This window comes from Enterovibrio litoreus, from assembly GCF_045679545.1.
Taxonomy (GTDB): Bacteria; Pseudomonadota; Gammaproteobacteria; order Enterobacterales; family Vibrionaceae; genus Enterovibrio.
In genome coordinates, this window is the sequence record NZ_CP166194.1 from 576,714 (window position 1) to 634,384 (window position 57,671).

The following is a 57,671-nucleotide window of genomic DNA, read 5'->3' on the forward strand; positions in this document are numbered from 1 at the left end:
CGCCAAGATGCAGTGCGCGATCTCGCGACCCAGTGCGATATTTTAGTCGTGGTTGGTTCGAAAAATAGCTCCAACTCGAATCGCTTGCGTGAGTTGAGTGAAAAGCTCGGCACTCCGGGTTACTTGATTGACTGTGCTGAAGACGTGAAACCAGAATGGTTTGATGGCAAAGCCAAAGTCGGTGTGACCGCTGGTGCTTCTGCACCGGAAGAATTGGTTAATCTGATCATAGCGCGCATTGAAGCATTAGGCGGTTCAGAGGTGGAAGAGCTAAAAGGCCGCGAAGAAAATATGTTCTTTGAAGTGCCACGTGAACTGCAAGTTAAGCAGATCCAGTAACTATCACAACGTATTTTAAAGGGAGCTGAAAGCTCCCTTTTTCATGATGCCTTCGCCAATATACATCGTGTGGCGAAAAGGGTAGAGTGAATGACAAATTATTATTTGGTGTCGGTGAACCGGCATGAACAGGACGTTAACAAGGGGAAAATGATGGTTCGCATAGCAATTGCGGGCGCTGCGGGTCGAATGGGCCGACAGCTAATTCAAGCCACGGATGCAATGGAAGGCGTTGTCTTTACAGCGGCTAGCGAGCGCTCAGAATCAAGCCTGATTGGGGCAGATGCTGGTGAACTTGCGGGCATTGGCCGACGCGATATTGCCATCGTCGATGATCTTGCGAAAGTTGCCAATGATTTTGATGTCATTATTGATTTCACAGCACCCGTTGCCACGTTGGCAAACTTAGCGCTTTGCCGTGAGCACGGTAAAAAGTTAGTGATCGGTACAACTGGCTTTACTGAAGAGCAACGCGCTGAAATTGATGCCGCCGCCAAAGACGTTGGTCTGGTGATGGCGCCAAATTACAGCGTTGGCGTTAACTTGGTGTTCAAGCTACTTGAAAAAGCCGCCAAAGTAATGGGTGATTACTGCGACATCGAAATCATTGAGGCGCACCACCGTCATAAAGTCGATGCTCCGTCTGGTACTGCTATCGGCATGGGCGAAGCTATCGCAGGTGCGATGGGTAATAAGCTAAGTGATGTGGCTGTGTATGCTCGTGAAGGGATCACGGGTGAACGTACTCGAGATGAAATCGGTTTCGCGACTATTCGCGCGGGTGACATTATTGGTGAACATACTGCTATGTTCGCTGATATTGGAGAGCGTGTCGAAATTACCCATAAAGCAACCAATCGAATGACATTTGCTAATGGCGCTGTGCGAGCAGCCAAATGGCTTGCGTCGAAAGATGCTGGCTTTTTTACCATGCAAGATGTGCTAGAACTCGATCAGTTATAAATGCCTATATATGCAGTAAGTGAATGCTTACTGCATAATTTCTTTCCTTATCCCTCATCAACCACACTATTACGTCTAGTGTGAATAAACCTCCCTTTGGCTTGTGTTTTACAGCCTTATATGTAATTACCGCACTATGATCGCCAAAAGTGAGGCTTAAGTGGTATCATGTAAACGGTTGCGGAGTGAGCTGGTTGTGTTTTTGTCACTGCGAGCGCTGGGGGCTTGAAATTGTTAACTCAATAGATGCAAAACCGCTTAGTTACAGAGGTTAAGTCTGTCTTTTATTGGTTTGATGCGTCAAATGCCACCTATTGGTTATAAGTGATATTCTTTTTCCCACTCCTTGTTGACACTTTCGACTGCAATATCTAAAATGCGCGCAATTTGTCTAAATTCCGCTTTGCGGAACCAGGCATTTCTATGGAATGACTTAATGCAAAACTATCTATTTTTTTTGCATTTATATTTATTTGGAGGTTGTCTTGAGCAAGTTTGCGCTCTTAGTCCTAGAAGATGGGACTGTATTCCACGGTGAATCCATCGGTGCTGATGGAACTGCTGTTGGTGAAGTTGTTTTTAATACCTCGATGACGGGGTACCAAGAAATTCTCACTGACCCGTCCTATTCCCAGCAAATTGTTACTCTCACTTATCCCCACATTGGCAATACCGGTACGAATACCGAAGACGAAGAATCCTCCAAAATCCACGCTCAAGGCCTGGTCATCCGCGACCTTCCGCTTATTGCTTCAAACTTCCGCAGTCAGCAATCTCTTTCTGATTACTTAAAATCTCAAAACATCGTTGGCATCGCTGAAATCGACACCCGTAAGTTGACTCGTCTGCTGCGTGAGAAAGGCGCACAGAATGGTTGTATCGTTGCAGGTGACAGCATTGATGAAGCGCTAGCGCTTGCCAAAGCAAAAGACTTCCCAGGCTTGAAAGGCATGGATCTGGCAAAAGAAGTGACCACTGCTGAAGCATATGAGTGGAAGCAAGGCTCATGGACACTGGAAGGTGGCCTGCCAGAAGCGAAAGATGACAGCGAGTTGCCATACCACGTAGTGGCATATGACTTTGGTGCGAAGCGCAATATCCTTCGCATGTTGGTTGACCGAGGCTGCCGCTTGACGGTTTTACCAGCGCAAACGTCGGCAGAAGAAGTACTGGCCATGAACCCAGATGGCGTGTTCTTGTCGAATGGCCCTGGTGACCCAGAACCATGTACTTATGCCATTGAAGCAACAAAAGTATTCTTAGAAAAAGGTCTCCCAATTTTTGGTATCTGTTTAGGCCACCAAATCCTGGCACTGGCAAGTGGTGCAAAAACCGTGAAGATGAAGTTTGGTCACCACGGCGCCAACCACCCAGTGAAAGACTTGGATCGCAACGTAGTGATGATTACGTCGCAAAACCACGGTTTTGCTGCAGATGAAACCACGCTTCCTGAAAATCTACGTGCTACTCACGTATCGCTATTTGATGGCTCTTTGCAAGGTATCCACCGCACAGATAAGCCAGCCTTTAGCTTCCAAGGGCACCCTGAAGCGAGCCCAGGTCCGCACGATGCGGCCCCACTGTTCGACCACTTTATTGAACTTATCAAGCAACACAGCGCGTAATCCGGAGTAGCATAGAATGCCAAAACGTACAGACATTAAAAGTATTCTTATTCTGGGTGCAGGCCCAATCGTTATCGGTCAAGCATGTGAGTTTGACTATTCAGGTGCGCAGGCGTGTAAAGCACTGCGTGAGGAGGGTTACCGCGTTATTTTGGTTAACTCGAACCCTGCAACCATCATGACTGATCCAGAAATGGCGGATGCGACCTACATCGAGCCAATTCAATGGGAAGTAGTGCGCAATATCATCGCCAAAGAGCGACCAGATGCGGTACTGCCTACCATGGGTGGTCAGACTGCACTGAACTGTGCACTGGATTTGGAAAAACACGGCGTACTGGCTGAGTTCGGCGTAGAAATGATTGGCGCAACGGCGGATGCGATTGATAAAGCAGAAGACCGTTCACGTTTTGACAAGGCCATGAAGTCCATTGGTTTGGAATGCCCAACAGCAGATACAGCGAAAACGATGGAAGAAGCTTATAAAGTTTTGGACATGGTTGGTTTTCCTTGCATCATCCGTCCTTCATTCACCATGGGCGGAACCGGCGGCGGTATCGCGTACAACAAAGAAGAGTTCGATGAAATCTGTCGTCGTGGCTTGGATCTTTCTCCTACCAACGAGCTTCTTATTGATGAATCTTTGATTGGTTGGAAAGAGTACGAGATGGAAGTTGTTCGTGACAAAAACGACAACTGTATCATTGTATGTGCGATTGAAAACTTCGATGCCATGGGTATCCACACGGGTGACTCCATTACCGTTGCACCGGCACAAACCCTGACGGACAAAGAATATCAGCTGATGCGTAACGCATCACTGGCGGTTCTTCGCGAAATCGGCGTAGAAACGGGCGGTTCGAACGTACAGTTTGGTATTAACCCGAAAGATGGCCGCATGGTTATCATCGAGATGAACCCACGTGTATCTCGCTCTTCAGCGCTGGCATCAAAAGCGACCGGTTTCCCAATCGCGAAAGTGGCAGCAAAACTGGCTGTAGGCTTCACCCTTGATGAGCTGATGAATGATATTACTGGTGGTGCAACCCCAGCTTCATTCGAACCAACCATCGATTACGTTGTGACTAAAATCCCTCGCTTTAACTTCGAGAAATTTGTGGGCGCAAATGACCGCCTGACCACACAGATGAAATCTGTGGGTGAAGTGATGGCGATTGGTCGTAACCAACAAGAATCACTGCACAAAGCATTGCGCGGCCTAGAAGTTGGCGCGACAGGCTTTGATGAAATGGTCGATCTGGACGAGCCAGATGCGATGACCAAAATTCGTCATGAACTAAAAGATGCAGGCGCAGAACGTATCTGGTACATCGCGGATGCATTCCGTGCAGGTATGTCTGTAGACGGCGTGTTCAAGCTGACTAACGTTGACCGTTGGTTCTTGGTTCAAATTGAAGACATCGTCAAAATCGAAGCCGAAGTGAAAGAAAATGGCTTCGCGGGTCTGAACAAAGACGTGCTTCGTAAGCTGAAGCGTAAAGGCTTTGCTGATGCTCGCCTGAGCAAATTGCTTGGTGTGAGTGAAAGCGAAATTCGCAAGCTACGCGACCAGTATGATATCCACCCTGTGTACAAGCGTGTTGATACCTGTGCAGCAGAGTTCTCGTCTGATACCGCCTACATGTACAGCACCTATGACGACGAGTGTGAATCGAACCCAACTGATAAAGACAAGATCATGGTCTTGGGCGGAGGTCCAAACCGTATCGGTCAAGGCATTGAGTTTGACTACTGTTGTGTGCACGCATCATTGGCGCTGCGTGAAGATGGCTACGAAACCATCATGGTTAACTGTAACCCTGAGACAGTATCTACCGATTACGACACGTCAGATCGCCTTTACTTTGAACCTGTTACGCTTGAAGACGTACTGGCGATTGCGCGTGTTGAAAAACCAAAAGGGGTTATCGTTCAGTACGGTGGTCAAACACCGCTGAAACTAGCTCGTGCACTAGAAGCGGCAGGTGTACCAATCATTGGTACTAGCCCTGATGCCATTGACCGCGCAGAAGACCGTGAGCGTTTCCAAGCGGCAGTTGACCGTCTTGGCCTGAAAACGCCAGAAAACGCCACCGTAACAACGATGGAGTTGGCGATTGAGAAGTCGAAAGAGATTGGCTTCCCATTGGTTGTTCGTCCTTCTTACGTGTTGGGCGGCCGCGCAATGGAAATCGTTTATGACGAGAGCGATTTGCGTCGCTACTTTGCTGAGGCAGTGAGTGTTTCTAACGAATCCCCGGTACTGCTTGACCGTTTCCTTGATGACGCGACAGAAGTCGATGTGGATGCAATCTGCGACGGCGAGCGTGTGGTTATCGGCGGTATCATGGAGCACATCGAGCAAGCGGGCGTTCACTCAGGTGACTCTGCATGTTCATTGCCAGCATACACTCTGAGCCAAGAGATTCAGGATGAAATGCGTCGTCAAGTTGAGAAGCTAGCACTTGAGCTAGGCGTTCGTGGCTTGATGAACACACAGTTTGCGGTAAAAGATGGTGAAGTATACCTGATTGAAGTGAACCCACGTGCTGCTCGTACTGTACCGTTTGTGTCGAAAGCAACCGGCGCACCTCTGGCAAAAATTGCCGCGCGTGTAATGGCTGGTCAATCACTGGAGTCACAAGGTTTCACGCAGGAAATCATTCCGCCGTATTACTCTGTGAAAGAAGTGGTGTTGCCATTTAACAAGTTCCCTGGTGTTGACCCACTGTTAGGCCCAGAAATGCGCTCAACGGGTGAAGTGATGGGTGTGGGTGATACTTTCGCAGAAGCGTTTGCGAAAGCGGATCTGGGCTGTGGTAAATCCTATTCCGACCAAGGTCGCGCACTGCTGTCTGTTCGTAATAACGACAAGCAACGTGTTGTTGACCTCGCGGCCAAGCTTATCAAGCTAGGTTTTGAGCTTGATGCAACACACGGTACAGCAGTTGTGCTTGGTGAAGCGGGTATTAACCCTCGTTTGGTGAACAAGGTGCATGAAGGTCGCCCTCATATTCTTGACCGTATCAAGAATGGTGAATACAGCTACATCATCAACACCACGGAAGGTCGTCAGGCGATTGAAGATTCGAAAGTACTTCGTCGCGGCGCACTGGCTGAGAAAGTGAACTACACCACCACGCTAAATGCAGCATTCGCAACCTGTATGGCTCACACGGCAGCAGACCTGTCTAAAGTGAACTCGGTACAAGAGTTGCACGCTCGCGTAGCAGAGAAATACGGTAAAGCGTAACCCTCTCATACACGATACAAAGTTATAACCAATGAGCCGGCATCAAGCCGGCCTAGATAACCTCCTTGCCCGCCTTACTTAGGCGGGCTTTTTTGTGCCTGATCGATACACAAAAATGGGGTCTCTAAGGAGTAGTCAGACTAGACGTAAGCAGCGCTTGATACAGCTCTCGTTCAAATTGGGTGATCGGGCTTGCAACATTGCTGGGGCGATCATCCGATGCGGGAATGTGGTAGTTAGTGACAAGCTGAACCACCAGGATATCTTGGCCTTTGTCATTTTTCAGTATGCCCGCCAGGTTATAGCTACCATACAGAGAGCCTGTTTTCGCTGTCAGCTTATTTTTGAGCGGCGCATTGCGAACACTGCTGCGATACTTCAATGTGCCATCCACCCCTGACACAGGCAACATGGCCATCACGCCGAGATCGGGATGAGAATAAACGTATTGGATGACATCCATCAATTGCGCGGCGGTCATGCGATTGTTGCGAGATAATCCTGAGCCATCGACGATGACTGCCGCAGTGAGGTCAAGGTTTGCCTGTTCTTTCAGTATGGCTTTGATCGCCGCCGCCCCATTGCTGAATGAGCCAGCTTGATCAAAGTAACGATGACCTAACGTTTTAAGTATATTGTCGGCAATCAAATTGTCGGAGCGTTTGAGCATGGTATTTAGCAGCGTATCGCGTGGCTCAGATTTGTGCATGGCAATAAACGTGCGCTTGCCGCTCGGTGCGCCGATTCGAATTTTTCCTTTCACAGAGATAGCCGCTCTTTTAAGCTCGCTTGCGAGTACATCCGTCATGTATTTCTGCGGGTTCTGCACAGCGAACTTAAGGGGAAGTGGGCTAGTGCGGTGTGCTAAGCAACCACTTAATTGATAGTGGTTGTTGTTGTCATAGTGAAGCTCTAAATCGCAATGTTGGTCTTTCTGCTGATCGTTGGTCAGCGCCAATGCATCGGTGCCTATCTTTATCGGTTGGTGTTCGGGCACAAATACGCGAGTTTGGCGTTTATCTTTTTCACTGTAGATAGAGCCCTGCACGCAGTTTCGCTCCAGTGTTATAGCGGAAGAAGGAGCACTGTAACAAACACCTAAAATATCCCATGGCCAACCAACAGCACGTTCATATCCCGTAAATATTTCACCATCCAGCCATACATCACCACGAATTTGACGAATGCCTTTGGCCTTTAGGGCACTGACGAGCAACTGCAAATCTTTGCGTTTCAGCGTGGGGTCGCCATCAAACTTAAAAACAATGTCTTTGCCTGATTGAAGCACTTTGGTTTCAAAGGCGAAATCTTGAGGAAGGTAAAGTGATGCAGCCAGAGCCGTCACGACTTTTTGTGTGCTGGCGGGTGGCAACAAAATGTCATCATCACGCCCAACGATTTGCTCGCCGCTGTTGGCGTTAAACACCGAAAGTGCAAGCTGGCTACCAGCGGGAAGCATCGCCTCAATGTTATTGAGTGGAACGGAAAAGGCGGTGATCGAGAAAAGAGAAGAAACGATCAGAGAAAGGATGCGCACCATAAGAAGTTCCCGCAATGAAGGAAGATTCAGTATGGTACAAAAAACGCCTACTCGGAGGTAGGCGTTTTTGATACTGATTTAAGTAAAGAACTTAAGTCAGATTAGAAATCGTAGCGTAGGCCGAATACCAATTGGTCTTCTGCATCTTTCTTGGTTTTAACTTCGTTTGCATCAAGCAGGTTGAAGTTGTAAGACGTGTACGCACGGAAGTTGTCGTTGAAGTAATGCGTCGCATCGATTGCGATTGCATCGTAGGTGTTTGACTTGTCAGAACCTGCTTTCTCTTCTGCTTTGTTGTAAGTAGTAGAGAAAGTGGTTTGGCCCATGGTGTAAGCAGCAGCAAATTCGTAGCCAGTCAGGTCAGTGGTTTGGCCTGCTTTCTTCTCTTCGCCATCTTTGTAAAGTGCAGCAACGTAGATGTCACCCATGGTGTAAGAAACGGCAGCTTCGATTTGGCTCTCTGCTTTTGCCTGAACAGCTTTTTTATCAATGACAACTACAGCATCTTTACCTTGGTCAGCGTAACCTAGACCCATTGCTAGGCCGTTTTCCATTGCGTATACCGCACCCATAGAGTAACCGCCGTCAACAATCAGCGTACCATCAAGTGCTTCAGTTTCGCCAACGTAGTTTGCTTTAACCGTCAGGCCGCCAAACTCACCCATGTAAGCCAGGTTGTTTTGGATACGGTCAGCAACAGCGATCTTAGAGCTCGCGCCAGCGCCGTGGTATGCCATGATATCGGTGAAATCAGTGATCATGCCCAAAGAGCCGTCAGTTTTACCGTAAGCCATTTTACCGAATTCAGTGCTGATACCAGCAAAGCCGTAACGTACTTCGTCTTCAGTCGTGGTGTATTCGTGCTCGAAGAAACCAAAACCGTAAACGTTTTCAGCAATTTCGGTTTGGCCAAGGATGTTCATACGTGCACGGCTTTTGTCATCCATGTCACCATCAACAAGCAGTGCACGTGCTTCGATACGGCCACCGATAGAAAGGCTAGACGTGCCGTCGTTAAAAACTTCAGCAGCAGAAACAGAAGTAGACGCTACAGCAGCAACAGCAAGTGCAATTAACTTTTTGTTCATTTTGTTGTCCTTTATAAGATTATGATTTTCGAGATGTAATCTCCAAACATCTCGATGCCTTGTTTGTAACCGCTCCCGAAATGCAACCGTTAGTAAAACGATCAAAAAACAAATAGAAAACATTGTTTTTTATTCGCGTTCAAATGTGAAAGCTTATTTTTATCAGTGTGTTACTGCTATTTTGGTAAGTTCCGTTATGCGTGTTTGTTTTAGGTTTTTTTTGTTTTTTTATTTTCCTAAACATTTGTTTTTGTTCTTGTTTATGTGAGGTGCGTCGAGGAAATATTGTGTGGCATATGTAGAGCAGGTTTTAGGTGGCAAGTGTTTGTTTATACGGACGCCCCACAGGAGCACTCATGCACTTGCGCGACCAAAATCGTAGGTGACCAAAGCAATTAACTTGTTTACACTGAGGTATCAATATTTGTTTTCCGCGCTCATACCTTTGCTTGGGCGGGGTTTTGTTATTGCCAAAACACAAGGTTTTGGACACAGAGGTAATGTCATTTATGGATAAGGTACCCATGACCGTTCTTGGCGAGCAGCAGCTTCGTACAGAGCTAGCTCGCCTACTGAAACGTCGTCCAATTATTACTCAGGCGATTGGTGAAGCGAGAGAACTTGGCGATCTCAAAGAGAATGCTGAGTATCACGCAGCACGTGAAGAGCAGGGCATCTGCGAAGCACAAATCCGCGACATTGAATACAAGCTTTCCGTGGCGCAGGTTATCGATATTTCGAAAATCCCTAACAACGGAAAAGTGATCTTCGGTTCTACAGTCACCTTGATTGATATCAACACTGACAATGAAGTGACGTATCAGATCGTGGGCGATGACGAAGCTGACATTAAGAAAAATCTGATTTCTGTTAATTCGCCGATTGCGCGTGGATTGATCGGTAAAGAAGAAGGTGACGAAGTCTCAATCACGACCCCTGGCGGCGTGAAGGAATTTGAAATCGACAGTGTTAAGTACGCATGATACGAAAAGTCTAGCGGGGAAAACTGTTAGCGAGTATTACAAGTACAAAAACACAGAAGGCCGCTAAGCGGCCTTCTTTTATTTGCGTGGTAGTTCGATTTTACGCTCTTGGCTTTGACGATATAGAACAAGCACTTTACCAATGACTTGGACTTTCTCTGCCTTAGTTTCACGAACAATTGCTTCTACAATCAGGTTCTTAGTGTCGCGGTCTTCAGACGCAACTTTAACCTTGATCAGTTCGTGGTGATCGAGAGCGATTTCAATCTCAGCAAGCACGGCTTCTGTCAGGCCATTGGCACCCATCAGAACGACAGGTTTAAGATTATGTGCCAGACCTTTTAGATACTGCTTTTGTTTTGTGCTTAGATTCATGTTGACTCGATTTGTTGTTTTATCGGGGTTGAAAACGTGACATTCTACCGCCATCTCTAATCAAACTGAACAAATATCCCTCTAAACCGTCCGTTTGAAGTTAACGGCTGAATTAAGGGCTAGGTAAAACATGAGCAAAAAGAAACACTCAGCGAGTTCTGGCCGTTGGTTGAAAGAACATTTTGATGATAAATATGTTCAAGAAGCCCAGAAAAAAGGCTTTCGTTCCCGTGCAATTTTTAAACTTGATGAAATCCAAGGTAAAGATAAGTTATTGAAACCTGGTATGACAGTCGTCGATTTGGGGGCAGCCCCTGGGGGTTGGTCTCAATATGCTGCTGAACAGGTCGGAGATAATGGGCAGGTGATTGCCTGTGATATTCTTCCTATGGATTCCTTGCCGGGTGTCAGTTTCCTGCAAGGGGATTTCCGTGAAGAGGCGGTACTAAACGCATTGCTAGATCGTATCCAGCCAGATATGGTGGATGTAGTGATGTCAGATATGGCACCAAACATGAGCGGTAACCAAGCGTCAGATCAACCTCGTGCTATGTATTTGGTTGAGTTGGCGTTAAGTATGTGCCAAGAAGTTTTGGCTCGTGATGGCGCATTTATTGTGAAAGTTTTCCAAGGCGAAGGCTTTGATCAATATTTGGCTGAAGTGCGTAAAATGTTTAAAGCGGTCAAAATCCGCAAACCAGACTCCTCCCGTGCGCGCTCGCGTGAGGTCTACATTGTGGCTACAGGTTATAAACTGTAGTAGTCTACTATTATTACTAAAATATCCGCGGGGCTAACACCTTGAGTGACATGGCAAAAAACTTGATTTTATGGCTGGTTATCGCTGTTGTTCTGATGTCTGTGTTCCAGAGTTTTGGACCAGGCGACAGCGCGGGCCGTCAAGTCGACTACACAACGTTCGTCCAAGAAATAGGACAGGATAAACTACAGGATGTACAGTTCGATAATCGCGAACTGAAAGTGACGCGTCGTGATGGCACGAGCTATGTCACCTACATGCCTGTTATGCAAGATCCTAAGCTTCTGGATGATTTGATTAACAGTAAAGTTCAGGTTCGCGGTACGCCACCTGAAGAACCAAGCATTCTTGCTTCTATTTTCATCTCTTGGTTCCCAATGCTTCTGCTCATTGGTGTATGGATATTCTTCATGCGTCAGATGCAAGGCGGCGGCGGCAAAGGTGCAATGTCTTTTGGTAAGTCTAAAGCTCGTATGATGAGTGAAGACCAAATCAAAACAACGTTTGCAGATGTTGCTGGCTGTGATGAAGCTAAGGAAGACGTGAAAGAGCTGGTGGATTACCTGCGTGATCCAAGTCGCTTCCAGAAACTCGGTGGTAAAATACCGACGGGTGTTCTGATGGTCGGTCCTCCAGGTACGGGTAAAACGCTATTGGCAAAAGCCATTGCGGGTGAAGCCAAAGTTCCGTTCTTCACTATTTCGGGTTCTGACTTCGTTGAAATGTTCGTTGGTGTCGGCGCATCTCGTGTGCGTGACATGTTCGAGCAAGCGAAAAAAGCGTCACCATGCATCATCTTTATCGATGAAATTGACGCCGTCGGCCGTCAACGTGGTGCAGGTTTAGGTGGTGGACACGACGAGCGTGAACAAACCCTTAACCAGATGCTGGTTGAAATGGATGGCTTTGAAGGTAACGAAGGTATCATCGTTATCGCAGCGACTAACCGTCCAGACGTTCTTGACCCAGCGCTATTGCGTCCCGGGCGTTTTGACCGTCAGGTTGTCGTTGGTCTACCGGATGTTCGCGGTCGTGAGCAGATCCTAAAAGTTCACATGCGTAAGGTGCCATTGGGTAGCGACGTTGAAGCATCGCTGATTGCACGCGGCACACCTGGTTTCTCTGGTGCAGATTTGGCAAACCTGGTTAACGAAGCAGCGTTGTTTGCAGCCCGTGGTAACAAGCGTGTTGTGTCGATGACTGAATTCGAATTGGCCAAAGACAAAATCATGATGGGCGCTGAGCGTAAGTCCATGGTATTGACTGAAGAGACGAAAGAATCGACGGCTTACCATGAAGCAGGCCACGCAGTAGTGGGGCGTCTTGTTCCTGAACATGACCCTGTCTACAAAGTGTCAATCATCCCACGCGGCCGTGCCTTGGGTGTGACCATGTATCTGCCTGAAACAGATCGTGTGAGCATGTCTCGTTTGCACCTTGAATCGATGATTTCAAGTTTGTACGGCGGTCGTTTGGCGGAAGAGATTATCTACGGCGTTGATAATGTTTCAACGGGTGCATCGAACGACATCGAGCGTGCGACCGATATTGCTCGCAAGATGGTCACTCAGTGGGGCTTCTCTGAGAAGCTAGGTCCGTTACTTTACGCTGACGACGAAGGCGAAGTGTTCCTTGGTCGCTCTGTGGCTAAGTCGAAGCACGTTTCAGATGAAACAGCACGTCTTATCGATAGCGAAATTCGTCAGTTGATTGACCGTAACTATCTACGTGCACGTAAGCTCATCGAAGAAAATATGGATATCATGCATGCAATGAAAGATGCATTGATGAAATATGAAACGATTGATGCGGGTCAAATCGATGATTTGATGGAGCGACGCCCTGTGCGTGAGCCTGCAGGTTGGAGTGTTGCCGATGTTGATAATTCGGATAACACCCCGAAAAAACCGGATGCAGAAGCAACATCAGATGTTCCGCCTTCCTCTGACAATCTGGAATCAGGCAATAAGCCAGTTGACCCAGACAAGAAATCGGAAGCGTAATTGAACCATCTTGACGCAAAACCCCGAATTCATTCGGGGTTTTTCTTTTGTCTGCTATAAATTCTCGAACCGAACAAAGTCCACTCATGAAACTCATCTGCAAATCCAAAGTGCTCGACCTGTCCACGCCTCAGGTGATGGGAATCCTCAATGTAACGCCTGACTCTTTTTCCGATGGCGGTAAATTCAACCAGTTAGATGCAGCCTTGTTCCATGCTGAAGCGATGTTATCGGCTGGAGCGACTATTCTCGATATTGGCGGTGAGTCGACGCGACCAGGTGCAGCTGATGTGTCTGAAGATGAAGAATTATCTCGGGTCGTGCCAGCCATAGAAGCGATCCGCACACGTTTTGACTGTTGGATTTCAATTGATACCAGCAAAGCAAATGTGATGCGTGAAGCAACGATTGCTGGTGCTGATCTGATTAATGATGTGCGAGCACTGCAAGAAGAGGGGGCTCTTCAAGCCGCTGCGAGTGCAGACGTGCCCGTGTGTTTAATGCACATGCAAGGCCAGCCTCGCTCGATGCAATCAAACCCAACGTATACACATCTACTTGGTGATATTCACCAATTTTTCGAACAACGTATTGCGGCTTGTGAAATCGCAGGAATAGCGAGAGATAAGCTGATCCTAGACCCCGGGTTTGGGTTTGGTAAAACACTGATGCACAACTATCAACTGCTTGCTCAGTTGGACGATTTCCATCGTCATGGTTTGCCAATACTGGCCGGCATGTCGAGGAAGTCGATGATTTTTAAACTTTTGGATAAAGCGCCTACCGATGTTATCGGAGGCAGTTTAGCTTGCGCCACCATCGCTGCAATGAAAGGGGCTCAGATCATTCGCGTTCATGACGTGAAAGAGACCTCTGACGTTGTTCATGTCGTCAACATGATGAACGAAGCAGCGGCTTTATTTGGAGAAACAAAATGAAAGAACGTAAATATTTCGGCACCGACGGTGTGCGCGGCAAAGTGGGTGAATTCCCAATCACGCCAGATTTCATTATGAAGCTTGGCTGGGCAGCAGGGCGTGTATTGAGCCAGCAGGGCACGAAAAAGGTCTTGATTGGTAAAGACACGCGCATCTCTGGTTACATGCTGGAGTCCGCACTTGAAGCTGGCCTTTCTGCCGCTGGCCTTCAAGCTGCGTTTACGGGGCCTATGCCAACGCCAGCGATTGCCTATCTCACTCAAACCTTCCGCGCCGAAGCAGGGATCGTGATTTCTGCGTCTCACAATCCTTATTACGATAACGGCATCAAATTCTTCTCATCAGAAGGTACCAAGCTACCGGATGCGATTGAGTTGGCCATTGAAGCTGAGTTGGAAAAACCGCTGACCTGTGTCGAGTCCGCGCAACTGGGTAAAGCGAAGCGAATTGTTGATGCAGCAGGTCGTTACATTGAATTTTGCAAAGGTACTTTCCCATCTGAAATGAGCCTCAAGGGCATGAAAATTGTGATTGACTGCGCCCACGGCGCAACTTATCACATCGCGCCTTCTGTATTCTCTGAGTTGGGTGCGGATGTGATTGCTATGGGTGTCGAACCTAACGGGATCAATATTAACGCCGAAGTGGGTGCAACTGATGTACGCGCCCTTCAAAAACGCGTGGTCGAAGAAGAAGCGCTTCTTGGTATTGCGTTTGATGGCGACGGTGATCGCGTGATCATGGTTGACCACGAAGGCAGCAAAGTGGATGGCGATCAGATTGCGTATATCATCGCACGTGAGTCTTTGCGTCGTGGTGAGCTTAAAGGCGGTGTCGTGGGCACACTGATGACCAATATGGGCATGGAAGTGGCGCTGAAAAACCTCGGCATTCCGTTCACCCGCGCTAAAGTCGGTGACCGTTATGTCATGGAGCAGCTGCTCGAAAAAGGCTGGAAAATTGGCGCTGAAAATTCAGGTCATGTGATTCTGCTGGATAAAGTCACCACGGGTGACGCTATTGTTGCGGCGTTGCAAGTATTGGCTAGCATTGTTGGCACAGGCATGGATTTGAAAACACTGTGTGATGGCATGAGTATGTTCCCACAAGTGCTAGAAAATGTGCGTTTCAAAGGCACTAGCGACCCGCTAGAATCTGAAGCCGTGTTAGCGGCAAAAGCGTCTGTTGAGGCCAAACTGGGTGATACAGGTCGCGTGTTACTTCGTAAGTCGGGCACTGAGCCACTGATCCGTGTCATGGTAGAGGGCGAAAATGCTGAAGCTGTTCAAGCCTACGCGCTAGAAATTGCAGATGCTGTTAAGGCTAACTGCTAATCGAGCTAGCTGCTGATTTATAAAACGACGTTGGGCGAGAGAGACGGTTTGGTTAGAAGATGTGCAAACGGGATGAAAAGTGCTGTTTTTTTGCATTTTTCTCTTGTTTCACCTGCTGGCATTCGTTAGTATTCTCTCGCTCCCAACGATGGGAGTTGCGCTAGTGAACTTAAATGTCAGCTGGCTCAACAATTTGGAACATAGGTGGAACCCATGTACGAAATTCTACTTGTGATTTATCTGTTGGCCGCGCTCGGTGTTATTGGCCTGGTTTTGGTTCAACAAGGTAAAGGCGCAGATATGGGAGCCTCTTTCGGGGCTGGGGCATCAAATACTGTATTTGGCTCTGGCGGCTCTGGAAACTTTCTGACCCGAATGACTGCGATATTCGCAACTGTATTCTTTATACTTAGCCTTGTGCTGGGTAACTTAACATCTCACCAAATCCAAACGGGTAGTGAGTATGAAGACCTGAGCGTTCCTCTTACAGAGCAAACTCAGGCAGGTGATGTTCCTGCTACGACAAGTGGCAACAGCGACATCCCTAACTAAGAAAAGATTTGCCGAGGTGGTGAAATTGGTAGACACGCTATCTTGAGGGGGTAGTGCCTGTATAGGCATGCGGGTTCAAGTCCCGCTCTCGGCACCAATTTAAAATCCCTATTAGGGTTCACAGTACTTGTATTAGTGTGTGAGGCGACGTTATAATGTCGCCATCGGACGCGGGGTGGAGCAGTTTGGTAGCTCGTCGGGCTCATAACCCGAAGGTCGTCGGTTCAAATCCGGCCCCCGCAACCACTTCCACGGTGATTGTTTAGTGAGACCAAAACAGTCGCTGGTCATGGGAAACCATGGCACAAGGGTCCAGTTGCATTAAACCCCGAGATTCGGGGTTTTTTGTTATCTGAAGATGACCATTCGAACGGATAACTGGGCTTTTTAGCCCTTTTTTTATTTCTGGGGTTTGTATGACAGGACTAGAAAAACAGCTTTTCGCTATGCTTGAAGCGCCTGTAGCAGCGTTGGACTATGAGCTTGTAGGGCTTGAATTTGTTCGCGCTGGGCAGCACTCAACCCTTCGGATCTTTATCGATCATGAGAATGGTATTACGGTTGAAGACTGCGCAGAAGTGAGCCGTCAGGTTAGTGCGGTTATGGATGTCGAAGATCCAATTACTGTGGCTTACAATCTCGAAGTTTCATCTCCGGGTTTAGAGCGACCACTTTTTAACGCTGCACATTACCAGCGTTTTATCGGCCACGAAGTCAACATAGTGCTCAAAATGGCTATGCAAAACCGCCGCAAGTGGAAGGGCAATATCCTTTCCGTCGAAGGCGAGACTGTCACCATCACTGTCGATGGCAACGAAGAAGCGTTCGCCCTGAGCAATATCGCCAAGGCAAACTTGGTTCCTTCATTTTAAGCTTAGATGAGGCATTAGTTCATGAACAAAGAAATCTTGGCTGTCGTAGAAGCGGTATCCAACGAAAAAGCAGTTCCTCGCGAGCGCATTTTTGAAGCGTTGGAAACAGCGCTGGCAACGGCCACGAAGAAAAAATACGAAGCAGAAATCGAAGTGCGCGTTGTTATCGACCGCAAAACTGGCGAAGTCGAAACTTTTCGTCGTTGGTTGGTGGTTGACGAAGTCACCATGCCAACTCGCGAAATCACTTTAGAAGCAGCGAAATTCGATGATGAATCGCTAGAGCTTGGTGATTACGTTGAAGATGACATCGAATCTGTCACATTTGACCGCATTACCACGCAAACCGCGAAACAAGTTATCGTACAAAAGGTACGTGAAGCTGAGCGTGAGCAAGTGGTTGAGCAGTTCATGGACAATGAAGGTGAGCTGATCACTGGTGTGGTTAAGAAAGTTAACCGCGACGTCATTATCGTTGATCTGGGCAATAACGCAGAAGCGGCAATCCAACGTGACGACCAATTACCACGTGAAAACTTCCGCCCAGGCGACCGCGTGCGTGGTTTGCTGTATGCTGTGCGTCCAGAAGCGCGCGGTTTCCAATTATTCATGACTCGCTCTAAGCCTGAAATGCTGATCGAACTGTTCCGCATTGAAGTGCCAGAAGTTGGCGAAGAAATGATTGAGATCATGGGCGCAGCCCGCGATCCTGGCTCACGTGCAAAAATTGCCGTGAAGACAAATGACAAGCGTATTGACCCTGTTGGTGCGTGTGTTGGTATGCGCGGCGCGCGTGTTCAAGCTGTTTCAGGTGAACTTGGCGGCGAACGTATCGATATCGTTTTGTGGGATGATAACCCTGCACAACTTGTTATCAATGCGATGGCACCAGCGGAAGTAGCGTCTATTATCGTAGACGAAGATACCCACACCATGGATATCGCTGTCGAAGCAGACAACTTAGCGCAAGCTATCGGTCGTAACGGTCAAAACGTACGTCTTGCATCTCAACTTACGGGTTGGGTACTGAATGTCATGACAGTTGATGATCTTAAAAAGAAACACCAAGAAGAAGCGGGCCAGTCTATTGAACTGTTCAGCAAGCACTTGGATATCGACGAAGATTTCGCAGCAATGTTGGTTGAAGAAGGTTTCACCACATTGGAAGAGGTCGCTTACGTACCAGCTGCAGAGCTGATGGAAGTCGACGGTCTTGATGAAGATACTGTTGAAGAACTGCGTAGCCGTGCGAAAGAAGCACTGACCACTATCGCACTGGCGAAAGAAGAAATCCTTGACGGTGCAGAGCCCGCTGAAGACCTATTGGGTCTGGAAGGTTTGGAGCGTGATATGGCGTTCCGCCTAGCAGCAAAAGGCATCTGTACATTGGAAGATCTGGCCGACCAAGGCACTGACGATCTTCTTGATATCGAGGAAATGGATGAAGTTAAAGCGGGCGAGCTTATTATGGCCGCGCGCAATATTTGCTGGTTCAGCGACGAAGCTTAAGCGCAGCAAAGGAGGAGCAGAATGTCAGAAGTTACAGTTAAAGCACTGGCGAGCGAGATCGATACGCCGGTAGATCGTTTGCTTAAGCAATTTCAAGATGCCGGTATTCAAAAATCGGCAGAAGACAGCGTAAGCCAAGATGAGAAGCAAACTTTGCTTACTCACCTGAAACGTGAGCACGGCGACGATGGTAGCGCTCCAACTCGACTGACGTTACAGCGCAAAAAACGCAGCACATTGAGTGTTTCAGGTGCTGGCGGAAAGAGTAAGGATGTTCAGGTAGAAGTACGTAAAAAACGCACCTACGTGAAGCGCAGCGACCTCGAAGAACAACGTGTAGCGCAGGAAGCAGCACAACGTGAAGCTGAAGAAGCAGCACAGCGAGAGGCTGAGGAAAAAGCCCGTCGCGCCGCTGAAGAAGCAGCCAAGCGAGAAGCCGAAGAAAAAGCAAAACGTGAAGCTGAAGAGAAAGCTAAGCGCGATGCGGAAGAAAAAGCACGCATTGCGGCTGAAAAATCCAAAGCGTTGAACGAGACCACAGAAGAAAGAGCGTCTCGTGAAGCTGCAGAGTCGCAAGCAAAAAATGAAGCTGATGAACTCAAGCGTCGCCAGGAAGAGGAAGCCAAGCGTAGAGCTGAAGAAGAAAGTCAGCGCCAGCTAGAAGAGGCACGCAAAATGGCAGAATTGAATGAAGAGCGTTGGAGTAAGCAAGAAGTGGTAGCAGATGTAATGGAAGCAACCGATCATCACGTTACAACTTTCCAACATGCACGCGAAGCAGAAGACGAAGCGGATCGCCGCCAAGAAGCAGCACCACGTCGTCGCAAGAAGAAAAAATCAGCACAAGACAAAGACGACTCATCTGCGAATCGTGGACGTGGCGGTAAAGGCGGCAAGCTGAAAGGCCGTATGGCTAAGCCAACCTCGATGCAGCATGGTTTCCAGAAACCAGCACAGAAAGTTAACCGTGACGTAGAGATCGGCGAAACGGTAACTGTTGCTGAACTGGCTAACAAAATGGCAGTTAAAGCCACTGAAGTTATCAAGACCATGATGAAGATGGGTGCAATGGCAACCATCAACCAAGTTATTGACCAAGAAACTGCAGCACTGGTTGCTGAAGAAATGGGTCACAAGGTTGTTCTTCGTAAAGAGAACGAACTTGAAGAAGCGGTTATGCTGGATCGTGATGACAGTGCAAAACGTGAACCACGTGCACCTGTTGTTACTATCATGGGTCACGTTGACCACGGTAAAACATCGCTACTTGATTACATTCGTAAAGCGCACGTTGCTTCTGGCGAAGCCGGTGGTATTACCCAGCACATTGGTGCATACCACGTTGAAACTGAAAACGGCATGATCACCTTCTTGGATACTCCAGGACACGCAGCGTTTACATCAATGCGTGCACGTGGTGCTAAAGCAACGGATATCGTTGTTCTGGTTGTTGCAGCGGACGATGGCGTAATGCCGCAAACTATCGAAGCTATCCAGCACGCAAAGGCGGCCGATGTGCCACTTATCGTTGCTGTGAACAAGATCGATAAAGAAGCTGCTGACCCAGATCGCGTGAAGAATGAACTGTCTCAGCACAATGTTATGTCTGAAGACTGGGGCGGCGAAAACATGTTCGTTCATGTTTCTGCTAAACAAGGTCTTAACATTGACGAACTGCTTGAAGCAATCTTGCTGCAATCAGAAGTGCTTGAGCTTGAAGCCGTACGTGACAGCATGGCGAGCGGTGTGGTTATCGAATCACGTCTGGACAAAGGCCGTGGCCCAGTTGCTACTGTTCTTGTACAAGAAGGTACGCTGAAAAAAGGCGATATCGTTCTTTGTGGTCTTGAATATGGCCGTGTTCGTGCAATGCGCGATGAGAACGGTAAAGACGTTGAAGAAGCTGGCCCGTCTATCCCTGTCGAAATCCTGGGTCTATCAGGTGTTCCTTCTGCAGGTGATGAAGCGACTGTTGTTCGTGATGAGCGTAAAGCGCGTGAAGTTGCTCTTTACCGCCAAGGTAAATTCCGCGACGTTAAACTGGCTCGCCAGCAGAAAGCGAAACTGGAAAACATGTTCTCTAACATGGCTGAAGGCGAAGTGTCTGAGCTGAACATTGTACTGAAAGCTGATGTACAAGGTTCTGTTGAAGCAATCGCTGATTCACTGGTTAAGCTTTCTACTGATGAAGTGAAAGTGAAGATCGTGGGCTCAGGTGTGGGTGCAATCACCGAAACTGATGCTGTACTTGCTGCTGCGTCAAACGCGATTCTGGTAGGCTTTAACGTTCGTGCTGACGCTTCTGCGCGTAAGACAATTGAAGCTGAAAGCTTGGATCTACGTTACTACTCAGTGATCTACGCTCTGATTGATGAAGTGAAACAAGCGATGAGCGGTATGCTTGCGCCTGAGTTCAAACAAGAAATCATGGGTCTGGCTGAAGTGCGCGAAGTCTTCAAATCACCTAAGATTGGTGCAATTGCAGGCTGTATCGTGACGGAAGGTACCATCAAGCGTAACAACCCAATCCGCGTTCTGCGTGATAACGTTGTTATTTATGAAGGCGAGCTAGAGTCACTGCGTCGCTTTAAAGATGACGTAAACGAAGTTGCCAAAGGCTACGAGTGTGGTATCGGCGTTAAGAACTACAACGATGTTCGCCCTGGCGACCAAATCGAAGTATTCGAAATCGTTGAAGTGAAACGTACCATCGAGTAATAGCTACCTGTAACAGGTTGTTTATAAACACCATGGGGGGAAGTGCTAAGCGCTTTCCCCTATTCTTTATCAGAGAAGAGAGTTATGGCCAAAGAATTTAGCCGTACACAACGCGTTTCACAGCAAGTGCAAAAAGAAGTCGCACTGATCCTGCAACGCGAAATTAAAGACCCACGCATTGGCATGGTTACCGTGTCAGGCGTAGATGTATCTCGTGACCTTGCGTACGCCAAAGTACACGTGACCTTTTTGACCACGGGCGATCAAACGCCAGAAGCGGGTTTAGAAGCGTTGAACGAGCAGGCATGGTATGTCCGTACCTTGCTTGGTAAAGCCATTCGCCTGCGTATTACACCTGAAGTGATCTTCGTCTTTGACCAATCACTGACAGAAGGTATGCGTATTTCGAACCTGGTCACCAGTGCTGTTAAATCAGATGAAGCGCGCCGCGCAGATGTTGATGGGGAAGAAGAGTAATGGGTCGTCGTCCACGTCGTCGCGGACGTCCTGTTGACGGGATTGTTCTGCTGGATAAACCAAGCGGTATTACTTCCAATGGTGCTTTGCAGGAAGTGAAACGCATTTTCTTCGCAGAAAAAGCGGGTCACACCGGCGCACTTGACCCATTGGCAACAGGTATGCTGCCAATTTGTTTTGGTGAAGCGACCAAGTTTTCCCAGTTTTTGCTCGATTCCGACAAGCGTTATGTTGTTGTTGCCAAACTAGGCGAGCGCACGAACACGTCTGATTCTGATGGTGAAGTGGTGCAAACCCGTGACGTTAACGTCAACGTAGAGCAGCTTGAAGGCCTCATTGCTGGTTTCCGTGGCGAGACAATGCAAGTGCCTTCAATGTTCTCAGCGTTGAAATATGAAGGCAAACCGCTTTACGAATATGCGCGTGCGGGTATCGAAGTGCCTCGCGTAGCGCGTAAGATTAATGTCTACGAAATTTCCCTGTTACGCTTTGAAGGCGACGAAGTGGAAATGGAAGTACATTGCTCTAAGGGCACGTATATTCGAACCATCGTTGACGATCTTGGCGAAATGCTAGGCTGTGGCGCGCACGTGATTGCGCTTCGCCGCATCGGTGTCTCGCGCTACCCTATCGAGAAGATGGTAACGTTGGAACAGCTGGAAGCACTGCTTGAGCAAGCGCGCGAGCAAGAAGTCCAGCCACGTGAGTTGCTTGATTCTCTTTTGTTGCCTCTGGATACAGCGGTACAAGATTTGGATGAAGTGAATTTGCTTCCCGCTGTAGCAAGTTACGCATTGCAAGGTCAGGCGGTACAAGCGTCAAACGCGCCTTCTGAAGGTCAAGTACGCATGACCGTTGGTGAAGAACGTACCTTTATTGGTGTTGGTGAGATTGATGCTGATGGCCTGGTTGCTCCTCGCCGTTTGGTGAATGCTCGCCCACAGTAAACTTGTTCGCAATGAAAAAATATTTGGTGGAAGCTATATCGATTGCCTTATTGGGGGAAGCGCTGTAGAATCCGCCGCTCGGGTGTCTGGCTGAATCAGAGATTGGCTGACACAAATTTAACCTTTTACATTTAGGAATAGACTATGTCTCTGAATGCAGAAACTAAAGCAGCAATCGTTGCTGAATACGCTCAAGGCACTAACGACACTGGTTCTCCAGAAGTTCAAGTAGCGCTTCTTACTGCTTCTATCAATCACCTACAAGGCCACTTCGCTGAGCACAAAGGTGATCACCACAGCCGCCGCGGTCTGCTGCGCATGGTTTCACGTCGTCGTAAGCTTCTGGATTACCTGAAGCGTAAAAACGCTGACCGTTACCTAGAAGTAATCAAGCGTCTAGGTCTGCGTCGCTAATAAGCCTCTGGCTTTTATGCAATGCATACCGAAAAGGAGCCCTCGCGGCTCCTTTTCTCGTTTTTTGCCCTCACCTTTTGTTGCATCTCAACTAAGCTTCGTTCGAGAATTTTTGAGCTTATGCCTTTCAATACTGCGTTTTGACTCGTTTTAATTAATCGTGTTGCGCTATCCCTTGAGCATAACCCCAGTAATTCTTGCCGAAACATGCATCTTGCGACAGTTTGGGTATATAATATTGGCGCTTTCTCTGGCTTCGCAGTCTACGAAGTCGACCATCAGGTCGCGACTATTGAGAACACTCTATTGCCGTTTTCCTTCAGCAAGGAAATATCGAGTTTTGTCATTAGTCGCGATTGGTGAAGCCATTGAAAATAAAGTGACTCGCACTAAGTAAGTGCAAATAAAACAAGGAATTACACGTGAATCCAATCGTAAAGACATTCCAGTACGGTAACCATACTGTAACTTTGGAAACTGGCGTTATGGCTCGCCAAGCAACGGCTGCTGTTATGGCAAGCATGGACGACACTTCAGTATTTGTAAGTGTTGTTGGTAAAAAAGCGGCAGTAGAAGGCCAAGACTTCTTCCCGTTGACGGTTAACTACCAAGAGCGTACTTACGCTGCAGGTAAAATCCCTGGTGGTTTCTTCAAGCGTGAAGGTCGTCCTTCTGAAGGTGAAACACTGACGTCACGCCTGATCGACCGTCCAATTCGTCCTCTGTTCCCAGATGGCTTCAAAAACGAAGTTCAAGTTATTGCAACTGTGGTTTCTGTAAACCCAGATGTAAACCCAGACATCGTTGCTTTGCTTGCGACGTCTGCAGCTCTGGCTATTTCTGGTCTGCCATTTAACGGCCCTATCGGTGCTGCGCGCGTTGGTTTTGTCAATGATAAGTTGGTCCTGAACCCAAGCAACACTGAGCTTGAAACTAGCCGTTTGGATCTGGTTGTTGCAGGTACTGAAGGCGCGGTTCTGATGGTTGAATCAGAAGCTGACCGTCTAAGCGAAGAGCAAATGCTGCAAGCGGTTGTTTTTGGTCATGACCAACAGCAAGTTGCGATTCAAGCGATCAAAGACTTCGCTGCTGAAGTGGCTACCCCTGCTTGGGATTGGGCTGCTCCAGAAGTCAACGTAGAACTGAAAGCACGTGTTGCTGAACTGGCCGAAGCGCGTCTGGTCGAAGCGTACCAGATCACCGAAAAAATGGCGCGTTATGCGCAAGTTGGTGAAATCAAGCAAGGCGTTATCGCTCAAATGAGCGAAGAAAATGACGATCTAAACGTTCGTGAAATCCAAGGTATGCTGGGCAGCCTAGAGAAGAATGTTGTTCGTGGCCGCATCATCGCGGGCAACCCACGTATCGATGGTCGTGAAAAAGACATGGTTCGTGCGCTAGACGTACGCACTGGCGTTCTGCCACGTACACACGGTTCGTCTTTGTTCACCCGTGGTGAAACTCAGGCACTGGTTACGGCAACCCTTGGTACGAAACGAGATGCTCAAATCATCGATTCGATCACTGGCGAGCGTACTGATCACTTCCTGCTGCACTACAACTTCCCTCCATACTGTGTGGGTGAGACTGGCTTTGTTGGTTCACCTAAGCGTCGTGAAATCGGCCACGGTAAACTGGCGAAGCGTGGTATTGCAGCGGTAATGCCTTCGCAAGATGAATTCCCGTACACTATTCGTGTGGTTTCTGAAATCACTGAATCAAACGGTTCGTCTTCAATGGCGTCTGTATGTGGTACGTCTTTGGCTCTGATGGATGCAGGTGTTCCAATCAAGAAATCTGTTGCGGGTATCGCAATGGGTCTTGTGAAAGAAGACAATGACTTCGTTGTTCTGTCTGACATCCTTGGTGATGAAGATCACCTTGGCGACATGGACTTCAAAGTAGCGGGTACTGATGACGGTGTGACTGCGCTGCAGATGGACATCAAAATCGAAGGTATCACTAAAGAGATCATGGAAATTGCACTGAACCAAGCTAAGGGTGCGCGTCTGCATATCCTAAGCGTGATGGATCAAGCAATCTCTGCAGCTCGTGACGATATCTCTGAGTTCGCGCCACGTATCCACACCATCAAGATCAACCCAGAGAAGATCAAAGATGTGATCGGTAAAGGCGGTGCAGTTATCCGTGCGCTGACTGAAGAAACTGAAACCACCATCGAAATCGAAGATGACGGTACAGTGAAGATCGCAGCAACAGATGGCGACAAAGCGAAAGCGGCTATTGCACGCATCTTAGCGCTGACGGCTGAAGTTGAAGTAGGCCGTATCTACACGGGTAAAGTAACGCGCATCGTTGACTTCGGTTGCTTTGTGTCTGTTATCGGCACCAAAGAAGGTCTGGTTCACATCTCTCAAGTTGCGGACAAGCGCATTGAGAAAGTGTCTGACTTCGTTGAGCAAGGCCAAGAAGTTCAAGTTAAGGTTCTGGAAATCGACCGTCAGGGTCGTATCCGCCTGAGCATGAAAGAGGCAGTAGAGCAACCTGTTGCCGCTGAAACTGACGCTCAGCCAGAAGCTGACGCGGAATAAGTTACACTATTGCGATAAACGCGGTATAAAAAGGGGGGCTATTGCCCCCTTTTTGTTTTTCTGTTTTTCAGGAGAGATGCGCTAATGCGAAATATGAGATGGCTGCCGTTGATCATTGTTGGGTCGTTGCTACTGCTTTCTGGCTGTGCTACGTCTACCTCAGTGAAAAACACACAACCTTGGCATTATCTGCCGATGGCAGTGCCATTGCAGTCAACCACGCAACAGGAAGTACAGCTAGCGCGAATTGACCAAATTCTTCTTCGTGACGACATCACGGAGAAAGACAGGGCGCAGATTTATTACGAACGCGGCTTGATTAATGACAGCCTTGGGCTGCGCGATCTGGCACGTTTAGATTTTAATCGTTCTTTGTCTTACAACCCGGCACAGCCTGATGTTTTTAATATTCTCGGCGTGTATTTTACCCAAAGCGGTCTGTATGACGCTGCGTATGAAGCCTTTGACTCGACCTTAGAACTGAACGAGGGGCATCAGTATGCCGAGCGTAATCGTGGCATTGCGCTTTATTACGGCGGTCGATACGACCTTGCTGTACGTGATTTGCAGAAACACTATCAAGACAATGAGAACGACCCTTATCGTGCAATTTGGCTCTATTTAGCTGAGTTGGAAAAAGAGGGAAGCGAACAAGCCACGCAAGCCTTTAGAGCGCGTTACCAAGCCTCAGATAAACAGGATTGGGGGTGGCAGCTAGCCAGGCTGTATTTGAACGATATCAGTGAACAAGCCTTCTTTAATGAAATAATGAATACCAGCGTCGATAATTCCCAATTAGCAGAACGACTATGTGAAGGGTATTTTTATCTCGCAAAGCGCTATCAGTCTCAGGGTGATTTAGGCTCAGCTGTGGCGTTATATAAACTGGCCATGGCGGGTAATGTGTACGATTTCGTCGAGCATCGTTACTCGATGTTGGAATTGAGTCGTATCGCGCAACAGTTAAGCGAACAACCTGCTACCTAATCGGGTCATGATGCCTGTGACAGAAAAAGAGCCGCATTGCGGCTCTTTTTACGTTTAGTGGTTATAAACACAAGGAACTATGAATGTGTCGCCATGCCTTCAATACTGTGCCAGTACCCATTGCAGTGATGGGTGCGGGGCGAAAAACCGGCATCACCACGTTTAAAGCCCGCCAGTACATCAATGGTGTCCACATGCTGAGGACTAATGCGTACAACATCGACAAGACCTTTCATGGAGGCCTGGTCAGCGCTTAGGTCGTAGCAGTAACCGGATTGGGTTTGAATGCCGTTCAATGTAAACACCGCTTGGCCTTCTTGGCTTTTTACTTCTAGGCCTTGTGGGTAGTTAACACAACAAGTTTCGCATTTATCTTTAGGGCGGTTTTCAGCGCGGGCACTAAAACAGCGGGCTGAATAGGCTAATGGCAAATGACCATAGGAAAAGACTTCAACCTCAAACCTGTTGCGGATCCCCAGTATTTCAGCTTCAGCTAGGACTTTTTGCAGCCATTCTCGAGACAGCTCAACCGGCATGCACCAGCGTGTCATGCCTTTTTTCAGCAGCACGTGCAGTGCTTGTGCGTTGTAAAGGTTTAACGCAGGGCCAGCGACAAACGGCACTTTTTTTCCATGTGCCAGTTGAATCGCGGATACATCGTTAGCTTCAATAATGAACTCGCCATTATCGATGTAACTTTGCATCACCTTCACTTCGCTTGGTGCCTCAAGCAACGCCATGGTTGATAGTACGACTTGTTTACCCTGCTGAGCCAGTTCACGACCTAAATCCATCCAGTCAGCGGTGCGCATCTCTCTGCGTTTTGAACAAACCGTTTCACCAAGATAAACAATATCAGCATCGCTGTTCACGGCTTTTTGATAAAAGGTTTCAACGTCGTTTTTTGGCCAGAAATAGAGAAGTGGGCCAAGTGAATATTTCATAGGGTTATCTCTTACTGCCATTTGCGATGGTAAGCGCCAAGTGTGGTTTGCGCGCCCTCAGAGACACTGTCCAAACATTGGTTCCAATGCGGAAGAACCTCATAGCCGTCAGGGTTTTTCTTGTAGCTATCAATGGCCTGTCGCCACGTGCGTGTCACTTGTTCAACATAAGCTGGGCTACGCTGACGGCCTTCGATTTTGACCGAGGCAATATTCGCGGCAAACAATTCAGGCAAAATAGAAAGTGTATTCAGGCTGGTTGGCTCCTCCAATGCGTGGAATGGCTCTCCGTCAGTGACAAAGCGTCCTTTGCATAGCGTTGGATATCCTGCGTTTTCACCGACTTTGTAGCGGTCGATCAAAATGTCATTAAGGCGAGATTCTAATCCTTGCGGGGTTTCTTGCCAGCGTACGTATTTTGCTGGCGAGCAAGCACCAACAGTATTCGGGGATTCGCCTGTTAGGTAAGACGATAAATAACAGCGACCTTCCGACATAATACAAAGGCTACCAAAGGCAAACACTTCCAAATCCACGTCGGTAGTGCGAGACAATTGCTTCACCTGATGCATAGACAGCACGCGTGGCAATACCACGCGCTTCACATTGAAGTGGTCACGATAAAAATCAATGGCGGCACTGTTGGTGGCAGATGCTTGTACTGACAAGTGAATTTCCATGTCAGGGTGCTTGGTCGCTGCGTAATCGAGTACGGCAAGATCGGCGATGATCAACGCATCTACGCCAAGGTCGACGGCAGCATCAACGGCGTCCGTCCAGCGTTTAAAGCCATCAGGATGGGCAAAGGTATTCAGCGCAACATGAAGGTGTTTGTTTCTATCATGAACATAAGAGACCGCTTTTTCGAGCTTTTTGCCATCAAAGTTCAGGCCAGCAAAGTGGCGTGCGTTAGTGCCATCTTTGAAGCCGATATATACCGCATCGGCGCCATTATCGATGGCCGTTTTCAGGGCAGGAAGGTTACCTGCCGGACAAAGCAATTCCATAAATTTCCCCACATCACGTGGTCAGCATCTGGCTATGAGTTTGAACATAAAGTCAGGATTTTAGGCAGAGTTGACTTAAAAGGTATTGATGTAAGGCAGGTTTGGGTAAACAAAGAATGAAACCCAAGGGGAATCTATTGTTTGGAACGTGAAGTTGGTGAGGTGGTTTGGAGCATATGGAATACGGGTTCATGAACGTCCGATAAATGACGTTGGCGCCTTAAAAGCGCCAATCACAATTACGATACCGCTTTGATGGCCTTGCGGTTGTTTATTAGCAGTGCTTCAAACTCCGCTTTTGGCATTGGCTTGTAGAAATGGAAGCCCTGAATGGTGTCACATTTTAGGTTCGCGAGCACACTGGCTTGCTTACCCGTTTCCACGCCTTCAGCGACCACTGACATGTTTAACGATCGGCCAAGATTGATGATGTTTTCTATCAATGTGACCTGTTTTGGAAAGGTTTCCATGTCTGATATAAATGCGCGGTCGATTTTCAGTTCATCCAATGGAAACTTAGCCAAATAGGACAAGGATGAATAGCCGGTTCCAAAATCATCAATTGATAGCGCAAACCCGAGTTCTTTAATCGCATTGAGCATTTGGATTGCGTGGTCACCGTCGCTAATAACGGCGCTTTCCGTTAGCTCAAACGTGATCATCGAGGGATCCGCTTGCGTGGCAGATTGCAGTTTTTTCATGTGCGTCGTGAGGTTCGGATTGCGAAACTGCTGTGGTGATAGATTGATGGCCACGCGTCCCGGAAGGATTTTTAGGCTTTGCCAGCGGCGCACGGCTTGAAATACTTCGCGCATCACATTGCGACCAAGCAGTTCAATCATTCCTGAGCGCTCTGCTACTGGAATAAAGCGTGCAGGGCTGATGTAGCCCTCAACAGGGTGCTTCCAGCGAACCAATGCTTCCGCGCCGTTGATTGAGTAATCTTTCGCGTTGACCTTAGGTTGATACCAGACCTCTAAGCCATTATTTTGTAATGCCTTCTGTAGTTCAATTTCCAGCCAAAGACGCATGCGTGCTTCTTTATTCATGTGCTGGTCATATGTCACGACACGGTTACGACCTTGCTCTTTGGCTTCATACATCGCGGTATCAGCGTTTTGCAGCAGACTGCGAGCATCTTTGCCGTCACCCGGGTATTTCACTGAGCCGATTGAGCAGGCAAGATACTTGCTGAAATGGTAAAGATCGAAAGGCTGGCTGATCACTTCCACGATTTTATTCGCCAGTTCACATGCGATGTCGTCACCGGTTTGTTCTGGCAACAACACGGCAAACTCATCGCCACCGAGATGACCCAAAATGGTTTCTGCAGGCAGTTGGCGACGAAGCCGTTGAGCGATTTCTTGTAAGACACGATCCCCAATGTGATGGCCAAGGGAGTCGTTGATGTTTTTAAAGTTATCCACATCCAGATAAAGCATCAGCAAGGGGGTGTCATTGTTGATGAGCTGTTCCAATCGACGAGAAAAACCGTGCCTATTATAAAGGCCCGTCAGTGCGTCGAATTGAGCCAGTTTCTCGATGGTTTGCTTATGATCACTGACCGCAACGGTCCGAGATAGCGTAATGAGAGCGCCACTTCCCCCTAACAGGCTCACCGAGCCATAAGAGACGTTCAACGGCTTGCTGTCCGTGTTCCCATTGCTTGGTTGGCAGACAAGTTGCTGCCCAGAGTCTAGCGATGTCAGAGAGGCAATAAGGGATTGACCTTTGACAGGGCCTGCCAGCAGGCTTTCGATATCTTCACCCAAAATCTCGTTGAGATTATCAAATCCCAGCATGCTAACAGCGTGACTGTTTGCACTAAGAATGATGCCATCATCCAGCACACAGCAGCCTTCACCCACTAATTGACAAAGGTTGCTAAAACGACTTTCTGAGGATTCCAGCGCGCTGGTAAGAACTTGCCTTTCTGAGGTGTCGGATGCGTGGAAAATAACCGCACCTTCCGGCCACTCGTTACTAGTGAGTGGGGAGACGCTGAAGTGGAAGCTTGAGTCATGAATGCCATCGTTTAGCACTATCTCACCTTCCGTATTCTCGCCGCTAAGTGCGCGATTATAGTGGGGTGACAATGCGTCGTAGAAAGCAGAGCCTAGAATGTCTTTATCTTGTTTTCCGACTAACTCGTCTTGATCTAGTCCACTGATTTCGCAATAGCGCTGACTTACCCAAAGATAATGATGGTCTTTGTCCAGCACGGCAAAAAGAAAAGGGCTGTTTTGAGTAAGACGTGAAAACCAATAGGTTAACTGCTCGATTGGCATGTAGGCTCCATACATCCTAGCTTGCGAAGCTATTTCCCACTTCAGTTCCATGTTTGAGACGACACTATATAACGGTGATGTGATTGGATAAACCTTTATATACCTTATCTATCTAAAGGAATGGCTTATTGAACCGATGCCACTTTTCAGTTGTGAATTGATATCGCGACATCGTGACGTGTTTCAAATAAAGGTTATGTTGAGGGTATTCTAGCCTTCCACAATGCGTTGGAATATCATTCGGGGTTGAGTGGTTATCGGTGTGACGTATTGTCCCCCTGTTTTTTTGACGTAAGGCATGATCATTGAGCGACACAATGGCATACAATGAGCCATATCTTCGCCACCCTTAGCATTGGAACATGACTTTGCTCAACACTCTTCATTCAACATTGGTGCATCAGGCACCCGCCTTATTTAGGCTGCCCGTTAAACTTATTCCAGCATCCGCGCAGCAAGCGTTGATGCTCGAAACCTTAAAACGCGTGTTCCGTGAAGCACTGGATGATGGCGAGTTTGAGTTCCTCGAAAATCGCTGGTTAGAAGTGCATGTGCGCGATATCGGGTTTAAAAGCTACATTAGTTTTGATAACGACAAGTTAGTTGTTCGACAAGATATAGACACACCGGACGTAAGATTTAGCGGAGATCTGAACGATTTAATATTGATTGCTGCCCGCAAAGAAGATCCCGACACCTTGTTTTTCCAACGTCGCCTTTTGATTGAAGGTGACACTGAGCTTGGGCTCGAGGTCAAGAACTTGATGGACAGTGTTGATTTGGATTCATTGCCAAGCATGCTTCGCCAAGGACTATTCTCGTTAGCGGCCTTTGTGCAAAAAGGTCTGCAGACACCCGCTCCCCTCAATGAGGCGCATTATGCTCATAAGATCTGAAGCGCCTGCCGATCTTTTACCGATCGACAGATTGCTCGAAAAAGCGTTCCCTACGAAAGCGGAAGCTAAATTGGTGATGTCTCTGCGTGAAAACGGTCACAACACCTTGTCGCTCGTGGCATGTAACGACGAAGGAAAAACCGTTGCCCACGTCATGTTTAGCCCCGTTATCATCGGTGGTATGGATACTGGTGTGCAAGGTCTTGCGCCGCTATGCGTTCATCCTGATTATCGCAAGCAGGGCATTGCGGCTACATTGGTCAAAGAAGGCTTGGAAATACTCGCTGAACTGGGCTACCCAGCCTGTGTCGTGTTAGGCGATCCAGCTTACTATGCGCAGTTTGGTTTTACCGCCGCCAACACCTTCGGGTTCCATTGCAAATGGGATGTACCGCAAGAAGCGTTTATGGCATTAGAGCTTCTTGATGGGGGCTTTGAAAACCTGCAAGGTTTGGTTGACTACTGCCCTGAATTTGATGAGCTGTAACTGAAGCGCTATATACCTACAAAGGGGCGGCCAATGGCTGCTCCTTTTGTTTTTATCCGGCTTGGTTTTATCGTTCGGCTCTTTCACTTCGCGCTTTGATGTCGATGTATGCCGAAGTTTGGTAGGATGCGTGCATATTCCTTGATTGAGTTTTGGACTTTCGTGTTGTGATGAACGATTTACAGCGTCTCAAAGAAATGGGGATCACCGTGTGGGATGTTAGACAGCCCGACGTGTTATCAGTAAATATGACCAAGGCCATTGCGTTGCCAGCGTCCTGCAAACTGCTGTTTGTCAGTGATAGTGCGCCAAATGAACATGAAGCTTGGCTTTTTGGCAAAATTCTCGCAAGCATGAAGCTAACCTCTGAGCAGGCTCTGCGTTTACCGGCAAGAGCGCTGTCGACCTTAGGTGAGCATTCGCTTGAATGGTGTTGGTGCGCAGGTGTGCCTACGCATCCTATCGCTGGTGTCAAAGCACTGGCTTCACCAGCACTCTCTGCGCTTAACGATGACCAAAATGCGAAAAAAGCACTGTGGAAACAAATAAAAAGTTATGAAAGCTGAATTACTTCCGATGGACGATCGCTGGTTGGATGCGGTGGTTTCGATTGAGCGCGCGGCCCATAGTCACCCATGGGTAGAAAGCCTACTGCGTAAGCCACCCACCAAATTCGGCTGCAATCGTGTGTTAGTGATGAACGATGATGTGGTTGGGTATTTTTTCGCGCAATGTGTCGCGGGGGAAGCGTCATTGCTTAATATTGCTGTTGCACCTCAGTACCAAGGTAAAGGGTTTGGCAAGCAATTGCTGAGCGAGTTTCTCACCAGCATGCGCGAGATGGATGCACAAGAAGCATGGCTGGAAGTCAGGGAGAGCAACCAGGCCGCAATCAAGTTATACGAATCGCTAGAGTTTAACGAATTTGATCGCCGCTACGGTTATTACCCAACTCAATCAGGCAAAGAAGATGCGCTGATCATGAGCTATTGGTTCGAATAACGAATTCAACGGATAGATTAAAATAAAAGAAAACCCGCGTCAGTACGCGGGTTTTCTGTATTGACTATGCTGTCTGCTCTCTTGAGGGAATGAGCGATGGTGGGTGAATAAAGCCTTGGTATGCATCGATAAACGCTCTGTTTAGCTTTATTTTACTTTCTTCATCTTTCACCCCTGTTGCAATCACTGTGATATCCAGCGAATCCGCAATATTGGCTAAGGTTTCAGTAAATAGACGATTTTGGCTGTTCTGTTCTTGGCTCAATGCTTGATCGAGTTTGACATAGCTAGGCTTAAGCTTTGCCAGATATTCTACGCCCTGCAAGTAACGGCCAAAGTGGTCCACGCCAACAAATGCTCCCACATGACGCACTTTTTCACTAAACGTGATGCAGGCTTTTAAGTTATTGCGCGCGCTTGCTTCACTGATTTCAAAGAAAATTTTCTCGCTAGGTAGCGCGGTAGTGAGTTTCTGCATCAACCATTGGGTAAACACATCACTTGATAAACTTTCGTCAGTGAGGTTTAGCGCAATATGCGTTTCAAGCGGCTGTGATTTGTGTAAGTCAATGAGTGACTCTATGACAATTTTGTCCAACTCGATACCTTTCGCGAACAGTTGAACGTAAGGCATGATACGACCTGCCGATTGCCACTGATTTTCAATCAATGCCTGTGTGAACACTTCATAGTGCAACGGTTCACTGTTGACGCTATCTAGTGTGTTCACCGGTTGCCATTGAAGTCGAATCGCTTTTTCGCGCAGGGTGTCGGTGAGCAGTAAACGCCAGGTTTCGCGGTCAATCACTTGCTCTTCCGAACCACGATTGAACACAAACACATCGTTGATTTGAATGGCACGTTGCATGGCGTTATCAGCCAGAGACATCAACTGAGAGCTCTCCACATCATGGCCGTGAACCACGCCAATGTGGAACCCTTCGTTGGCATCAAAACCCGCCATGGTTACTTCATTGTTTAATGTGCTGATCAACGTATGAAGGCAATGTCTGCTTTGTTCTTCACTGTATTCAGGTAACAACAGCGCCACTTCCGTTTCGCTAATGCGGGCGATACAAATATTGGTTTGGCTGCCCAGTTCTGACTGCAGTGAGTTCGACAACAAACGCCAGGTTTCATCACGCGCCGCGAAACCATAGCGACGATAAATGGTATCCATCCATGCCATGTTAGCGATGAACACTGCACCTTGAGATTCATGACCTTCACCCATCCAACTGTTGAGTTGGTGCGAGAAGTACTGACGGTTTGGTAGACCGGACACTGCATCGAACATCATGCTGTTGTGCAGGGTTTGTAGTTCGTTGTTCAGTGATTGGATTAAACGTTGAACTTGCTGCGCCAAACTATCAATCGCGCTATCTAGCAGGGTCAAACCTGAGCGTTGTGATGAAGATTCCTGAGAGGAGAAATCTTGCACTGCCAGCTGGTGGATCGTTGATGTCGCTTTGTGGATCGCGCGACGGTGCTTTTCACTGATCAGGGTGAATACAAATAGCAAACCCAGTGTCAGCAAGCTCGCGCTCGCGATTAAAGAGGAAACATGTTCGGCGACATCTTGATTCGCCTGATTCGCAGACAAAGTCAATACGAGAGAAGCGACAACCGCATCGTTATTCTTTAGCTCAACCACTTGTTCAACAGGAGCCACTTGTGTCAGTGATGAAAACCAGTATGGGGGAGTGGACACCTCATCTACAGATCGGGCGTTCACAGAAAGTGAGTTATAAGACCACGTGGCCGCTTCCGAGGTGATTTGATCGGTGAGTGTTATCGATGTTAGCTCGGGAGACAGCATGGCTTTCACGATAAGCTTTATCGAATCGGTGTCGTAGTATGCAATAAATTTTGGCAGCGTTTGCACGAGCTGATGCGTCGCATCGTCGGCGCGCTGCGCAAGCTTGGCTTGCTGTTCATGGGTGTTCATCAACAACTGCCCCGCTATAAATAGCGCGAGCAAAAGCGCAGCTGACACGTAAACCAGAAGCAGAGAAAGGCGTTTCGTTATCATAGTAAAGCTCGTGATAGCGCGCAATAGAACAGGCCAGCACGCTTGTGCACTGGCCCATTCTCTTATGCATACGTAACGTTATGTAAATATAAGCTTACGTAACATAAGGTCATGCGACATAAGGTTATTCAGACGTGAAAATGGTCCATCTCATGTCTGTGGTGCTGTATTCGCCAGAAAGCGATGCCATAACACGACGGTTAGTCTCGTGGGCAAGCTCAGAGTCTTCATCAATCAAGGGCGCAGTATCGCCATAGCCGATAGCCTCAACACGCGAAGCGGGGATATCAAAATCCTCAATCAGTGCCGTTGCAACAGCATCTGCGCGACGTTGAGACAGTCTCAAGTTGTAAGCGGGGTTGCCGACTTTGCTTGCGTGACCTTCAATCGTCACCGTTGCGCCGTCTTGCTCTTCCAAAAATGCCGCGAGTTGTTCGAGTTTCGCGTAGTTGCTCGGCATCAGCCTTGCGGAATCATTGGGGAACTTCACGTCTAAGCGAAAGCTCTGCTTAACGGTTTTGTCTTTCGGGCAACCGTCGTTGTTTACCGCTGCACCGTTTAACGTTTCGTCGCAAAGTTCACGAGCTTTGATCACGCCATCGTAGTCAAGATCACGTAGGTCATTGGCTTGTGGTGAGACATCTTGCATGGTCGCAATTTCTTGATTGGCACAGCCAGCCAAAAGAACAATAGGAAGTAAGAGAACGAGTTTGTTCATTATTGTACGCCTCCTTTGTAGCTATCGTCGCCTAACCAGACTTCAGGCGTTGTGATGCGTAATGATTGCAGCAGTTGCCCTGTTGCGTTGAGCAAGCGGTATTGTGCGATCAAATCATCATATTCTGCCGTCAGGTACTCACGGCGTGCTTGGAAAAGTTCATTCTCTGAATCCAGTACGTCGATAAGCGTACGTTGACCCAGTTTGAACTGATCTTCATAGGCATTACGGGTTTCGATAGCGGATTCAACATGCTGACGAAGGTAGGTCATTTGTTGGCTTAGAAAATCACGTGCGTTCCAAGCCAAGGTCGTGCCTTCAACGACGTCACGGTACGCTTCTTGCTGAACGGCTTTTGATTCATTAATGCTGTAAGCCGCTTCGCGCTCTCTTGAGCTGTCTGCGCCGCCAGAGAACAGGTTATAGCTCACACGCACCATGGCGAGCACTTCGTCACTGTTGCCACCCACATCAATTGAGCTAGTTGGGCTTAACCCTTCGGAGCCATCTAAGTTGTCATCCCAACCCGCAGACAGATCAAAAGTGACCTGCGGGTAGTAATTACCTTTTGCGGCATCAAGCTGTGCAGTCGCTGCATTGATATCATTGCCAGCAGCGCGGAGTGTTGGGTGATCGGCCGTTGACATCTCAATGGCTTGATCCAAGCTTGTTGGCAGCAAGACCGCATCAGGCACAGGAATACGCACATCATCTGGGGCGACATTCACCAGCTTTTTGTAGGTGATGGTGGCATCAGACAGATTATTTTTCGATGAAATTAGGTTCGAATGCGCACGGGCAAGACGACCTGTCACTTGAGATAAATCTGCCGTTGAGCCCAAGCCTGAATCCGTTTTTTGTTTTACTGCATCAAAAATGGTTTGGTGACTTTCTAGATTGCGCTCGGCAAGAACCACGATTTGACCTGCGCGCAAATATTCTAGATAGGCACGAGAGACTTCCAGTGCCACATCTTCCGCTGACGCGAACAACATCCATTGTTCTGCACTGGCTTCATATTCGGTGCGCTTAACTTCGCTCGAGGTTTGAAAGCCATCAAACAACATTTGACGAAGCGATACACCGATTTCTCGGCGTGTCAGTTCTTTGTTGTCGTCATAGTTATCGTTGAGTCCATCTCGACGGGTAGACGGGCTTTCGGTCCACTCGCGACCAATACCTGCATCGAAGTCTATCGTTGGGTAGTAGCCAGCAGTAGCTTGATTCACTTGCTCTTCACGCACCTTAAAACGATTGAATGCTTGGCGGATTTGCGGGTGAGTATCTAATGCCGTAGCCACTGCCTGTTCGAGCGATTGAGCGGCAACTGACGTGGGTAGCAAAACGGCAGCCACTGCCAATGCTGCCACGCTTTTTCTCAGCGAATGGCTAACACTGTTTTTCATGTCTCTCTCCTTGATTATTATTATTAGCGCTCTCTTAGCGCCGATTCTTTTGCCCTTAAAATGGGATTAAGCAAATACTCTAGAACGGTCCGTTTCCCGGTAATGATGTCTACTGATGTGAGCATTCCCGGAATAATGGGCAGCTCAGTGCCATCCTTTTTCTCTAAGCTGGATTTATCGGTGCGAACCCTGACCAAGTAGAAGCTGTTTCCTTCTTCATCTTGGGTGGTATCAGCACTGATGTGTTCTAACGTGCCGTTTAGGCCACCATAGCGGGTAAAATCATAAGCGGTGACTTTCACGACTGACGGTAATCCAGAGTGAAGAAACGCGATGTCTTTAGGCGCGATTTTGGCCTCGATCAGCAATTTGTCTTCTGCTGGGACGATTTCAATCAAATCAATACCCGGCTGAACAACACCGCCTAATGTATTGATGTGAATGGTTTTGATCGTACCCGTGACGGGGGCGGTGATCACCGCTTTGTCGACTTTGTCTTGAGATCCAACTTGTGCCTGCGTCAGGCGAGATAAGCGCGATTCCAATTCGCTCATTTTTGAGCGGGTTTCATTGTTGAATGAGTGCACCGCTTCGCGGCGTTTTAAAATCGCTTCATCGACAGTGGATTTGATCTTTGGCTGCATTAAACGCAGGGATTCCAGTTCGCCTTTCAGGTCATTGACTTGGCGCTCGAGCTTGAGCAAATCTATCTCAGAAACGATGCCTTTTTTGGCCAGCGGAATGGTGATTTTCAGCTCGCGATTGATCAGGCCATAACTGTTAGACAGAGTACGAAGCTTCGAATCAACCTCCTGACTTTCTTGCTGTTTTTGCTGGATTTGTCGGGCAAGGATTTCAACCTTGTTTTTTAAATCCACCAGGCGACCATCGTACTCCTGACGCTGACGTGCAATCAGTTCCGGTTCGGCAGTTTCAAGTTGGGCAGGAAACTCCAATGGCAGCAAGGTGATCTGGATTTGGTCGCGCCAGTTTGGGGCGGTTGGGAACAACTGAATGCTTTTGAGCTCCGTTTGCATGCGTAAAATATTGGCACGAAGGCTGAACTCTTCCTCTTCTTGCTGCGCAAGATCGGAACGAAAACGGGTGTCATCAATACGCGCAAGCGGCTCACCTTGTTGAACCAGTTGGCCTTCTTGCACATACATGGCTTGCAAAATACCGCCATCAAGGCTTTGGATTAGCTGCACTTGCGAGGAGGGGATCACCTTTCCTTCACCGCGCGTCATGCGATCTAACGAGGCAAAGTTAGACCAGACCAACATCACAGCAAAGAAGGTAAATACCCCCCAAATTACGATGCGATAGCGCAGTGGTGCGTCGGTCAGCATGGCGCCATAAACATCGTCAGTCATTTCGATGTCATCGCGCTTCAATGGGTTAGTCATTTTGCCCTCCTGCGTTACTGCTATTTAAACGCTCAAGCACTTTATCTCTAGGCCCATCCATCACGATGCGTCCCTTGTCCATCACGATGACGCGATCAACCAGCTGAAGCAGCGCCATTTTGTGAGTAATCATCACCAAGGTGCGATCTTTGGCGGCGAACTTCATGGAATGGATAAACTGGTTTTCGGCATGGGCATCAAGGCTGGCGGTCGGTTCATCCATGATCAGTAGCGGCGGATCGTTGAGCAGTGCACGTGCCAGCGCCACCGATTGACGTTGGCCACGAGAAAGCGTTTCACCGCGTTCACCGACTTGCTTGTCCAACCCTTCGCTGTCTTGCGAAGTGAAAATACCGACACCTGAAAGCTGGGTCGCGCGTATCAGTTGATGCTCGGTGACTTGGCGTGTACCAAACATGATATTTTCACGAATCGTACCGTGGAACAGGGTGACGTCTTGTGCCAGATAACCGACATTGCGACGCAGATCTGCTGGGTGAATTTGCTTGGCGTCAACGCCATCAAAACGGAGGCTGCCTACGCTTGGCTGATAAAGACCAGCAAGCATACGGATTAAGGTACTTTTACCGGTTCCGTTTTTACCCAAAATTGCAATTTTCTCACCGGCCTTGATAGTCATGCTGGTGGGGTGTAGTGCTGGCTTTTCCGTCTCTGGGTAGCTAAAGCCCACGTTGTCAGCATAAATGTCGCCTTTCAGGCGCTTACGGCTAATCAGGTGGCCTTTGTCTGCGAACTCGTCTTCTTGGTCCATCATGGCATTGAGCTGACGCATACCCGATTGGGTTTGATTCCAGCGGCTCATTAAGCCTGCAAGTTGCGCCATCGGTGACACTGCGCGGCTAGACAGCATGACGGCAGCAATAATGCCACCCATGCTGATTTGAGCATCCGCGACGCGGTAAACCCCCATCACGACCACAGCAACAGAGGTAACTTGCACAATAAAAGAAGCAAAGTAAGACACCGAGTTGGTGATTTGTTTGACTTTCATGTTCCAGTTAGCAGTGTGCGCTGTCATCTGTTGCCAGCTTTTTTGCACAATGCCTTCTGCCACGTTGGCTTTGATCCCTTCCAAGGCGGATAGGCTCTCAATCAAATGACCGTGTTTTTGGCTCGCGTATTTGTTGGACTCTTCAATGGCCGCTTTCAGGCGTGGTTGTACGATAAATGCATAACCCAGAATGGCGATACCCGCGACAACAGGCACGACCGCCAGATCGCCCGCGACAAGGTAAATAACAAACAGGAAGAAGGCCGCGAAGGGTAAATCCACCAAGGTGGTGATGGTCGCCGACGTTAACATGTCGCGAATGCCATCAAACTCACCGAGTTGTTTTGCCATGCCGCCAACACTTTTGGCGCGTTTTTCTAACGGGATTCCCATTAATCGCGCAAACAAGCGTGATGACACGATGATGTCGACTTTCTTACCTGCAATATCTATTAGGTAAGAGCGCATTTTTTTCATTAGAAAATCAAAGAAAAACGCAATCAGCGCGCCGGAAGCCAGTACCCACAGGGATTCAAACGCAAGATTTGGCACCACTTTGTCATACACGTTCATGACAAATAGGGGCGAAACCAAGGCGAACAGGTTGACCAACACCGACGCTATCAAGGCGTCGCGATAGATAGGGGAGGCGTCTTTGACCGTTTGCCAGAACCAATGGATTTTTGTGTCGTGCAGATGCAAGTCAACACTGTTGTCACCGCGATACTGACGTTTAACCAAAAACGCATAGCCGACATACATGGACTCCAATTCCGCCAGCGAAATTTCTTCTTCGCCGCCATTCTCAGAGGTTTGTATTAATGCCATGCCTTCTTTTTCATCGATCTCCCGAAGAATGCAGGCTTTTTTGTCGGTCAAAAGAAGTATGCAAGGCAACAAGAGTTTCGGTAGCGCTTTTAGTTGACGCCGAGAAAGCTTGGCGGTTAACCCCGCGCGCGCCGCGGCCTGCGGAAATAAATCCGCCGTCAGCAACGCATCAGTCATGGGTAAACCTGCCGTTAAGGCGTCGCCAGAGCACGGTGAACCATAGTGCTCGGTCAGTAAGACCAAGCAATCTAACAACGGGTCGTCAACTGCCTGCGTCGACGCTGAAATGCGCCACTGTGACGGTTTGCGTTCAGCGATAGCTGCTTCTGTCACCTAGTTCTCTCTATAAAAAGTCAAAAATCAGAAAAACAAAAATGTACAAATACAAAAAGGGCATCGGCCGATTGGCCGAGCCCTTAAGGAGTTTTAGTTGTTATCAACGTCAATGACGATTGAGGGAGGTGTTGAGCCAAAATATCCATCACTATCTTGGATAGTTAAAGTGGCCTCTTTTCCATCAACGAGCGTGTTGATGACAATCCCGTCTCTGATATTGCCAGTGATATTCTCAAGGGTAATAAGTTGTTCATAGCCATTTTCACCACTCGCATCACCATCAATATCTATTTTGATGGTTAGGCTTTGTTTACTCAAGTCATCCCAAGAGCCAGTCCACTCGGCATCTATAGCGTATCCAGCATTTGGTGCTGATAGGAGATCACCTAGATCTAACACATCATCTTTTAAATTGAAGTCTACGATGGTGTCTGTTGTAACCGTATCAGCATCAACATGACTGAGATCCCAAGAGAAAGTATCTTTCCCGCCATCGCCACGCATTAGATCATCGCCAGCGCCACCAATGATGATGTCGTTATCTGACCCCCCGCGGATGAAGTCGGTGCCAGAGCCTCCATCTAAGTAGTCATTTCCTTTACCGCCAGAGATGAGATCTACGTCTTCTTGACCAAAAATTTTATCGTTTCCATCTGCACCATGAGCGGCATCAGCCCAAGTTGGTGATTGGAATTTGCCCAGTGTGTTGCTCTCTTTTCCGTTTTGGAAAATGTCTTTATCAGAAAGAGTCACGAACTGTGCTGCGATCGGTGAGCCGTTGCTATCCATTGGAATTATATTGTCGGGTAAGTGGATACTACCTGACCCAAGGTAGATGACGTCGTTACCTTTACCACCCTCTACATGGTCATTTTCTGTCCCTGTATCAACATAATCATTTCCATCAGTGACTGGAATATTAGCGCCAGGCATTACGACGCCATTCACAGTAACACTTGGCGTTTCCCCCGAAGGGGTGGTGTGACCAGGGGAGGAGGTTACAAACCCATCGGAAAGGTAAACGGAATTGATTCCACCTAATTTGTCTATGATGACATTGTCAAAATCAGTGACGCCATTGATGGCTATGTCGAGATTTGCTGTGTCAGTATCCCCGTCACTATCTTTCAATTCATATTTGAAGTTCTGTTTCTCGATGTCACCATCATTTAACTTGTTAGCCTCTTCATTTGGCGTAAACGTATACTCGCCAAATTTATTGATGATAAGAGTGCCATACTTGGATTCGACAGTCAGGTTAGACCCGTCTTGAGGTACATCAAACCATTTGTTTTTGAAAGTGTTGCTGCTTCCTTTTTGTACAAGCGCTTGGATTCTCATGACTGCAGTTGAATCTGCACCAAGTTGGTCTTGTCCAATCCCATCGGTATCACCACTAATGACATTGCCAACGATTTTGGTGTCTTCATCTGTGGTTACGTTGTCATCAACAGCTTTGGGAGCTGTGTCCGCTATATTGACGTAAATAGAATCGGTCACGCTGATGTTGTTTTGATCAACGATGACGATTGGAAGATCAACAATAACACCCGCATCAGCGTTGCTATTGGAGTTATGGGACGAATGATCCTTACTTTCAATAGATACAACCGTGTAGTTGACAGTAATTACACCGTTATTATCCGTGACCTGTTCAATCTTGAACGTTACACCTTCGAAAGTGATTTCAACGTTATTTTGTAATTCAACGATTGAAGTAAATGTCTGGTTACCGATTGTAATGGACTTGAACCCAGCGTCTGCCGTAAATGTGAATTCCCCTGCATCGGTGCTGCCATTATTTTCAAGGACGGTATTGTCCCCTAAATCATCATTATTGCTATCTGTAACATCGAGACTTGGCAGTCCGGCAACGTCAAATGTGTGCGTGGCAGAAGCGCTATCACCATCGCCGTCAGTAAGTTGTACACCGATTTCGATGGATTGGTTTTCAGTGGTAAATGATGGGTGGAAAACATAACCACCAGTATTAATATCAACAATTAGCGTGTGTTTTCCATCAACGACAATGGTCAGTTTTCCTTCAGAAAATGATAGATCGTCGTAGTCGCCCTCTAATGTAGGCTTCCCATCTTTATCGAAATTAAATGTGTAGTCTGTAGAGTCGATAGTTAATGTGACTGATCCTTTCCCATCCGCACCAAATGATTGGTCGGTAAATAATTGGCCCTTCACTGCGCTCGCAGCTAATTGATTAAATATCGGGAACAAATCAGTAACATCGCCCACCAAAATTGGGTCAAGTGTTGTGTTGTTTTGCCCATCATGAGATATACCGTTTAGATCCGACTCCAGAAGGTTATTAGTAATACCGATGGCTTCACTGCGTATATTGTTGTCTTCTAAATGCTGGTGCCACTCGGCTGAATTTTTAAATTCATGATTATCAGTTGGCTGACCATCAGATACGAAGTAAGTGGTATTTTTTGCATCTTCAATTTTGCCAGGGTCCATCCATGATGACGTGGACTTACTAATTGCTTTATCGTAGTAAGTTGCATAATTTTGGCTAACAATGTCTTCAAACATATTGCTTTCAATAATGTCTTTGGCTTGTGCGACAGTCATCCATGTATCACCATTATCCGTCTCAACCACTTCAGTAGAAGTGTTAAAGAGTAGCATTTGGACTTTTACTGTTCCCGCTGCTTCGTACTGTTTCAGCATGGCTAAAATTGCTGTTTCAAGTAACTGAATCCTAGAACTCATTGAACCTGAAACATCTAAGATCAGTTGAACATTTGATTTTTCCGTACCGGACGGAATTACAGGTTGAGAGCTCTGGTCGATCACTGGCATGTCATCTTCAATGCTGATGTCGAGATGTGACTGTCCTGCATCAATACCAGCTAGTTCGCCTTTACCTTCGACAGTAATGTTTGGCTGCAGTCCCTGAATATCTTCAACACCTTTATCACTATGATCTAAGGGTTGGTGAAGAGTGACGCTGTACGATGGTTTCGCAGTGTCACTTCCTTGTTCAAGAGTGACGGTCACCACAATATCGGACTCATCATCGCCTTTATATCCAATCAATGAAGAACCATCGACCGTCCAATTAATGGGCTCATCCCCTGAGCTAAGATCTGGATGGCCACCTTCAAAGGTTGGGTTTCCTTCACCGTCTAACGTAAAGCTGACATTAACGTCGTTGTAGTCCTCAACATTGATATCAATTTCAATACTATTGGCCGTTGTGTCTGTCGCACTGTCGCTTGGCTCGCCTGTGTTATCAGGATTACCGTTCGATAGGCCTTCTTCGGTGACGATTGCGTCTTTTACTGTGATGACTAATTTGTCGTTGTCCTTGACGGACGCGGTGTCAGCGCCGTTGTCGGTGTCGATGGTGCCGTTGCCGCCGTCCACCGCGGTGATGGTGCCGGTGAAGTTCTCGGTGTTCTCGAGCAGGGCATCGTCCTTCGGCGTGATGACCACGTCGATGCTGTTGCCGGTGGTGTCATTAAAGGTGATGTCGACGCCAGGGGCGGTAAACAACGCCTTCAGGGCGTCACCTTCGTATAGGGTGTCGCCAATCTTGACGGACAGGATGTCGCCTGCGTTAAACAGGGTCTCGGCATCGCTGTCGGCCAGGGAGAACTTGACCGTGGTGTCGAAGCCGTTGTCGACCGAGCGGCTGACGGTGAAGGTCACGGTGTCGCCCGCGTCACCTTCGATGGCGCGGTTGTCCGTCGCTTCAATCTTAACCGTGATGTCTTCGTTGGTGACTTCGTCATCGGTCTTCTTGTCGGTGAAGGCGCCGTCTGCACTGCCTTTACCGGTTTCCACCGAGCCGTTAACCAAGCCATTGCTGTCTGCGATGACTTCGATATTACCGGTGAAGGCTTCGGTGTTTTCCAGGAGCTTGTCGTCGTTCGGGGTGATGGTGACCAGGATGTCACTGCTGTCGCCCGAGAGGACCAGCTCAATGCCGGTGCCGTTCAGCAGGGCCTCGACTTGCGCCTTGCTCAGTGGCTCACCACCGTTGATGGTGATGGACTTGATGTCGTCGACGGTAAAGTCGATGGCCGCGTCGCTGCCGAGGGTGAACTTAACCGTGGTGTCTTCGCCGTTGTTGTCCGAGCGGGAAATCACGAACTGTACCGACTCGTCCTGGCTTTCTGCCGCCGCGCCTTTGTTCTCTGCGGTCTCGATTTTCACCAGCAGATCTTCGTTGGTGACTTCGTCATCGGTCTTCTTGTCGGTGAAGGCGCCGTCTGCGCTGCCTTTGCCGGTTTCCACCGAGCCGTTAACCAAGCCATTGCTGTCTGCGATGACTTCGATATTACCGGTGAAGGCTTCGGTGTTTTCCAGGAGCTTGTCGTCGTTCGGGGTGATGGTGACAGTCAGGTCGCTGTTGTCGCCCGTCAATGTCAGCTCAATGCCGGTGCCGTTTAGCAGGGCCTCGACTTGCGCCTTGCTCAGTGGCTCACCACCGTTGATGGTGATGGACTTGATGTCGTCGGCGGTAAAGTTGATGGCCGCGTCGCTGCCGAGGGTGAACTTAACCGTGGTGTCTTCGCCGTTGTTGTCCGAGCGGGAAATCACGAACTGGACCGACTCGTCCTGGCTTTCCGCCGCCGTGCCTTTGCCAGTGACGGTTTCGATTTTCACCAGCAGATCTTCGTTGGTGACTTCGTCATCGGTCTTCTTGTCGGTGAAGGCGCCGTCTGCGCTGCCTTTACCGGTTTCCACCGAGCCGTTGACCAAGCCATTGCTGTCTGCGATGACTTCGATATTACCGGTGAAGGCTTCGGTGTTTTCCAGGAGCTTGTCGTCGTTCGGGGTGATGGTGACCACGATGTCACTGCTGTCGCCCGAGAGGACCAGCTCAATGCCGGTGCCGTTCAGCAGGGCCTCGACTTGCGCCTTGCTCAGTGGCTCACCACCGTTGATAGTGATGGACTTGATGTCGTCGACGGTAAAGTCGATGGCCGCGTCGCTGCCGAGGGTGAACTTAACCGTGGTGTCTTCGCCGTTGTTGTCCGAGCGGGAAATCACGAACTGGACCGACTCGTCCTGGCTTTCTGCTGCTGTGCCTTTGCCAGTGACGGTTTCGATTTTCACCAGCAGATCTTCGTTGGTGACTTCGTCATCGGTCTTCTTGTCGGTGAAGGCGCCGTCTGCACTGCCTTTACCGGTTTCCACCGAGCCGTTAACCAAGCCATTGCTGTCTGCGATGACTTCGATATTACCGGTGAAGGCTTCGGTGTTTTCCAGGAGCTTGTCGTCGTTCGGGGTGATGGTGACCACGATGTCACTGCTGTCGCCCGAGAGGACCAGCTCAATGCCGGTGCCGTTCAGCAGGGCCTCGACTTGCGCCTTGCTCAGTGGCTCACCACCGTTGATGGTGATGGACTTGATGTCGTCGACGGTAAAGTCGATGGCCGCGTCGCTGCCGAGGGTGAACTTGACCGTGGTGTCTTCGCCGTTGTTGTCCGAGCGGGAAATCACGAACTGAACCGACTCACTTTGGCTTTCTGCTGCTGTGCCTTTGCCAGTGACGGTTTCGATTTTCACCAGCAGATCTTCGTTGGTGACTTCGTCATCGGTCTTCTTGTCGGTGAAGGCGCCGTCTGCGCTGCCTTTACCGGTTTCCACCGAGCCGTTGACCAAGCCATTGCTGTCTGCGATGACTTCGATATTACCGGTGAAGGCTTCGGTGTTTTCCAGGAGCTTGTCGTCGTTCGGGGTGATGGTGACCACGATGTCACTGCTGTCGCCCGAGAGGACCAGCTCAATGCCGGTGCCGTTCAGCAGGGCCTCGACTTGCGCCTTGCTCAGTGGCTCACCACCGTTGATGGTGATGGACTTGATGTCGTCGGCGGTAAAGTCGATGGCCGCGTCGCTGCCGAGGGTGAACTTAACCGTGGTGTCTTCGCCGTTGTTGTCCGAGCGGGAAATCACGAACTGAACCGACTCGTCCTGGCTTTCTGCCGCCGCGCCTTTGTTCTCTGCGGTCTCGATTTTCACCAGCAGATCTTCGTTGGTGACTTCGTCATCGGCCTTCTTGTCGGTGAAGGCGCCGTCTGCGCTGCCTTTACCGGTTTCCACCGAGCCGTTAACCAAGCCATTGCTGTCTGCGATGACTTCGATATTACCGGTGAAGGCTTCGGTGTTTTCCAGGAGCTTGTCGTCGTTCGGGGTGATGGTGACCACGATGTCACTGCTGTCGCCCGAGAGGACCAGCTCAATGCCGGTGCCGTTCAGCAGGGCCTCGACTTGCGCCTTGCTCAGTGGCTCACCACCGTTGATGGTGATGGACTTGATGTCGTCGGCGGTAAAGTCGATGGCCGCGTCGCTGCCGAGGGTGAACTTAACCGTGGTGTCTTCGCCGTTGTTGTCCGAGCGGGAAATCACGAACTGAACCGACTCGTCCTGGCTTTCTGCCGCCGCGCCTTTGTTCTCTGCGGTCTCGATTTTCACCAGCAGATCTTCGTTGGTGACTTCGTCATCGGTCTTCTTGTCGGTGAAGGCGCCGTCTGCGCTGCCTTTGCCGGTTTCCACCGAGCCGTTAACCAAGCCATTGCTGTCTGCGATGACTTCGATATTACCGGTGAAGGCTTCGGTGTTTTCCAGGAGCTTGTCGTCGTTCGGGGTGATGGTGACCACGATGTCACTGCTGTCGCCCGAGAGGACCAGCTCAATGCCGGTGCCGTTCAGCAGGGCCTCGACTTGCGCCTTGCTCAGTGGCTCACCACCGTTGATGGTGATGGACTTGATGTCGTCGGCGGTAAAGTCGATGGCCGCGTCGCTGCCGAGGGTGAACTTAACCGTGGTGTCCTTGCCGTTGTTGTCCGAGCGGGAAATCACGAACTGAACCGACTCGTCCTGGCTTTCTGCCGCCGCGCCTTTGTTCTCTGCGGTCTCGATTTTCACCAGCAGATCTTCGTTGGTGACTTCGTCATCGGTCTTCTTGTCGGTGAAGGCGCCGTCTGCGCTGCCTTTACCGGTTTCCACCGAGCCGTTAACCAAGCCATTGCTGTCTGCGATGACTTCGATATTACCGGTGAAGGCTTCGGTGTTTTCCAGGAGCTTGTCGTCGTTCGGGGTGATGGTGACCACGATGTCACTGCTGTCGCCCGAGAGGACCAGCTCAATGCCGGTGCCGTTCAGCAGGGCCTCGACTTGCGCCTTGCTCAGTGGCTCACCACCGTTGATGGTGATGGACTTGATGTCGTCGACGGTAAAGTCGATGGCCGCGTCGCTGCCGAGGGTGAACTTGACCGTGGTGTCTTCGCCGTTGTTGTCCGAGCGGGAAATCACGAACTGAACCGACTCGTCCTGGCTTTCTGCCGCCGCGCCTTTGTTCTCTGCGGTCTCGATTTTCACCAGCAGATCTTCGTTGGTGACTTCGTCATCGGCCTTCTTGTCGGTGAAGGCGCCGTCTGCGCTGCCTTTACCGGTTTCCACCGAGCCGTTGACCAAACCGTTGCCGTCTGCGATGACTTCGATATTACCGGTGAAGGCTTCGGTGTTTTCCAGGAGCTTGTCGTCGTTCGGGGTGATGGTGACAGTCAGGTCGCTGTTGTCGCCCGTCAATGTCAGCTCAATGCCGGTGCCGTTCAGCAGGGCCTCGACTTGCGCCTTGCTCAGTGGCTCACCACCGTTGATGGTGATGGACTTGATGTCGTCGGCGGTAAAGTTGATGGCCGCGTCGCTGCCGAGGGTGAACTTAACCGTGGTGTCCTTGCCGTTGTTGTCCGAGCGGGAAATCACGAACTGGACCGACTCGTCCTGGCTTTCCGCCGCCGCGCCTTTGCCGGAGACGGTTTCGATTTTCACCAGCAGATCTTCGTTGGTGACTTCGTCATCGGCCTTCTTGTCGGTGAAGGCGCCGTCTGCACTGCCTTTGCCGGTTTCCACCGAGCCGTTAACCAAGCCATTGCTGTCTGCGATGACTTCGATATTACCGGTGAAGGCTTCGGTGTTTTCCAGGAGCTTGTCGTCGTTCGGGGTGATGGTGACCACGATGTCACTGCTGTCGCCCGAGAGGACCAGCTCAATGCCGGTGCCGTTCAGCAGGGCCTCGACTTGCGCCTTGCTCAGTGGCTCACCACCGTTGATGGTGATGGACTTGATGTCGTCGACGGTAAAGTCGATGGCCGCGTCGCTGCCGAGGGTGAACTTGACCGTGGTGTCTTCGCCGTTGTTGTCCGAGCGGGAAATCACGAACTGAACCGACTCACTTTGGCTTTCTGCTGCTGTGCCTTTGTTCTCTGCGGTCTCGATTTTCACCAGCAGATCTTCGTTGGTGACTTCGTCATCGGCCTTCTTGTCGGTGAAGGCGCCGTCTGCGCTGCCTTTACCGGTTTCCACCGAGCCGTTGACCAAACCGTTGCCGTCTGCGATGACTTCGATATTACCGGTGAAGGCTTCGGTGTTTTCCAGGAGCTTGTCGTCGTTCGGGGTGATGGTGACAGTCAGGTCGCTGTTGTCGCCCGTCAATGTCAGCTCAATGCCGGTGCCGTTCAGCAGGGCCTCGACTTGCGCCTTGCTCAGTGGCTCACCACCGTTGATGGTGATGGACTTGATGTCGTCGGCGGTAAAGTTGATGGCCGCGTCGCTGCCGAGGGTGAACTTAACCGTGGTGTCCTTGCCGTTGTTGTCCGAGCGGGAAATCACGAACTGGACCGACTCGTCCTGGCTTTCCGCCGCCGCGCCTTTGCCGGAGACGGTTTCGATTTTCACCAGCAGATCTTCGTTGGTGACTTCGTCATCGGCCTTCTTGTCGGTGAAGGCGCCGTCTGCACTGCCTTTGCCGGTTTCCACCGAGCCGTTAACCAAGCCATTGCTGTCTGCGATGACTTCGATATTACCGGTGAAGGCTTCGGTGTTTTCCAGGAGCTTGTCGTCGTTCGGGGTGATGGTGACCACGATGTCACTGCTGTCGCCCGAGAGGACCAGCTCAATGCCGGTGCCGTTCAGCAGGGCCTCGACTTGCGCCTTGCTCAGTGGCTCACCACCGTTGATGGTGATGGACTTGATGTCGTCGACGGTAAAGTCGATGGCCGCGTCGCTGCCGAGGGTGAACTTGACCGTGGTGTCTTCGCCGTTGTTGTCCGAGCGGGAAATCACGAACTGAACCGACTCACTTTGGCTTTCTGCTGCTGTGCCTTTGCCAGTGACGGTTTCGATTTTCACCAGCAGATCTTCGTTGGTGACTTCGTCATCGGTCTTCTTGTCGGTGAAGGCGCCGTCTGCGCTGCCTTTACCGGTTTCCACCGAGCCGTTGACCAAGCCATTGCTGTCTGCGATCACGGTGATGTGACCGGTGAAGGCTTCGGTGTTTTCCAGCAGCTTGTCGTCGTTAGGGGTGATGGTGACAGTCAGGTCGCTGTTGTCGCCCGTCAATGTCAGCTCAATGCCGGTGCCGTTTAGCAGGGCCTCGACTTGCGCCTTGCTCAGTGGCTCACCACCGTTGATAGTGATGGACTTGATGTCGTCCGCAGTGAAATCCACGTCCGCAGCGCTGCCGAGGGTGAACTTAACCGTGGTGTCTTCGCCGTTGTTGTCCGAGCGGGAAATCACGAACTGAACCGACTCGTCTTGGCTTTCTGCCGCCGCGCCTTTGTTCTCTGCGGTCTCGATTTTCACCAGCAGATCTTCGTTGGTGACTTCGTCATCGGTCTTCTTGTCGGTGAAGGCGCCGTCTGCACTGCCTTTACCGGTTTCCACCGAGCCGTTAACCAAGCCATTGCTGTCTGCGATGACTTCGATATTACCGGTGAAGGCTTCGGTGTTTTCCAGGAGCTTGTCGTCGTTAGGGGTGATAGTGACGGTGGTGCTGAGAGTGTCACCGGACAGCACGACGTTGACGCCGTTGCCGTTGAGGAGATCGGCGATCTCGTCAGTCGTCAGGGTCTTATCACCAATGGTGATGGACTTGATGTCGTCGGCGGTAAAGTCGATGGCCGCGTCGCTGCCGAGGGTGAACTTAACCGTGGTGTCTTCGCCGTTGTTGTCCGAGCGGGAAATCACGAACTGAACCGACTCGTCCTGGCTTTCTGCCGCCGCGCCTTTGTTCTCTGCGGTCTCGATTTTCACCAGCAGATCTTCGTTGGTGACTTCGTCATCGGCCTTCTTGTCGGTGAAGGCGCCGTCTGCACTGCCTTTGCCGGTTTCCACCGAGCCGTTAACCAAGCCATTGCCGTCTGCGATGACTTCGATATTACCGGTGAAGGCTTCGGTGTTCTCGAGCAGCTTGTCGTCGTTAGGGGTGATAGTGACGGTGGTGCTGAGGGTGTCACCGGACAGCACGACGTTGACGCCGTTGCCGTTGAGGAGATCGGCGATCTCGTCAGTCGTCAGGGTCTTATCACCAATGGTGATGGACTTGATGTCGTCGGCGGTAAAGTCGATGGCCGCGTCGCTGCCGAGGGTGAACTTAACCGTGGTGTCCTTGCCGTTGTTGTCCGAGCGGGAAATCACGAACTGGACCGACTCGTCCTGGCTTTCCGCCGCCGCGCCTTTGCCGGAGACGGTTTCGATTTTCACCAGCAGATCTTCGTTGGTGACTTCGTCATCGGCCTTCTTGTCGGTGAAGGCGCCGTCTGCGCTGCCTTTGCCGGTTTCCACCGAGCCGTTAACCAAGCCATTGCTGTCTGCGATGACTTCGATATTACCGGTGAAGGCTTCGGTGTTTTCCAGGAGCTTGTCGTCGTTCGGGGTGATGGTGACCACGATGTCACTGCTGTCGCCCGAGAGGACCAGCTCAATGCCGGTGCCGTTCAGCAGGGCCTCGACTTGCGCCTTGCTCAGTGGCTCACCACCGTTGATGGTGATGGACTTGATGTCGTCGGCGGTAAAGTCGATGGCCGCGTCGCTGCCGAGGGTGAACTTAACCGTGGTGTCCTTGCCGTTGTTGTCCGAGCGGGAAATCACGAACTGAACCGACTCGTCCTGGCTTTCTGCCGCCGCGCCTTTGTTCTCTGCGGTCTCGATTTTCACCAGCAGATCTTCGTTGGTGACTTCGTCATCGGTCTTCTTGTCGGTGAAGGCGCCGTCTGCGCTGCCTTTACCGGTTTCCACCGAGCCGTTGACCAAGCCATTGCTGTCTGCGATGACTTCGATATTACCGGTGAAGGCTTCGGTGTTTTCCAGGAGCTTGTCGTCGTTCGGGGTGATGGTGACCACGATGTCACTGCTGTCGCCCGAGAGGACCAGCTCAATGCCGGTGCCGTTCAGCAGGGCCTCGACTTGCGCCTTGCTCAGTGGCTCACCACCGTTGATAGTGATGGACTTGATGTCGTCGACGGTAAAGTCGATGGCCGCGTCGCTGCCGAGGGTGAACTTAACCGTGGTGTCTTCGCCGTTGTTGTCCGAGCGGGAAATCACGAACTGAACCGACTCGTCCTGGCTTTCTGCCGCCGCGCCTTTGTTCTCTGCGGTCTCGATTTTCACCAGCAGATCTTCGTTGGTGACTTCGTCATCGACCTTCTTGTCGGTGAAGGCGCCGTCTGCACTGCCTTTGCCGGTTTCCACCGAGCCGTTAACCAAGCCATTGCCGTCTGCGATGACTTCGATATTACCGGTGAAGGCTTCGGTGTTCTCGAGCAGCTTGTCGTCGTTAGGGGTGATAGTGACGGTGGTGCTGAGGGTGTCACCGGACAGCACGACGTTGACGCCGTTGCCGTTGAGGAGATCGGCGATCTCGTCAGTCGTCAGGGTCTTATCACCAATGGTGATAGACGCAATGTCGTCGGCGGTAAAGTCGATGGCCGCGTCGCTGCCGAGGGTGAACTTGACCGTGGTGTCTTCGCCGTTGTCGTCTGAGCGCGAGATGGTGAACTGTACCGACTCGTCCTGGCTTTCTGCCGCCGCGCCTTTGTTCTCTGCGGTCTCGATTTTCACCAGCAGATCTTCGTTGGTGACTTCGTCATCGGTCTTCTTGTCGGTGAAGGCGCCGTCTGCGCTGCCTTTGCCGGTTTCCACCGAGCCGTTAACCAAGCCATTGCTGTCTGCGATGACTTCGATATTACCGGTGAAGGCTTCGGTGTTTTCCAGGAGCTTGTCGTCGTTCGGGGTGATGGTGACCACGATGTCACTGCTGTCGCCCGAGAGGACCAGCTCAATGCCGGTGCCGTTCAGCAGGGCCTCGACTTGCGCCTTGCTCAGTGGCTCACCACCGTTGATGGTGATGGACTTGATGTCGTCGGCGGTAAAGTCGATGGCCGCGTCGCTGCCGAGGGTGAACTTAACCGTGGTGTCCTTGCCGTTGTTGTCCGAGCGGGAAATCACGAACTGGACCGACTCGTCCTGGCTTTCCGCCGCCGCGCCTTTGCCGGAGACGGTTTCGATTTTCACCAGCAGATCTTCGTTGGTGACTTCGTCATCGGCCTTCTTGTCGGTGAAGGCGCCGTCTGCGCTGCCTTTACCGGTTTCCACCGAGCCGTTGACCAAACCGTTGCCGTCTGCGATGACTTCGATATTACCGGTGAAGGCTTCGGTGTTCTCGAGCAGCTTGTCGTCGTTAGGGGTGATAGTGACGGTGGTGCTGAGGGTGTCACCGGACAGCACGACGTTGACGCCGTTGCCGTTGAGGAGATCGGCGATCTCGTCAGTCGTCAGGGTCTTATCACCAATGGTGATAGACGCAATGTCGTCGGCGGTAAAGTCGATGGCCGCGTCGCTGCCGAGGGTGAACTTGACCGTGGTGTCTTCGCCGTTGTTGTCCGAGCGGGAAATCACGAACTGAACCGACTCGTCCTGGCTTTCTGCCGCCGCGCCTTTGTTCTCTGCGGTCTCGATTTTCACCAGCAGATCTTCGTTGGTGACTTCGTCATCGGCCTTCTTGTCGGTGAAGGCGCCGTCTGCACTGCCTTTACCGGTTTCCACCGAGCCGTTAACCAAGCCATTGCTGTCTGCGATGACTTCGATATTACCGGTGAAGGCTTCGGTGTTTTCCAGGAGCTTGTCGTCGTTCGGGGTGATGGTGACCACGATGTCACTGCTGTCGCCCGAGAGGACCAGCTCAATGCCGGAGCCGTTCAGCAGGGCCTCGACTTGCGCCTTGCTCAGTGGCTCACCACCGTTGATGGTGATGGACTTGATGTCGTCGGCGGTAAAGTCGATGGCCGCGTCGCTGCCGAGGGTGAACTTAACCGTGGTGTCTTCGCCGTTGTTGTCCGAGCGGGAAATCACGAACTGAACCGACTCGTCCTGGCTTTCTGCCGCCGCGCCTTTGTTCTCTGCGGTCTCGATTTTCACCAGCAGATCTTCGTTGGTGACTTCGTCATCGGTCTTCTTGTCGGTGAAGGCGCCGTCTGCGCTGCCTTTACCGGTTTCCACCGAGCCGTTAACCAAGCCATTGCTGTCTGCGATGACTTCGATATTACCGGTGAAGGCTTCGGTGTTTTCCAGGAGCTTGTCGTCGTTCGGGGTGATGGTGACAGTCAGGTCGCTGTTGTCGCCCGTCAATGTCAGCTCAATGCCGGTGCCGTTTAGCAGGGCCTCGACTTGCGCCTTGCTCAGTGGCTCACCACCGTTGATGGTGATGGACTTGATGTCGTCGGCGGTAAAGTCGATGGCCGCGTCGCTGCCGAGGGTGAACTTAACCGTGGTGTCCTTGCCGTTGTTGTCCGAGCGGGAAATCACGAACTGGACCGACTCGTCCTGGCTTTCCGCCGCCGCGCCTTTGCCGGAGACGGTTTCGATTTTCACCAGCAGATCTTCGTTGGTGACTTCGTCATCGGCCTTCTTGTCGGTGAAGGCGCCGTCTGCACTGCCTTTACCGGTTTCCACCGAGCCGTTAACCAAGCCATTGCTGTCTGCGATGACTTCGATATTACCGGTGAAGGCTTCGGTGTTTTCCAGGAGCTTGTCGTCGTTCGGGGTGATGGTGACCACGATGTCACTGCTGTCGCCCGAGAGGACCAGCTCAATGCCGGTGCCGTTCAGCAGGGCCTCGACTTGCGCCTTGCTCAGTGGCTCACCACCGTTGATGGTGATGGACTTGATGTCGTCGGCGGTAAAGTCGATGGCCGCGTCGCTGCCGAGGGTGAACTTAACCGTGGTGTCTTCGCCGTTGTTGTCCGAGCGCGAGATGGTGAACTGTACCGACTCGTCCTGGCTTTCTGCCGCCGCGCCTTTGTTCTCTGCGGTCTCGATTTTCACCAGCAGATCTTCGTTGGTGACTTCGTCATCGGCCTTCTTGTCGGTGAAGGCGCCGTCTGCGCTGCCTTTACCGGTTTCCACCGAGCCGTTGACCAAACCGTTGCCGTCTGCGATGACTTCGATATTACCGGTGAAGGCTTCGGTGTTTTCCAGGAGCTTGTCGTCGTTCGGGGTGATGGTGACAGTCAGGTCGCTGTTGTCGCCCGTCAATGTCAGCTCAATGCCGGTGCCGTTTAGCAGGGCCTCGACTTGCGCCTTGCTCAGTGGCTCACCACCGTTGATGGTGATGGACTTGATGTCGTCCGCAGTGAAATCCACGTCCGCAGCGCTGCCGAGGGTGAACTTAACCGTGGTGTCTTCGCCGTTGTTGTCCGAGCGGGAAATCACGAACTGAACCGACTCGTCCTGGCTTTCTGCCGCCGCGCCTTTGTTCTCTGCGGTCTCGATTTTCACCAGCAGATCTTCGTTGGTGACTTCGTCGTCAGTCTTCTTGTCGGTGAACTGGCCGTCCGCGCTGTCGAGCGGTTGCTCAGCGTCGTCTTTGGCGATGGCGCCGTTGACCAAACCGTTGCTGTCTGCGATCACGGTGATGTGACCGGTGAAGGCTTCGGTGTTTTCCAGCAGCTTGTCGTCGTTAGGGGTGATGGTGACAGTCAGGTCGCTGTTGTCGCCCGTCAATGTCAGCTCAATGCCGGTGCCGTTTAGCAGGGCCTCGACTTGCGCCTTGCTCAGTGGCTCACCACCGTTGATAGTGATGGACTTGATGTCGTCCGCAGTGAAATCCACGTCCGCAGCGCTGCCGAGGGTGAACTTAACCGTGGTGTCTTCGCCGTTGTTGTCCGAGCGGGAAATCACGAACTGAACCGACTCGTCCTGGCTTTCTGCTGCTGTGCCTTTGCCAGTGACGGTTTCGATTTTCACCAGCAGATCTTCGTTGGTGACTTCGTCATCGGTCTTCTTGTCGGTGAAGGCGCCGTCTGCACTGCCTTTGCCGGTTTCCACCGAGCCGTTAACCAAGCCATTGCTGTCTGCGATGACTTCGATATTACCGGTGAAGGCTTCGGTGTTTTCCAGGAGCTTGTCGTCGTTCGGGGTGATGGTGACCACGATGTCACTGCTGTCGCCCGAGAGGACCAGCTCAATGCCGGTGCCGTTCAGCAGGGCCTCGACTTGCGCCTTGCTCAGTGGCTCACCACCGTTGATGGTGATGGACTTGATGTCGTCGGCGGTAAAGTCGATGGCCGCGTCGCTGCCTAGGGTGAACTTAACCGTGGTGTCTTCGCCGTTGTTGTCCGAGCGGGAAATCACGAACTGAACCGACTCGTCCTGGCTTTCTGCCGCCGCGCCTTTGTTCTCTGCGGTCTCGATTTTCACCAGCAGATCTTCGTTGGTGACTTCGTCATCGGCCTTCTTGTCGGTGAAGGCGCCGTCTGCGCTGCCTTTGCCGGTTTCCACCGAGCCGTTAACCAAGCCATTGCTGTCTGCGATGACTTCGATATTACCGGTGAAGGCTTCGGTGTTTTCCAGGAGCTTGTCGTCGTTCGGGGTGATGGTGACCACGATGTCACTGCTGTCGCCCGAGAGGACCAGCTCAATGCCGGTGCCGTTCAGCAGGGCCTCGACTTGCGCCTTGCTCAGTGGCTCACCACCGTTGATGGTGATGGACTTGATGTCGTCGGCGGTAAAGTCGATGGCCGCGTCGCTGCCGAGGGTGAACTTGACCGTGGTGTCCTTGCCGTTGTTGTCCGAGCGGGAAATCACGAACTGGACCGACTCGTCCTGGCTTTCCGCCGCCGTGCCTTTGCCAGTGACGGTTTCGATTTGGACCGTAAGATCTTCTTCACGCTTGTTGTCATCGCTGCCTGGCTCATCGCTGAACGAGGCGTCAGCGCTGCCGTTGTCGATGGTGCCGTTGCCGCCGTCCACCGCGGTGATGGTGCCGGTGAAGTTCTCGGTGTTCTCGAGCAGGGCATCGTCGTTCGGCGTGATGACCACGTCGATGCTGTTGCCGGTGGTGTCATTAAAGGTGATGTCGACGCCAGGGGCGGTAAACAACGCCTTCAGGGCGTCACCTTCGTATAGGGTGTCGCCAATCTTGACGGACAGGATGTCGCCTGCGTTAAACAGGGTCTCGGCATCGCTGTCGACCAGGGAGAGCTTGACCGTGGTGTCGAAGCCGTTGTCGACCGAGCGGCTGACGGTGAAGGTCACCGTGTCGCCCGCGTCACCTTCGATGGCGCGGTTGTCCGTCGCTTCAATCTTAACCGTGATGTCTTCTTCACGGTCGTTATCTGGATTCGTGCCATCTTCGTCATTAATTGAGGTTTCAAAAACTGGCGGCAACTCTGGTGCCTTTTCAAAACCACCGTTGGTTGCGCCTGTTACGGTAACGCTAAGCACGTCTTCGTCCGTTGTCTCAATCAAGGCGTCATCCAAAGTATCGATAGTGAACGACACTTCTGTCTGCCCTGGCTCAAACGTGAATGTTTTTTCAACAGGAATGATGTCGCCATCTTCTGTGGTTTTGTGGCCAACCACGACGATGACGGTCATTGTTTCGGTTGGCGCATCCGATAGGCTTAATGTGTAGTTCGCACTTTCGCCCTCGGTAACGGTAGTGTCACCCGTCAGAGTTAAGGTTGGTGCGTCATTATCATCCACAACCTTGTTTGTCACGGTGCCAACAAGCTCAATCTGATCAAAATTGTTTTCTGAGACGCTCTCGATGGACACTGAAATGTCGTCATCGTTTTGGGTGTAGAGATCATCAGCACGGACATTGACGTCGACAGAACCCGATAATTCTCCGGCTTCAATGAAAATAGTCTGGCCGTTGCTTAGGGTGACGGTGATGTTTTCGTCGGCTACTGCGCCTAAAGTGACCGTGTAGGTGATCTGTCCGCCTTCAACGATGTCATTGCCCGCAGTAGTGGAGCTTAGAGTGAAT

At 50.1% G+C, this 57,671-nt stretch carries 34 protein-coding genes and 2 tRNA genes (2 of these 36 cut by a window edge); 24 read left to right on the plus strand and 12 right to left on the minus strand.

Translation table 11 applies throughout. The features are described from left to right. From ispH to carB, 4 genes are all read left to right on the plus strand, one after another. Window positions 1-339: the final stretch of a 4-hydroxy-3-methylbut-2-enyl diphosphate reductase gene (gene ispH, locus AB8599_RS02525; protein ID WP_407332244.1), read on the plus strand. The gene continues 606 nt to the left of window position 1, outside the view; 339 of the gene's 945 nt are visible here — the last part of the coding sequence; its start codon lies beyond the left edge, outside the window; it ends in the stop codon at window positions 337-339. Between the two features lie 153 nt (window positions 340-492). Beyond that, window positions 493-1,302 (plus strand): 4-hydroxy-tetrahydrodipicolinate reductase, encoded by an 810-nt coding sequence (dapB, locus tag AB8599_RS02530; protein ID WP_407333161.1) that lies wholly within the window; start codon window positions 493-495, stop codon window positions 1,300-1,302. Window positions 1,303-1,787: 485 nt separating this feature from the next. Further along, window positions 1,788-2,927 (plus strand): glutamine-hydrolyzing carbamoyl-phosphate synthase small subunit, encoded by a 1,140-nt coding sequence (gene carA, locus AB8599_RS02535; RefSeq protein ID WP_407332245.1) that lies wholly within the window; start codon window positions 1,788-1,790, stop codon window positions 2,925-2,927. Between the two features lie 16 nt (window positions 2,928-2,943). Beyond that, a complete protein-coding gene (carB, locus tag AB8599_RS02540) occupies window positions 2,944-6,180 on the plus strand; it encodes a carbamoyl-phosphate synthase large subunit (RefSeq protein ID WP_407332246.1) in 3,237 nt (1,078 codons plus the stop codon). 124 nt (window positions 6,181-6,304) lie between these two features. On the opposite strand, the gene dacB is transcribed toward carB, so the two are convergent. Then, complete coding sequence (dacB, locus tag AB8599_RS02545) at window positions 6,305-7,720, minus strand: serine-type D-Ala-D-Ala carboxypeptidase (protein ID WP_407332247.1); 1,416 nt, start codon at window positions 7,718-7,720, stop codon at window positions 6,305-6,307. Between the two features lie 101 nt (window positions 7,721-7,821). Further along, entirely contained in the window at window positions 7,822-8,808 is a 987-nt protein-coding gene (locus AB8599_RS02550) for a porin (RefSeq protein ID WP_407332248.1), read from the minus strand. Window positions 8,809-9,317: 509 nt separating this feature from the next. Between AB8599_RS02550 and greA the strand changes: the two genes are divergently transcribed. After that, window positions 9,318-9,791 (plus strand): transcription elongation factor GreA, encoded by a 474-nt coding sequence (gene greA / locus AB8599_RS02555; protein ID WP_407332249.1) that lies wholly within the window; start codon window positions 9,318-9,320, stop codon window positions 9,789-9,791. A 78-nt stretch (window positions 9,792-9,869) separates the two neighbouring features. Here greA and yhbY read toward each other — a convergent pair whose 3' ends face one another. After that, the gene (yhbY, locus tag AB8599_RS02560) at window positions 9,870-10,166 is read right to left on the minus strand and encodes a ribosome assembly RNA-binding protein YhbY (protein WP_016961668.1); all 297 of its coding nucleotides are present in this window, start codon (window positions 10,164-10,166) and stop codon (window positions 9,870-9,872) included. Between the two features lie 130 nt (window positions 10,167-10,296). Here yhbY and rlmE point away from each other — a divergent pair, with 130 nt between their 5' ends. The 15 genes from rlmE to nlpI all read left to right on the plus strand — a co-directional run bounded on the left by rlmE (window position 10,297) and on the right by nlpI (window position 26,229). Next, the gene (gene rlmE / locus AB8599_RS02565) at window positions 10,297-10,926 is read left to right on the plus strand and encodes a 23S rRNA (uridine(2552)-2'-O)-methyltransferase RlmE (RefSeq protein ID WP_407332250.1); all 630 of its coding nucleotides are present in this window, start codon (window positions 10,297-10,299) and stop codon (window positions 10,924-10,926) included. 50 nt (window positions 10,927-10,976) lie between these two features. Continuing rightward, window positions 10,977-12,929 carry an ATP-dependent zinc metalloprotease FtsH gene (gene ftsH / locus AB8599_RS02570; RefSeq protein WP_407332251.1) on the plus strand — a complete coding sequence of 651 codons (1,953 nt, stop codon included), beginning with the start codon at window positions 10,977-10,979 and terminating at the stop codon, window positions 12,927-12,929. An 86-nt stretch (window positions 12,930-13,015) separates the two neighbouring features. Continuing rightward, window positions 13,016-13,867 (plus strand): dihydropteroate synthase, encoded by an 852-nt coding sequence (gene folP, locus AB8599_RS02575; RefSeq protein WP_407332252.1) that lies wholly within the window; start codon window positions 13,016-13,018, stop codon window positions 13,865-13,867. After that, window positions 13,864-15,201, plus strand: a complete 1,338-nt coding sequence (glmM, locus tag AB8599_RS02580; RefSeq protein ID WP_407332253.1) for a phosphoglucosamine mutase — start codon at window positions 13,864-13,866, stop codon at window positions 15,199-15,201. Before folP ends, glmM begins: the two co-directional genes overlap by 4 nt. Window positions 15,202-15,414: 213 nt before the next feature. Further along, the gene (gene secG, locus AB8599_RS02585; RefSeq protein ID WP_407332254.1) at window positions 15,415-15,753 is read left to right on the plus strand and encodes a preprotein translocase subunit SecG; all 339 of its coding nucleotides are present in this window, start codon (window positions 15,415-15,417) and stop codon (window positions 15,751-15,753) included. 10 nt (window positions 15,754-15,763) lie between these two features. Continuing rightward, a tRNA-Leu gene (locus AB8599_RS02590) sits at window positions 15,764-15,850 on the plus strand. 72 nt (window positions 15,851-15,922) lie between these two features. Further along, window positions 15,923-15,999, plus strand: a tRNA-Met gene (locus AB8599_RS02595). Window positions 16,000-16,169: 170 nt separating this feature from the next. Continuing rightward, on the plus strand, window positions 16,170-16,625 hold the full coding sequence (rimP, locus tag AB8599_RS02600; RefSeq protein ID WP_407332255.1) for a ribosome maturation factor RimP: 456 nt from the start codon (window positions 16,170-16,172) through the stop codon (window positions 16,623-16,625). Window positions 16,626-16,646: 21 nt separating this feature from the next. Beyond that, on the plus strand, window positions 16,647-18,134 hold the full coding sequence (gene nusA / locus AB8599_RS02605) for a transcription termination factor NusA (protein ID WP_407332256.1): 1,488 nt from the start codon (window positions 16,647-16,649) through the stop codon (window positions 18,132-18,134). 21 nt (window positions 18,135-18,155) lie between these two features. Further along, the gene (gene infB / locus AB8599_RS02610; RefSeq protein WP_407332257.1) at window positions 18,156-20,852 is read left to right on the plus strand and encodes a translation initiation factor IF-2; all 2,697 of its coding nucleotides are present in this window, start codon (window positions 18,156-18,158) and stop codon (window positions 20,850-20,852) included. Window positions 20,853-20,936: 84 nt separating this feature from the next. After that, window positions 20,937-21,329 (plus strand): 30S ribosome-binding factor RbfA, encoded by a 393-nt coding sequence (gene rbfA / locus AB8599_RS02615; RefSeq protein WP_407332258.1) that lies wholly within the window; start codon window positions 20,937-20,939, stop codon window positions 21,327-21,329. After that, a complete protein-coding gene (gene truB, locus AB8599_RS02620) occupies window positions 21,329-22,276 on the plus strand; it encodes a tRNA pseudouridine(55) synthase TruB (RefSeq protein ID WP_407332259.1) in 948 nt (315 codons plus the stop codon). The genes rbfA and truB overlap by 1 nt, the downstream gene beginning before the upstream one ends. A gap of 144 nt (window positions 22,277-22,420) precedes the next feature. Beyond that, window positions 22,421-22,690: a 30S ribosomal protein S15 gene (gene rpsO / locus AB8599_RS02625; protein WP_407332260.1), complete on the plus strand. Its 270-nt coding sequence runs from the start codon at window positions 22,421-22,423 to the stop codon at window positions 22,688-22,690. Between the two features lie 422 nt (window positions 22,691-23,112). Next, a complete protein-coding gene (pnp, locus tag AB8599_RS02630) occupies window positions 23,113-25,242 on the plus strand; it encodes a polyribonucleotide nucleotidyltransferase (RefSeq protein ID WP_407332261.1) in 2,130 nt (709 codons plus the stop codon). A gap of 84 nt (window positions 25,243-25,326) precedes the next feature. Beyond that, window positions 25,327-26,229, plus strand: coding sequence for a lipoprotein NlpI (gene nlpI, locus AB8599_RS02635; RefSeq protein ID WP_407332262.1), 903 nt, complete (start codon window positions 25,327-25,329; stop codon window positions 26,227-26,229). A 77-nt stretch (window positions 26,230-26,306) separates the two neighbouring features. On the opposite strand, the gene AB8599_RS02640 is transcribed toward nlpI, so the two are convergent. The 3 genes from AB8599_RS02640 to AB8599_RS02650 all read right to left on the minus strand — a co-directional run bounded on the left by AB8599_RS02640 (window position 26,307) and on the right by AB8599_RS02650 (window position 30,468). Then, window positions 26,307-27,173: a U32 family peptidase gene (locus AB8599_RS02640; RefSeq protein ID WP_407332263.1), complete on the minus strand. Its 867-nt coding sequence runs from the start codon at window positions 27,171-27,173 to the stop codon at window positions 26,307-26,309. 11 nt (window positions 27,174-27,184) lie between these two features. Beyond that, the gene (locus AB8599_RS02645; RefSeq protein ID WP_407332264.1) at window positions 27,185-28,180 is read right to left on the minus strand and encodes a peptidase U32 family protein; all 996 of its coding nucleotides are present in this window, start codon (window positions 28,178-28,180) and stop codon (window positions 27,185-27,187) included. 239 nt (window positions 28,181-28,419) lie between these two features. Continuing rightward, window positions 28,420-30,468, minus strand: a complete 2,049-nt coding sequence (locus AB8599_RS02650; protein WP_407332265.1) for an EAL domain-containing protein — start codon at window positions 30,466-30,468, stop codon at window positions 28,420-28,422. Window positions 30,469-30,836: 368 nt separating this feature from the next. On the opposite strand from AB8599_RS02650, the gene AB8599_RS02655 reads away from it, so the two are divergent. The 4 genes from AB8599_RS02655 (at window position 30,837) to rimI (ending at window position 32,853) form a co-directional block, all read left to right on the plus strand. Next, entirely contained in the window at window positions 30,837-31,364 is a 528-nt protein-coding gene (locus tag AB8599_RS02655; RefSeq protein ID WP_407333162.1) for an SCP2 domain-containing protein, read from the plus strand. Continuing rightward, on the plus strand, window positions 31,348-31,851 hold the full coding sequence (locus AB8599_RS02660) for a GNAT family N-acetyltransferase (RefSeq protein ID WP_407332266.1): 504 nt from the start codon (window positions 31,348-31,350) through the stop codon (window positions 31,849-31,851). The genes AB8599_RS02655 and AB8599_RS02660 overlap by 17 nt, the downstream gene beginning before the upstream one ends. Window positions 31,852-32,021: 170 nt before the next feature. Then, window positions 32,022-32,417: a DNA polymerase III subunit psi gene (locus AB8599_RS02665; RefSeq protein WP_407332267.1), complete on the plus strand. Its 396-nt coding sequence runs from the start codon at window positions 32,022-32,024 to the stop codon at window positions 32,415-32,417. After that, a complete protein-coding gene (rimI, locus tag AB8599_RS02670) occupies window positions 32,407-32,853 on the plus strand; it encodes a ribosomal protein S18-alanine N-acetyltransferase (protein WP_407332268.1) in 447 nt (148 codons plus the stop codon). Before AB8599_RS02665 ends, rimI begins: the two co-directional genes overlap by 11 nt. 64 nt (window positions 32,854-32,917) lie before the next feature. Here the strand turns inward: rimI and AB8599_RS02675 are convergent, their stop codons facing one another. The 6 genes from AB8599_RS02675 to AB8599_RS02700 form a co-directional block, all read right to left on the minus strand. Further along, complete coding sequence (locus tag AB8599_RS02675) at window positions 32,918-34,885, minus strand: EAL domain-containing protein (protein WP_407332269.1); 1,968 nt, start codon at window positions 34,883-34,885, stop codon at window positions 32,918-32,920. A gap of 124 nt (window positions 34,886-35,009) precedes the next feature. Continuing rightward, entirely contained in the window at window positions 35,010-35,603 is a 594-nt protein-coding gene (locus AB8599_RS02680; protein ID WP_407332270.1) for an OmpA family protein, read from the minus strand. Then, window positions 35,603-37,009, minus strand: coding sequence for a TolC family outer membrane protein (locus tag AB8599_RS02685; RefSeq protein WP_407332271.1), 1,407 nt, complete (start codon window positions 37,007-37,009; stop codon window positions 35,603-35,605). Before AB8599_RS02685 ends, AB8599_RS02680 begins: the two co-directional genes overlap by 1 nt. Window positions 37,010-37,032: 23 nt before the next feature. Further along, a complete protein-coding gene (locus AB8599_RS02690; protein WP_407332272.1) occupies window positions 37,033-38,415 on the minus strand; it encodes an HlyD family type I secretion periplasmic adaptor subunit in 1,383 nt (460 codons plus the stop codon). Then, window positions 38,408-40,588 (minus strand): type I secretion system permease/ATPase, encoded by a 2,181-nt coding sequence (locus AB8599_RS02695; RefSeq protein WP_407332273.1) that lies wholly within the window; start codon window positions 40,586-40,588, stop codon window positions 38,408-38,410. Before AB8599_RS02695 ends, AB8599_RS02690 begins: the two co-directional genes overlap by 8 nt. A gap of 93 nt (window positions 40,589-40,681) precedes the next feature. Next, a protein-coding gene (locus tag AB8599_RS02700) for an immunoglobulin-like domain-containing protein (RefSeq protein WP_407332274.1) crosses the window boundary here: on the minus strand, window positions 40,682-57,671 show its 3' portion. The gene runs 503 nt beyond the window's last position; the window shows 16,990 of its 17,493 coding nt (coding positions 504-17,493); the start codon falls outside the window, past its right edge; its stop codon occupies window positions 40,682-40,684.

Excerpts from the sequence above, each read along its gene's own strand:
- glmM (WP_407332253.1), top strand. The coding sequence starts at position 13,864 with ATGAAAGAACGTAAATATTTCGGCACCGACGGTGTGCGCGGCAAAGTG.
- AB8599_RS02550 (WP_407332248.1), bottom strand. The coding sequence starts at position 8,808 with ATGAACAAAAAGTTAATTGCACTTGCTGTTGCTGCTGTAGCGTCTACT.
- carB (WP_407332246.1), top strand. The coding sequence starts at position 2,944 with ATGCCAAAACGTACAGACATTAAAAGTATTCTTATTCTGGGTGCAGGC.
- rimP (WP_407332255.1), top strand. The coding sequence starts at position 16,170 with ATGACAGGACTAGAAAAACAGCTTTTCGCTATGCTTGAAGCGCCTGTA.
- secG (WP_407332254.1), top strand. The coding sequence starts at position 15,415 with ATGTACGAAATTCTACTTGTGATTTATCTGTTGGCCGCGCTCGGTGTT.
- rlmE (WP_407332250.1), top strand. The coding sequence starts at position 10,297 with ATGAGCAAAAAGAAACACTCAGCGAGTTCTGGCCGTTGGTTGAAAGAA.
- AB8599_RS02680 (WP_407332270.1), bottom strand. The coding sequence starts at position 35,603 with ATGAACAAACTCGTTCTCTTACTTCCTATTGTTCTTTTGGCTGGCTGT.
- dacB (WP_407332247.1), bottom strand. The coding sequence starts at position 7,720 with ATGGTGCGCATCCTTTCTCTGATCGTTTCTTCTCTTTTCTCGATCACC.
- AB8599_RS02675 (WP_407332269.1), bottom strand. The coding sequence starts at position 34,885 with ATGATAACGAAACGCCTTTCTCTGCTTCTGGTTTACGTGTCAGCTGCG.
- rpsO (WP_407332260.1), top strand. The coding sequence starts at position 22,421 with ATGTCTCTGAATGCAGAAACTAAAGCAGCAATCGTTGCTGAATACGCT.
- dapB (WP_407333161.1), top strand. The coding sequence starts at position 493 with ATGGTTCGCATAGCAATTGCGGGCGCTGCGGGTCGAATGGGCCGACAG.
- AB8599_RS02645 (WP_407332264.1), bottom strand. The coding sequence starts at position 28,180 with ATGGAATTGCTTTGTCCGGCAGGTAACCTTCCTGCCCTGAAAACGGCC.
- folP (WP_407332252.1), top strand. The coding sequence starts at position 13,016 with ATGAAACTCATCTGCAAATCCAAAGTGCTCGACCTGTCCACGCCTCAG.
- AB8599_RS02640 (WP_407332263.1), bottom strand. The coding sequence starts at position 27,173 with ATGAAATATTCACTTGGCCCACTTCTCTATTTCTGGCCAAAAAACGAC.
- rbfA (WP_407332258.1), top strand. The coding sequence starts at position 20,937 with ATGGCCAAAGAATTTAGCCGTACACAACGCGTTTCACAGCAAGTGCAA.
- AB8599_RS02690 (WP_407332272.1), bottom strand. The coding sequence starts at position 38,415 with ATGACTAACCCATTGAAGCGCGATGACATCGAAATGACTGACGATGTT.
- nlpI (WP_407332262.1), top strand. The coding sequence starts at position 25,327 with ATGCGAAATATGAGATGGCTGCCGTTGATCATTGTTGGGTCGTTGCTA.
- rimI (WP_407332268.1), top strand. The coding sequence starts at position 32,407 with ATGAAAGCTGAATTACTTCCGATGGACGATCGCTGGTTGGATGCGGTG.
- truB (WP_407332259.1), top strand. The coding sequence starts at position 21,329 with ATGGGTCGTCGTCCACGTCGTCGCGGACGTCCTGTTGACGGGATTGTT.
- yhbY (WP_016961668.1), bottom strand. The coding sequence starts at position 10,166 with ATGAATCTAAGCACAAAACAAAAGCAGTATCTAAAAGGTCTGGCACAT.
- greA (WP_407332249.1), top strand. The coding sequence starts at position 9,318 with ATGGATAAGGTACCCATGACCGTTCTTGGCGAGCAGCAGCTTCGTACA.
- AB8599_RS02665 (WP_407332267.1), top strand. The coding sequence starts at position 32,022 with ATGAACGATTTACAGCGTCTCAAAGAAATGGGGATCACCGTGTGGGAT.
- AB8599_RS02660 (WP_407332266.1), top strand. The coding sequence starts at position 31,348 with ATGCTCATAAGATCTGAAGCGCCTGCCGATCTTTTACCGATCGACAGA.
- AB8599_RS02685 (WP_407332271.1), bottom strand. The coding sequence starts at position 37,009 with ATGAAAAACAGTGTTAGCCATTCGCTGAGAAAAAGCGTGGCAGCATTG.
- AB8599_RS02650 (WP_407332265.1), bottom strand. The coding sequence starts at position 30,468 with ATGCCAATCGAGCAGTTAACCTATTGGTTTTCACGTCTTACTCAAAAC.
- infB (WP_407332257.1), top strand. The coding sequence starts at position 18,156 with ATGTCAGAAGTTACAGTTAAAGCACTGGCGAGCGAGATCGATACGCCG.
- nusA (WP_407332256.1), top strand. The coding sequence starts at position 16,647 with ATGAACAAAGAAATCTTGGCTGTCGTAGAAGCGGTATCCAACGAAAAA.
- ftsH (WP_407332251.1), top strand. The coding sequence starts at position 10,977 with ATGGCAAAAAACTTGATTTTATGGCTGGTTATCGCTGTTGTTCTGATG.